Source organism: Saccharothrix isguenensis, assembly GCF_052936305.1.
Map to the genome: position 1 here is coordinate 5,158,318 of NZ_CP193626.1, position 57,671 is coordinate 5,215,988.

Sequence of the window (57,671 nt, forward strand, 5' to 3'; positions counted from 1 at the left end):
TGCCAGCGGAAGGACCAGCGCCGCGTCCGCGCGCGAGGCCGCGTCGAACAGGGCCAGGCCCGCTTCCGGTGACAGCGCGGGGAAGCCTTGGCGCTTCAGCCTGGCCAGATCGGTCTCGGTCAGCGACTCGCCCATGCCGCTGCCGGCATTCCACAGGCCCCAGGCGAGGGACGTGCCCGCGAGCCCGGCGGCGTGGCGGTGGGCGGCGAGCGCGTCGAGGAAGACGTTCGCGGTGGCGTAGTTGGCCTGTCCGGGCGCGCCGAGCACGCCCGCGGCGGAGGAGAACAGGGCGAACAGGGCGAGCGGAAGGTCCTTGGTCGCCTCGTGCAGGTGCCAGGCGGCGTCCACCTTGGGGGTGAGCACCCGGTCGAGCCGCTGCGGGGTCATCGACTCGACCACGCCGTCGTCGAGCACGCCCGCCGAGTGCACGACGCCGGTCAGCGGGTGGTCGGCGGGGATCGTCCCGAGCAGGGCGGTGACGGCGGTGCGGTCGGACACGTCGCACGCGACCACCGAGACCTCGGCGCCGAGCGCGGCGAGGTCGTCGCGCAGTCCGGGCGCTCCCGGTGCGTCGAGGCCGCGGCGGCTGGTGAGCACCAGGCGTCGGACGCCGTGGGCGGTCACCAGGTGCCTGGCCACCAGGGCGCCGAGGCCACCGGTGCCTCCGGTGACGAGCACCGTGCCGTCCGGGTCCAGTCGCGGGCCGGCGTCCGATTCCGCCAGCTCCCTGGCTCTCGGGACGCGGATCTCACCGTTGCGCAGGGCGAATTCCGGTTGGTCGGCGGCCAGGGCGTCGGCGAAGACGGCCGTGGACTCGGGCGACCAGTCGGTGTCGACCAGGCCGAAACGGCCCGGGTGCTCGGCTTCGGCGGCGCGCACCAGGCCCCACACCGGGGCTGCGGCGAGGTCGCCGGCTTCCCCCGGCGCGGTCGCCATCGCACCGGTCGTGACGAACACCAGTCGGGCCGGGTGGTCGTCGGTGAGCCACTGCTGGATGTGGGCCAGCACCTGCGCCGCGGTTGTGCGCACGGCGGCGGGCACGTCGTCGTGGGGAGGGGTGACCGGGCACAGCACCACGTCCGCGTCGGGCACGTCGTGGTGTGCGGGGAGGTTGAGCGGGGTGGAGTCGCCGAGTGCGGCCCACCGCCCGGCGGGCGTGGAGTCCGGACGCGGGAACATGGTCCACACCAAGCCGAGCGGTGACTCCCCTCGCCGCCGCGCCGCGAGCCCGTCCAGTGGGCGTGCCACCAGGGAGGCCACCGAGAGCACCGGTCGTCCGGCCTCGTCCGTCGCGGTGATGGCGGTCCGGTCCTGGCCCGCCGGGCTGAGGCGCACCCGCAGTGCGGTCGCGCCGGAGGAGTGCAGCGCCACGCCGGTCCAGGCGAAGGGGACCACGGGCCGGTCCAGCGGCGTGCCGACCAGGTCGGTGTGCAGGGCCGCGTCGAGCAGCGCGGGGTGCACGCCGCAGCGGGCCGCGTCGGCGTGGGTCCACTCGGGCAGCGCGACGTCGGCGAACAGCTCCCCACCACGCCGCCAGGCCGCGCGCAGGCCGCGGAACGCCTCGCCGTACGCGTAGCCGGCGTCGCGGAGCACGTCGTACGCGCCTTCGAGGTCGAGCGGAGTGGCGTCCGGTGGCGGCCAGGGGCTCGGATCGGTGGCAGCTGCGGCGGCAGCCTCGGTCAGCACGCCGACCGCGTGCCGCGTCCACCGTTCGTCCGCGACCCGCGAGTGGACGGTCACCGGTCGGGAGCCGTCCGGCTCCGGCGGACCGACGAGCACCTGCACCCGCACCGTGCCGTCCTGGGGCAGGACGAGCGGGGCCTGGAGGGTCAGCTCGGCCACCGCCGGGACGCCGGCCTTCTCCCCCGCGCAGAGGGCGAGGTCGACGAACGCCGTGCCGGGCAGCAGGACCGTGCCGGAGACCTCGTGGTCGGCGAGCCACGGGTGGGTCCGGAGGGCGAACGTGCCCGCGAGCAGGTGTCCCCGGCCGTCGGCCAGCTCGGCGACGGACCGCAGCAACGGGTGGTCCACGGGGTCCACGCCGATGGTGGTGATGTCCCCGTGCGGCGACACGGCGTCCCACCAATAGCGCTTGCGCTGGAAGGCGTAGGTGGGCAGGTCGACGGGCACCGCGCCGGCGCCGTGGAACCACGCGGCCCAGTCGACCGGCGCGCCCCGGACCCACGCCTCGGCGAGCCCCGCGAGGAACCCGCCGGAGCCCATGCCGATGACGAGGTCGTGGCCGTCGTCGGCAGCGGCGCGCACGGCTTCCGACAGCTGCGAAGGCTCGTGCAGGCCCTGGAACCAGTGGTCGACGTCGAGCGCGTCCACCCGTGACCCGGTGACGGCGGAGTACACGGGAACCCGACCGGACCGGTGGCGGACGCCGGCGAGCATCCCGGCCATCGCGTCCCGGATCGCCGGCGTCGACCGCACACCCGCCGCCAGCAGCTTCGACCGGACCGCGGCGATCCGTGCCCCGTCCGGCAGTGACAGCACACCCGCCGCACAGGCAGCGGCGACCGTCCCGCCACCGTCGCCCACCACGGCGTCCGGCACGACCCCGAACGACCGCCACAGCTCCACCAGCGACACCTGGACCGCCCACACGACCGCGTCCACCAGATCCGCCGGCGGCTCGCCACTGCGCACCACCTCGATCAAGTCGCACTCCACCAGCGTCGCCAGCGCCCGCGCGCAGTCCGCCATCCGCGCGGCGAACACCGGGTGCGCGTCGAGCAGGGCCGGTGCGTGCGCGAGCACGTCCTGTCCGGACGGGAACGACAGCACGACCCGCGGCTCACCCGGGACCACGCCCGAGACGACGGCGTTGGACGATCCGCCCACCGCCGTCGCCGCCAGCCCGTCGAGGAGTGCCGCCCGGTCCGTCCCGATGACCACCGCGCGGTGCCGCAGGGACGACCGGTACGTGAGCGAGAGACCGATGTCGACGGGCCGCACGTCAGCCTCGTCGGCACGAGCGCGCAACCGCGCCGCCTGCGTGCGCAACGCGGCTGCGCCCGCCGCCGACACCACCCACGGGACCTCGCGGTCGGACGGGCTCGGCTCGTGCGACCGGTCGGGAAGGCTGTCACCGCTCACCGGAGAACCCCTTGGCGTTGTGTGGAAGTCTGGAAGCACGTTGCGTCGGCACGGGCGGGAAGCTCAGAGGAGGTCGCCGAACTCCGGGAAGTTCGCCAGGGCCGCCTCGGCCGTCAGCGGCGGCGCGGACGGCCCGCGCAGCACCAGGTCCCGCACCCGCGGAGTGATCATCTCCTCCTGCGGCACGGTCAGGGTGTAGACGCCGAACAGCGCGTTGGCGACCTCCGGCTCGCTGAGCGCCGTCTGTCCCATTCGGACGATGAAGTCCAGCTGCTCGGGGCTGGGAGGTTCGGCCGGGGCGCGGTTCGTGCGGACGTCGGGGAACGCCGAGTCCTGGTCGCACGCCATCGCCCACGGGACCTCCACCCGGCCGGCGACCGCCGCCTGCGCCGCCGCGCTCGACCCCGGCTTGAACCCGGTGTTGTCCAGCTCGTCCCGCAACGCCGTCACTTGCAGCGCGGCGGCCGACATCCCGTGCGCGTAGACCGGGTTGAGCGCGGCCAGCGCGTCACCCAGCACGACGAACCCCTCCGGCATCACCGACCGCTCGTAGTAGCGCCGGGAGTTCACCGTCCCCCGGTACCCCCGCACCTGCCCGATCGGCTCGGCCCGCGCGAACAGGTCGGCGATGACCGGGTGCGGCAGGGCGCGGGCGAACTCGGCGAAGCCCTCCTCGTCGGTGGGCGGCTCGGCGCCGCGCGTGCCGGTCATCGTGACGATCCACCGGTTGCCCTCGATCGGGAACAGCGTGCCGCCCCGACCGGGCTCCCCCGTCCCCGCCCGCGGCTGCACGAGCACCGCGGGCAGGTTCGGGCTCACGCCGTCCGGAGCGGTGAACAGCCGGGTGGCGTAGGCCAGTCCCGAGTCGACGTGCTCCTCCTCGACCGGGTCGACGCCCAGCTCGGCGAGCCAGTCCGGCGCCTTCGATCGTCGGCCGGTCGTGTCCACGACGAAGTCCGCTGGCAGCACCCGCTCGGAGGCCTCGGACGTGACGCGGACACCGGTGACGCGCTCGCGGTCACCGACGAGGCCAACCACCGAGGTCGCCTCGACCACCGTGATGCGCGGGTCCTCCACCACCCGCTCGCGCACCACGTAGTCGGTGAGGTCACGGCTGCACACCAGGATGTAGGCGTCGCCGTGGTGGCGGGGGAACCAGCCGCCGGCCGACAGCGTCAGCATCCCCCACGGCATGCCGCGACGGTTGGCGCCACCCGCGACCAGGGCGTCGACCGTGCCGGGCAGGAGGTCGTCCAGCGCCTCCGCCCCGCCCGCCATGAACATGTGGCTGTGCCTGCCCTGCGGCAGCCCCCGCCGGGGCGCCGGGACCATCGGGAACACGTCGCTGTCCACGACGGTGACGGTGTCGGCGTGGCGGGCCAACACCGAAGCCGCCAGCATCCCGGCCAGACCACCACCGAGCACGACCGCGTCACTCATCGTTGTGCACCTTCCTGCGTCCTGAGCACGATGGCCGTCACCGGGCACACCTCGGCGGCCTCCTCCACGACTTCGCGTAGTTCCTCGGCGGGCCGCTGTTCCAGCACCACCACCCGACCGTCCTCTTCGGACTGTCCGAACACCTCCGGGGCGGTGAACACGCACTGCCCCATGCCGACGCACCGCTCGCGGTCGACCTCGACGCCCAGCGCGCTCACCACGTCACCGGCATTTCGTACATGCCGTAGACCAGCGCGTCGTCCTTGAAGGACAGCTCCTCGAACGGAACGGCGAGCCGCAGCTCCGGGATGCGGGAGAACAGGGTGTTGAACACGACCTCCAGCTCCAGCCGTACCAGGCTCGCGCCGGGGCACTGGTGGATGCCGCCGCCGAACGCGACGTGGCTCCTGGTGTCCCGGTGGATGTCGAAGGTGTCGCCGTCGGCGAACACGGTCTCGTCGCGGTTCGCCGAGCCGTAGAGCAGGACGACGCCCTCGCCTTCCCGGATCAGCACGTCGCCGATCCGGGTGTCGGCGGTGGCCACCCGTCCGCTCGCGGAGTCGTTGATGCTGAGGTAGCGCAGCAGTTCGCCGATGGCCTTGGGCATGAGCGACGGGTCGCGCCGGACCTGCGCCAGCTGGTCGGGGTGGCGCAGCAGGGTGAGGGTGCCGAGGGAGATCATGTTCGCGGCGGTGTCGAACCCGCCGAACATCAGCATCCGGGCGATGGCCACCATCTGGTGGTGTTCGAGACTCCCCTCCGCGCGGTTCTTGGCGATGATCCGGCTCAGCAGGTCGTCCGTGGGCTCGCTCTCCTTGCGCGTCACCAGCTCGTCCAGGTGCTCTTCCATCCGCACCTGGAGCTGGTGCAGCGTCTCGCCGTCGATGCCCCGCGTCATGGTCGCCTCGGCGTGCTTGCGGAACATCACCGAGTCCTCCGGCGGCGCGCCCATCAGCTCGGCGAACAGCAGGGTCGGCACCGGGACCGCCAGCTCCTGGACGAGGTCGAGCGGTCCGCCCCGGGTGAGCATGGCGTCGATCCGCTCGTCCACGATCTTCTGCATCGCGGGGCGCAGGTCCTGCATCCGCTTGACGGTGAACTCGGGGATCAGCAGCCGGCGGCGGACGGTGTGCTCCGGTGGGTCCAGCGCCAGCAGGGGAAGTTCCATGGTGTTCAGGAACTCCTCGGACAGCGGCACCTGGTGCGGGTAGCCGGGGTTCTTCCAGCTGGAGCTCATCGTCGGGCTGTTGAGCACTTCCTTGACCAGCTCGTGCGTCGCCACGACCCACGCGGGTTCGCCGGTCACCGGCATGCGCACCTTCGTCACCGGCGCCTCGGCGCGCAGGCGTTCGTACTCGGGAGTGGCGCTGAACGGGCACTTCTTGGCCAAGGGGAAGGTCGGCGGCTCGCTGGTGTGCGGCACCGCGCGGACGGGATCGGTCATCGGAACCACCTTCTCGGTCGCGGATTTCCGTTGCGGTGCAGAGGGGAGCCTTGATCACCGACGCTATTCACGCCGCCGCGGGTTCCCCACCCCTAAGCGCCCCTAGGAGAAGTGCCCGTCGGCGACTGCCCGAACAGGTCTAGCGCGGTCGGCTCTCGGTGTCGGCGTGCCCCATGGCCAGGGCGATGAGGTCGTCGGCGGCCATCGTGTCGAGATCGGCGCGATCGACCGATCCCGGCACGTCCTCGGCCAGGGACAGGAGCCGGTCGACCAGGCCCTCGGCGCGCAGCCGTTCGATCGGCACCGACCGCAGCACGACGCGGAGCCGCTCGTCCTGGTCTGCCGTGTCCGTGTCTCGTGTGTCCATGGCTGAGGGGTCGGGGTGTTCGGCGGGGGTCAGCGTCTCGGCGATCGCCTCGGCCAGGGCCACGGCGTTGGCGTGGTCGAAGACCATCGTGGCGGGGAAGCGCAGTCCGCCGGCCCGGTTGACGGCGTTGCGGAACTCCACCGCGCTCAACGAGTCGAACCCCAGTTCGCTGAACGCGCGTTCGGGTTCCACCGAGTCCGGGTCGGGGTGGCCGAGGATCGCAGCGGCCTGTTCCCGGACGAACTCGACCAGCGCCGCGTGCCGGTCCTCGCCGCCGAGGCCGGTCAGCCGGTGCGCCAGGCCCGCCACCGTGCCCGCGTCGCGCCGGGCCTTGGTGCGGGCCAGCCCGCGCAGCACGTGCGGCAGGTCGTCCACCGCGCCGAGCGCCGTCGGATCGAGGTGGATCGGCGCCACCACGGCGTGGTCGACGGCCGCCGCCGCGTCGAACAGGGCCAGGCCCTCGGTCGCGGTCAGGCCGTGCACGCCCGACCCGGCGAGCCGCTGCCCGACCGCCGCGTCCGCCATGCCGGCGTCCACCGACCACGGCCCCCACGCCAGTGAACGCGCGGGAAGTCCGTGCGCACGGCGGTGCGTGGCCAGGGCGTCCAGGAAGGCGTTGGCGGCGGCGTAGTTGCCCTGTCCAGCGTTGCCGAGCAGGCCCGCAGCCGAGGAGAACAGCACGAACTCCGTCAGATCCAGGCCCCGCGTCAGCTCGTGCAGGACCAGTGCGGCATCCACCTTGGGACGCAGCACGGCGTCCACGCGCTCGGGCGTCAGGGCGGTCACCACGCCGTCGTCCAGGACGCCCGCCAGGTGGACCACGCCGCGCAGCGGACGGTCCGCCGGGATGGCCGCGAGGACGGCCGCCATGCTGTCGCGGTCGGCGGCGTCGCAGGCCACGACGTCCACCAGCGCGCCCAGCCCGGTCAGGTCCGCCACCAGGTCGGCCATGCCTTCGGCATCCGCCCCGCGCCTGCCCACCAACAGCAGGTTGCGCACGCCCGTGGCCGCCAGGTGACGGGCCACGAGCCGGCCGAGGGCGCCGGTCGCACCGGTGATCAGGGTGGTGCCGGCCGGCTCGAAGGCGGTGGTGGCAGCGGGTTCAGGGGTCGACCGGACCAGCCTGGGCGCCCGGACCGAACCGTCGCGCACCGCGCCCTGCGGCTCTCCGGAGGCCACGACCAGTCCGACGTCCGCCGCGTCGCAGTCGGCGAGGACGAACCTGCCGGGGTTCTCGGACTGGGCGGAACGCACCAGGCCCCAGACGGCCGCTCCGGCGAGATCCGTGACGTCCTCGCCGTCGACCGCCACGGCGCCTCGGGTGCGGAACACCAGTGGCCGGTCGTCGGCTGCTCGGACCTGCTCGACCGCGTGGTGGACGGCTGCCCGGACCGACTCGGCGTCGTTGCCGGGCCGGACGTCGACCACGTGCACGTCCACGTCCGGTACGGGTTCCGCGACCGGGACGGGTGACCAGGTGACGGTGTAGAGCGAGCCGGTGCGTGCGGTGGTCAGCTCGGACGCCACCGGCTCCCTCAGCACGAGTGAGCCCACCGACAGTACCGGTTCGCCCGCGATGTCGGAGACGGCGACGCCGACCCCGCCGCCGGAGGCCGGCGACAGGCGTACCCGCACCGTGGTCGCGCCTGTGGCGTGCACGGCGACGTCGGTCCACGCGAACGGCAGCCGGACGTCGTCCTGGACGAGGCCCAGCGGGTGCAGGCAGGCGTCGAGGAGTGCGGGGTGGGTGAGGAAGCGGTCGGGCCGTGCCGGCAACGCCACCTCGGCGCACAGGTCGTCACCGACCCGCCACGCGGCTCGCATACCGCGGAACGCCGGGCCGTACCGGAGGCCGTTGTCGGCCAAGGAGTCGTAGAAACCGTCCAGCGGCAGCGGCTCCGCACCGGCAGGCGGCCACGCGCCGGTGTTGCCCGGGGTGACGGGGTTGTCGGTCATCAGCCCGACGGCGTGCCTGGTCCAGGAGTCCGCGCCATCCGCACGGGAGTGGACGGTCACCGGCCTGCCTTCGGTCCCGGCGGACCCACCGATCACCACCCGCAGCGCCGCCCCTCCGCGATCAGCGAGCACGAGCGGAGCCTGCACGGTCAGCTCGGCCAGGTGCGGAACGCCGACGTGGTCGCCCGCTCGAACGGCCAGCTCGACGAACCCGGTGCCGGGGAACAGGATCACGTCACCCACGACGTGGTCGGCCAGCCACGGCTGCGCCGCGAGCGACACCCTGCCCGTGAACTGCACCTCGTCCGAGTCGAGGGCGGCGACGGCGCCGCCGAGCAGCGGGTGGTCCACCGCGTCGAGGCCCGCCGAGACGACGTCTCCCAACCCGGCCGCGCTGCCGGCCCAGGCCTCCCGCCAGTAGTCCTGCGCCATCATCCAGTAGCGCTCCCGCTGGAAGGCGTAGGTGGGCAGGGTGACCAGGGACGCTCCGCGCCGGGCGAAGAAGGCCCGCCAGTCGACCGTGACACCGCGGGCATGTGCTGCCGCCAGTGCCGCGACGGCCTGGCGCGCCTCGGCCCGGTCCTTGCGCTGGACCGGCAGGAACGCGGCGTCGACGTAGCCGGACGCGCTCGCGCTGAGCACGCCGTCCGGTCCGATCTCCAGGTGCGTGCGCACGCCCGATCCGACCAGGGATGCCATGGCGTCGGCGAAGCGCACCGTCGCCCGGACCTGCCGGACCCAGTAGTCGGGGTCCGACCAGTCGGCAGTCGAGTCACCGGTGACGGACGAGACGATGGGGATGTCGGGGGACGACAGGGTCACCGCGCGGACCACGGCCCCGAACTCGGCGAGCATGGGTTCCATGAGCGCGGAGTGGAACGCGTGCGACACGGCGAGCCTGGTGCTCTTGCGGCCGAGAGCCTTGAAGTGCTCCTGTGCGGCGTCGATGGCGTCGGCGGGGCCGGAGAGCACCAGCGCGTTCGGACCGTTCACCGCCGCCACGTCGACTCGCAGGTCCTCCGGGAGGTCGGCTTCGGCGGTCTGCACGGCGAGCATCGCGCCGCCTGGCAGTGCCTGCATCAGCCGTCCCCGGGCGGCGACCACGGCAGCGGCGTCGGCCAGGCTGAACACACCGGCGACGTGCGCCGCGGCCAGCTCACCGATCGAGTGGCCCACCAGGAAACCCGGCCGCACACCCCACGACTCCACCAACCGGTACAACGCCACCTCGAACGCGAACAACGCCGGCTGCGCGAACTCCGTGCGGTTGAGCCCCTCCTGATCCCCGCCCCACATCACCTCGCGCAACGACACCGCCAAATGCCGGTCCAACGCCGTCAACACCTCGTCCAACACAGCAGCGAACACCGGGAAGACCTCGTACAACTCCCGACCCATCCCGACCCGCTGCGCACCCTGACCCGTGAACAGGAATGCCGTCGCACCGGGGGCAAGAGCCGAGCCGAGGACGACGTGACCGGCGGTCTCGTCGTTCGCCACGGCTCGCAGGCCGCGCAGCAGCTCGTCGCGCGACCCGGCCGTCACCGCTGCCCGGTGGTCGTGGACGGCGCGGTGGACGGCGGTCGAGTACGCCACGTCGAGCACCTGGGTCCCGGCTTCACCGGCGAGGAACGCGTGGAGCCGCCGTGCCTGGTCCCGCAGGGACGCCGGGGTCTTGCCGGACAGCACGACCGGCACGGCGGGCAGGGGCACGGCGGGCAGCGGCACGGTGTCCTGCACGGTGTGCGGGGCTTCGGGCGCCTGCTCGATGATCACGTGTGCGTTGGTGCCGCTGAGCCCGAACGACGACACACCGGCCCGACGCGGACGGTCCACGTCCGGCCACTCACGGGTCGACGTCACCAACCGGACCGCACCCGAGGACCACTCCACGTGCGGCGACGGCTCGTCCACGTGCAACGACCCCGGCACCACACCGGCGTTCACGGCCTGGACCACCTTGATCACACCGGCCACGCCCGCGGCAGCCTGCGTGTGGCCGATGTTCGACTTCACCGACCCCAACCACAACGGCTCCGACCGGTCCTGGCCGTAGGCCGCCAGCAACGCCTGGGCCTCGATCGGGTCGCCCAACGTCGTCGCGGTCCCGTGCGCCTCGACGACGTCCACGTCCGGCCCGGTCAACCCCGCGTCGGCCAACGCGGCGTCGATCACCCGCCGCTGGGCCGCACCGCTCGGAGCCGTCAACCCGTTCGAAGCACCGTCCTGGTTGACCGCGCTCCCCCGCACCACCGCCACCACCGGGTGCCCAAGACGCCGGGCGTCCGACAGTCGTTCGACCAGCAACACACCACAGCCCTCGCCCCACCCCGTACCCGAAGCGGAGGCGGCGAACGACCGACACCGACCGTCCGGCGACAACCCGCCCTGCCGCGAGAACTCGACGAACATCTCGGGGGTCGCCATCACCGCGACACCGCCCACGAGCGCGAGGGAGGACTCACCGGCGCGCAGCGACCGCATCGCCAGGTGCAGGGCCACCAAGGACGACGAGCACGCCGTGTCCACGGTGACGGCGGGGCCTTGCAGCCCGAACACGTAGGACACCCGACCGGACGCGATCGCGCCGGTGCTGCTGTTGGCGGCGTAGTCGTGCGTCATCATCCCGGTGAACACGCCGGTCGAGCTGCCCCGCAACGACAGCGGGTCGATGCCCGCGCGCTCGAACGCCTCCCACGACGTCTCCAGCAACAACCGCTGCTGCGGGTCCATCGCCAGCGCCTCGTTGGGGCTGATGCCGAAGAACCCCGGGTCGAACTCCGCGGCGTCGTGGAGGAAGTGGCCGCGCTTGACGTAGCTGGTGTTCGGTCGCTCGCCGGTCGGGTCGTACAGGCGCTCGACGTCCCAACCGCGATCGACCGGGAACTCCGACACCGCGTCCACACCGTCCACCACCAACCGCCACAAGTCCTCCGGCGACCCCACCCCACCCGGGTAGCGGCACGCCATCGACACGATCGCGATCGGCTCGTCGTCGTGGGCGGCGACCGTGGCGACAGGGGTGCCACCGACGCCGCCGGTCACCTCGTCGACGAGGTGCCGGGCGAGGGCCGAAGGTGAGGGGTGGTCGAACACCAGCGTCACCGGTAGCCGCCGGCCCAGCGCCTCGCCGAGCCGGTTGCGGAACTCGACCGCGCTCAGCGAGTCGAAACCCAGGTCGCGGAACGCCCGGTCGGCGTCCACGGCCGAGCCGGAGGCGTAACCGAGGACCACCGCGACCCGGTCGAGCACCAGTTCCAGGGCCGCGTCCAGCCGCTGCGCCTCGGGCAGCCGGACAAGGCTGTCGGCGAAGGAGTCGGCCGACTGCCCACCGGAGGCGGTCCGCCGTGCGACGGGAACCAGTCCGCGCAGGATCGACTGCGGTGTCCCGCCCCGGGCGCGCAGCCCGGCCAGGTCCAGCCGGGCGGGCACGGCCGTGCCCCGTCCCGCGCCGAGCGCGGCGTCGAACAGGGCCAGGCCCTCATCGGTGGCCAGGCCGAGCATCCCGTTGCGGGACATCCGGAGGCGGTCGCCGTCGTCCAGGTCGCCGGTCATGCCACCGGCCTGCGCCCAGAAACCCCACGCGAGCGACTGGGCGGGCAGCCCGGCGGCGCGGCGGTGGGCTGCCAGGCCGTCGAGGAAGGCGTTCGCGGCGGCGTAGTTGCCCTGGCCAGGGGCGCCCAGCAGCCCGGCGGCGGAGGAGAACAGCACGAACGCGTCCAGGTCGAGGTCGGCGGTCAGCTCGTGCAGCACCAGGGCGGCGTCGACCTTCGGGCGGAACACCGCGTCGATGCGTTCGGGGGTCAGGGAGGACAGGGTGCCGTCGTCCAGCACGCCCGCCGCGTGCACCACCACGCGGAGGTCTTCGATGTCGGCCAGCACGGCGGCGACCGCGTCCCGGTCGGCGGCGTCGCAGGCCACCACGGTCACCTCGACCTCCAGCGACCGCAGGTCCGTGACCAGCTCGTCCATGCCGGGGGCCACCGCGCCGCGCCGGCCCAGGAGGACCAGCCGTCGAACGCCGTGCCGGGTGACCAGGTGGCGGGCGACCAACCCGCCGAGCAGGCCGGTGGCGCCGGTGATCAGCGCGGTTCCGCCGAGCTGCGGCGCGGCGTCGGGTGCCAGGCGGGCGAGCCGGGGGGCGTGCGCGACACCGTTCCGCACCGCGACCTGGGGTTCTCCGGAAGCGAGCACGTGCGGCAGGACGGTGTCGAGGTCGACGTCCGAGTCGAGGTCGACCAGCACGACCCGGCCGGGGTTCTCCGACTGCGCCGACCGCGCCAGGCCCCACACCGCCGCGCCCGCGAGGTCGTCCACGCCTTCGTCCGCGACGGCGACCGCACCCCTGGTCACGACGACGATCGTCGCCTCGCCATCGGCAAGCCGGGTTCGCAGCACCTCCAACGCCTCGTGCGTGGCGACGTGCACGGAGTGGTTGTCGCGTCCGGAGGGTGGGCTGAACACCTCGACCGCGCCCGGCACGGCCGTCTCGGCGGTGCTGATCGGCACCCAGTCCAGCCGGAACAGGGCGTCGTGGTGGATCCGGCGCTCGGCCGGCGCGTCCGCGACCTCGCGCAGCACCAGCCGGTCGATCGAGGCGACGGGCGCTCCGGTCGCGTCGGCCACCGCCACCCGCACGGCGCCTTCGCCCAGGGGCGTGATCCGGACGCGGAGGCGCGTGGCGCCGGCGGCGTGCAGGGCGACCCGTGACCAGGTGAACGGCAACGCGGTGCGACCGCCGACCACGTCGGTGAGCGCGACGGCGTGCAGCGCGGAGTCGAGCAGCGCGGGGTGCACCGTGAAGCGGCTCGCCGAGTCCGAGGGCAGTGCCACTTCGGCGAGCACGTCGTCACCCGACCGCCACGCGGCGGTGAGACCGCGGAAGACTGGACCGTAGGCGAGGCCGACGTGGGCCAGGTCGTCGTAGAAGCCCTCGACCGCGACGAGCCGGGCCTGAGCCGGCGGCCACTCGGCCGGCCAAGCCTCGGGAACGCCGGTGCCGGCCCCGAGCACACCATCGGCGTGCTCGGTCCAGGGCAAGTCGTCGGGTCCGTCCTCGTCCCGGGAGTAGACGGTGATCCGGCGGGTTCCGTCGTCGTCCGGCTTGGCGACCACGACCTGCAACCGGACACCACCGCGCTCCGGGAGGACGAGCGGAGCGGACAGCGTCAACTCCTCGATCAGGCCACAACCCACCTGATCACCGGCGCGGACAGCCAGCTCCACGAACCCCGTGCCCGGGAAGTAGGCGTCGTCGCCCACCCGGTGATCGGCCAGCCACGGGTGCGAGGTCTGCGAGAGCCGGCCGGTCAGCACGACCCCGCCGTCCGGGGACACCACGATCGCGCTCAACAGCGGGTGGCCGGCGGCGACGAGCCCGGCCGACGCGACGTCGGACACCGCGCCCGGCACCGCGTCGAGCCAGTAGCGGTCGCGGCGGAACGCGTACGTCGGCAGGTCCACCCTGGCGGTGCGCGGGGCGAGCAGCGCGGTCCAGTCGACCGGTGCGCCGCGCACCCACGTCTCGGCGAGCGACGAGGTGAACCGGTCCAGCGCACCGTCGTCACGACGCAGCGACTCGACGGCGGCGGCCCGCGCGCCCGCGTCGGCGAAGGTCTCCTCCAAGCCGACCTTGAGACCGGGGTGGGGGCTCGTCTCCACGAACAGGCCGAAGTCGTCCGCGAGCATGACCCTGGTCGCTTCCTCGAACCGCACGGTCTGGCGCAGGTTGCGGTACCAGTAGTCGGCGTCCAGCCCGGCGGTGTCCACCGCGCCGCCGGTGACGGTCGAGTAGAACGCGACCTCGGCCGTGCGCGGACGCACCGGCGCCAGGACTTCCGCCAGGCGTTCACGGGTCCTCTCCACGAACACCGAGTGCGATGCGTAGTCGACCGGGATGATCCTGGACCGCACGCCCTCGGTCTCCAGCCGCGCGTGCAGGTCCGCCAGGGCGTCGACGTACCCGGACAGCACCACCGACCCCGGTCCGTTGACGGCCGCCAGCGACAGCCGGTCCGGGTAGTCCACCAGCAGCTTCCGCGCGTCCACTTCGGACACGGCAACGGACATCATGCCGCCCAGGCCGGCCAGTTCCTCGTCGATGACCTGGCTGCGCAGGGCCACGACCCGCGCGCCGTCGGACAGGGACAGGGCTCCGGCGACGCAGGCGGCGGCGATCTCGCCCTGGGAGTGGCCGACGACCGCGTCCGGTTCCACGCCGAAGTTGCGCCACAGCGCCGCCAGCGAGACCATCACCGCCCACAGCACCGGCTGCACGACGTCCACCCGGTCGTAGCCCGGGGCGCCGGGCACGCCGCGCACCACGTCCAGCAGGTCCCAGTCCACGAACTCGTCCAGTGCCCGCGCGCACTCCTCCATGCGACGGGCGAACACCGGGGCCGTGTCCAGCAGGTCCACCGCCATGCCCGCCCACTGCGAGCCCTGGCCGGGGAAGACGAACGCGATGCCGGGCGTCCGCTGCCCCGGGACCGAGCCGCGCACCACGCCGGCGGCCACCCCGCCGGCGGCCAGGACGGCCAGGCCGGCCCGCAGATCGGCCGCTGTCGCGCCCAGCACGACGGCGCGTTGGTCCAGGGCGGCGCGCGTGGTCGCGAGCGCGTGCGCGATGTCGGTGGGATCGCCCTCCACGGCGGCCAGTCGGCGTGCCTGCTCGCCCAACCCACCCGCGCCACGGGCGGAGACCACCCAGGGCACCACCGGCGAGGTGACGGCGTCCGGGTCGGGGTCGGGGGTGGTGGGTTCGACCGGGTCGGCCTGCTCCAGGATCGCGTGCGCGTTCGTGCCGCTGACGCCGAACGACGACACGCCCGCTCGGCGGGGCCGCTCGGCGGTCTCCCAGCTCCGCTGCTCGGTCAACAGCCGCACCGCGCCGGACTGCCAGTCCACGAACGACGACGGTTCGGTCACGTGCAGCGTCTGCGGCATGACGCCGTGCCGGATCGCCATCACCGCCTTGATGATGCCGCCGACGCCCGCCGCCGCCTGGGTGTGCCCGATGTTGGACTTGAGCGACCCCAGCCACAGCGGCCGTTCCGGGTCACGCCCTTGGCCGTAGGTGGCCAGCAACGCCTGCGCCTCGATCGGGTCGCCCAGCGTGGTGCCGGTGCCGTGCGCCTCCACCAGGTCGACGTCGCCGACGTCGAGTCCGGCGTTGGCGAGCGCCTGGCGGATCACGCGCTGCTGCGACGGGCCGCTGGGAGCGGTGAGGCCGTTGGACGCGCCGTCCGAGTTGACCGCGGACCCGCGGAGCACGGCCAGCACTTCGTGGCCGTTGCGCCGGGCGTCGGACAGTCGTTCCAACACCAGCAAGCCCGCGCCTTCGCCCCACCCCGTGCCGTCCGCCGTGTCGGAGAACGCCTTGCACCGACCATCGGGTGCGAGCGCGCTCTGCTTCGAGAACGCGACGAAGACGCCGGGGGTGCCGATGACCGTGACGCCGCCGGCCAACGCCAACGCGCATTCCCGCTGCCGCAGGGCCTGGGCCGCCAGGTGCACCGCGACCAGTGCCGACGAGCACGCCGTGTCGAGGGTGACCGACGGGCCTTCGAGCCCGAGCGTGTACGACACGCGACCGGACAGCACGGCGGCGGCCGTGGCGGTGGCCCCGTAGGCGGCCGTGCCCTCCGGGTCGCGTTCGTGCAGGTACTCGTAGTCCTGGGCGCCCGTGCCGACGAACACCCCGACCCGCTCGCCTCGCAACGAGTCCGGCGGGATGGCGGCCCGCTCGCACGCCTCCCACGCCAGCTCCAGCAGGATCCGCTGCTGCGGGTCCATCGCCACGGCCTCACGCGGGGAGATGCCGAAGAACCCCGCGTCGAAGTCGGTGGCGGCGATGAACCCGCCCTCCCGCACGTAGCTCGCCCCGGACCGCGACGGGTCGTCGGAGAACAGGGTGTCGAGGTCCCAGCCCCGGTCCCGGGGGAACGGACCGGTGGCGTCGGAGCCTTCCGACACCATCCGCCACAGGTCCTCCGGCGACCGGACCTCGCCGGGATAGCGGCAGCTCATCCCGACGATGGCGATCGGCTCCCGCGCACCGTCCTCCACCTCGCGCAGCCGCCTGCGGGTCTGGTGCAGTTCGGCGCTGACCTTCTTCAGGTACTCCAGCAGGTTGGCGTCGGTCGCCATCGGTCATCACCCAATCGTGCGGAAGCGGAGACGCGTCAGTTGATCCCTGCGGTGGCGAGGACCAGGCGCATGCGGTGTTCGGCCAGCTGCGGGTCGGGGAACAGACCGAGTCCGTCGGCCAGCCGGTAGACCTGGGCCAGGTGCGGGACGGACCGGGCGGACTGCTCGCCCCAGATCATCCGGAAGTGGTCCTGGTGGCCGGAGAGCCAGGCCAGGAAGACGAAGCCGGTCTTGAAGAAGCGCATCGTCAGGGCGTCGCCCTCGAACAGGTGTTGCGCCAGCGGCAGGGTCGACTCCAGCTCCGCGCGGAACGTCGCCCGGTCGCCCGCGTCCAGCGCCCGGAAGCCTTCCGCCACGATCGACGCCAGCGGGCCGAACACGGACGCCAGCGCATCGCTGTGGCCCTGCTCGTCGCCGGCGATCAGTTCGGGGAAGTCGGTGATGTCGCCGTTGTAGACGTGGACGCCCTCGGGCATCCGGCGGCGTAGCCGGATCTCGCGTTCGCGGGAGAGCGGCCAGACCTTGACGCCGTCCACCTTCGCCACGTTGTCCTCGACGACGGTGGCGAAGGCCTCCAGCGCGGCGTCGAAGTCGGTGTGGCCCCAGTAGCCGGTCAGGCGCGGGTCGGAGTCCGGCAGCACCCAGTGCAGGATGGCGGGCATGGAGGTCTGGTCGAGCAGGTGGGCGTAGAGCTTGGCGTAGTCGTCGGGGCCGCCCGCGACGGCGGGCAGCGCGGGACTGGCCATGATGATCGTCTGGGCGCCGACGCCCTCGACCACCTCGATCTGCTCCTCGTAGGCGGCGGTGATCTCGGCGGGCGTGTGCGGGCGCATCGGGTCGAGCTGGTCGGTCCAGACCCCACCGGCGATGCGCCCGCCGACCGCCCGCGCCTCCGCGGCGGACCGGCGGATCAACTCCGCCGAGGCCGACCAGTCCAGTCCCATCGCGCGGTTCTGGGTGTCGAGGGCTTCCGCGACGGCGAACCCGTGCGCCCAGAGGTGGCGGCGGAAGACCATGGTGGCCTCCCAGTCGATGCCCGGCGGGCGGAAGGGCTCGAAACCGAGCAGGAGCGGGGTGTTGGCCGCCAGCGGGTCGGCCACCACGTGCGCGGTGGAGAACACCACGCGGCTGGTGAAGGCGGCGCTGCTCGGCTCGAAGGCGCGCGGCGAGCTCCGGGGCTCGTAGTGCGACAGGGTGCCGTCCGACTCGGGAAGTTGGATCACGACATCAGCTCCATGGCTCGGTTCGCCGCTACGACGCCGAACACGGGCGCGCAGAAACCGCGGCACGGCACGGGAACGGGTCGACGACGGTGGGATTCTCCCGTCCAGCCATGAAAACGTGGCCACCCGACAGCCGCCACAGCTACCGCCCCCTAAGCCCACCGCACCGCCCCTAGGGGGAAGTCGGCTCCGGTGTGCCGGGGAGGTGGAGCCGACAGCCCGGGTGCGCGGAAGGTCGAGCCAATGGCAGAGCAGGCGCGCGGAAAGGTCACCGAGGCCCCCTGAACGCGCGCGCGAAAGCTGTCGGCTCCACCCCCTGGGCAGCGGAAGTGGAGCCGACAGCGAACTGGTGCGCGGCAGGTGGCGCTGGTCGTCCCGCCCTGAGCGGGCTTCAGGCGGGCAGTCCTGCCCTGCGCGCGGCGATTCCCCACAGGCGTGCGGCCACCACGGGGTCTTCCGCCGAGGGCCCAGGGTCGGTTCGGCGGGAGTTGACGTAGTAGTCGCCGTGCAGCGGTTCGTCCGTCTCCACCAGGTGGACGAGTGTCTTGGCGCCTTCCTCCGGCGTGCTCAGGACGACGTCGATCAGGTGCCGGAACGGGCTCTTCGCCAGCATGCGCTGCATCGGCAGTTCCCGCGCGATCCCGCCGACGAACACACCGGGGTGGAAGTCCGCCACCGGGACATCGGGGTACCGACGGGCGAACTCCCTGGTCAACAGCGCCAACGCCAGCTTGCTGCGCGAGTACGCCTCGTACGGCTCGTACTCCGCCGCCACGTCGAGGTCGTCGACGTCGATCTGCTTGCGGTCCTCCACCGTCTGCGAGGACGTGGTGACGAGCCGACCACCGCTCTCCCGCACGCGGCCCAGCAGCAGTCGCGTCAACAGGTACGGCGCCAGCGCGTTGACCTGGAACGTCTGCTCGTTCCCGTCCTCCGTCAGGATGCGCCGGGGCCAGATGCCCGCCGCGTTGTTCACCAGCACGTCGATCCGCGGACAACGGGCGAGCAACGTCGCGGCCAGGTCGGCGACCTGGTCCAGGTGGGCGAAGTCGGCGATCAGCGGGTCGACGCCCAGTTCAGCCCCGATGACCGCGGTCGTGACCGGTGACCGGCCGATCGGGACCACGCTGTGGCCACGGCGGGCCAGCTCGCGGACCGCCGCATTCCCGAGCCCCGAGCTGGCCCCTGTCACCACGACGGTCTTCCCGGACAACACCATGTCACGCCCCCGTCCTCACACCCATCCCGGATCTATACACCGGTACTATACATCCGTACGGGACGCGTGTATATTTTTTCCATGCCCCCCACAGACACCAGGGCCGGACGCAAGGAGTGGATCGGACTCGCCGTCCTCATCCTGCCTGTGCTGCTGGTCTCCATGGACATCACCGTCCTCTACTTCGCCCTCCCGGCGATCACCGCGGAGCTCCACCCGTCCAGCACGCAGCAACTCTGGATGATCGACGTCTACGGCTTCGTCCTCGCCGGACTGCTGATCACCATGGGAGGTATCGGCGACCGCATCGGCAGGCGCCGGCTGCTGATCATCGGCTCCGTCCTCTTCGGCGTCGCGTCGGTGATGGCGGCGTACTCGACCAGCCCTGAAATGCTCATCGCGGCGCGCGCGATGCAGGGCATCGGCGGCGCGACACTGATGCCGTCCACCCTCGGCCTGATCCGCAACATGTTCCACGACGCGCGTCAGCGCCGCACCGCCATCGCGGTCTGGACGATCGGCATGGGCACCGGCTCGGCGATGGGGCCGGTGTTCTCCGGCCTGCTGCTCCAGTGGTTCTGGTGGGGCTCGATCTTCATGGTCAACCTGCCGTTCGTGCTGCTGCTGCTGGCACTCGCGCCGTTCTTCGTGCCGGAGTACCGGGCGGCGGGCGCCCGCATCAACGTCCCGTCCGCTGCGCTGTCGTTGGCCGCGGTGCTGCCGTTGGTGTGGGGGTTCAAGGAACTCGCCGTGGACGGCGTCGGCGTGCTGCCGGTCACCGCCATCGCGCTCGGACTCGGTCTGGGCACGGCATTCCTGCGCCGCCAGCGGACCGATCCGCACCCCATGATCGACCTGGCGCTGTTCCGGGTGCGCGGTTTCGGCCCGGCGGTCAGCATGAACCTGATCGTCTACTTCACCATGGTGGGCTTCGGCATCTACACCACGCAGTACCTCATGGAGGTGCTGCGGATGGAACCGCTCGAAGCCGCGCTGTGGACGATGGCGAGCCCCATCGGCATCACCCTCACCGGGCCGCTGGTGGCGTACCTCGCCGTGCGGATGCGGCCCGCGTACGTGGTGGCGATCGGATTTTTCATAGCCGCCTGCGGTTCCGCGATGATGACCAGGCTGACCCTCGAACGCGACATCCCGCTGATCGTGGGCGCCGCGGTCTGCATGGGCGTCGGCGTGGTCATGGCCAGCACCATCGTGACGGACTGGATCGTGGGCACCGCGCCCCCTGCCCAGTCGAGCCGCGTGTCCGCCCTGCTCCAGACGGCGCAGGAACTCGGTGCCGCCATGGGCATCGCGGTGCTGGGCAGCATCGGCGCGGCCGTCTACAGCCGAACCATCGACCGGACCATTCCGGACGGACTCCCCGCCGGCGCGCTGGACGCGTCACGGCAGACCATGGGAGGGGCGCACAACTACGCGTCCACGCTCCCCCAGCCACAGCAGGACGAGCTGGTGCACGTCGCGAAGGAGGCGTTCGTGGCGTCGATGCACCCGGCGGTCGTCACCGCGGCCGGCATCCTCGTCGCCGCGGCGGTGTTCGCGGTGCTCAGGCTTCGCCACATCGAGAGCGTTCCGCCGGAGCCGAGCGAGGACGACCTCGCGGCGGAAGCGGAAGCGGATGAGAAGGCGGCCGAAACGACCACCGCCACCCGCTGACCCCACCACGGAAAAACTGATCCGACCACTGGGAAGCGGCCCGGCCGGACATTGTCCGGCCGGGCCGCCGCACGTCCCCCATCAGGACCGGTTTTTGTGCTCTTCCTGCAAGAATCGCGCCAGGCTGGTGAGGCCGGTGCGAATCTCGTCCTGGTTCACCGCGCTGATGGAAATGCGGATCTGGTTCCGCGGCACGCCGTCGCCGTAGAAATGGTGCATCGGCGTCCAGAGCACGTCGTAATCCTGACCGGAGCGGGCCAGCATCTGGTCGGTCGCCTCGAACGGAATGGTCAGGATCACGAAGAACCCGCCCTTGGGCACGTTCCAGGTGACTTCCGGCGTCGAACCGGGCGGGAACAGCTCGGCCAGCTTCGCCAACGCCACTTCGAGGTTGCCCAGGTAGATCCTGGTCTCCCGGACGTTCGCCGCGCGCAGGCTGAAGTCGTTCTCGATCAGCTTGCCGCCGATCACCGCCTGGGCGATCGGCGACGTGTTCACCGTGAGCATGCTCTTGATCCGGGCGAGCTGGTCGGACAGCGTCTCGTCGCCCTGCTTGCCGCCGGTGACGACCTGGTCGGCGACCACGTAGCCGACGCGGGCGCCGGGGATGCCGGACTTGGCGAACGAGCTGCAGTAGACGACGCGGCGCCGGGTGTCCATCGCCTTGAGCGTGCGCGGCTGCTCCGGGTCGTCGGTGAGGAGGCCGTAGGGGTTGTCCTCGATGATCAGGAAGCCGTGCTCCTCGGCCAGGTCGAGCAGCCGCTCCCGGACACCCTCCGGGATGGTGGTGCCGGTCGGGTTCGCGAAGTCCGGGACCAGGTACAGCGCCCGCGGCCGGATGCCGTCGGCCTTGGCCCGCCCGATGACGTCGACCAGGTCGTCCAGGTCGACGCCGTCGGCGGAGTCGCGCACCGGCAGCACCGGCATGTCCGCCAGCTCGGCGGCGCCCGAGATGCCGAAGTAGCAGGGGAACACCGCCAGCAGGGCGTCCTTCTCGGTGCGGCGCAGCGCGCGCACGGTGAGGTAGAGGGCCTCCTGGCAGCCCACGGTGACGACGACCGTCTCCGGGTCGACGACGATCTTCTCGTCGATCTCCAGGTGCTTGGCGATCAGGTCGTGGATGATGCCCTTGGTGCGGCCGTACTGGAGCAGCGTGCGGTTGACCCAGTACTCGTTGCCCTTGAACACCGTGCGCAGGTGCCCCCGGAAGGTCTCCAGGTACCGGGGCAGCACGGCGGGGTCGAAGAAGCCCTCGTGCGGCCGTCCGGCGGCCAGCGAGATGGAGTGCAGGTACCGGTAGGACACCTCGTTGAGCAGGTTCATAGACTCGGTGAACGGGGTGTCCAGCGAGCCGTGCAATTCGCTCAGCGGGAGTTCCACGGTCTTTTGGCTGTGGACTTGCTCGATCGTCATCGGACGCCTTCCGCGGGAGGGTGTCGAACACGGGGTTACGGTGGGAATCACACCGGAGAACGATGGGACCGCGATGGCGGCGCGCAATTCCCGCCCCGCGACCGCACCTCGTCCTGATCGAGGGAATTGGCCCGGTTCGCTACGACGCGACCAGCCTAATGACGCCGCTTCCGCACGGTCAACGCGCGATTACCGGCCGACCCCCCAGAAAGGCGCCCGGGCACCCCTAGCTGCTGGAAAATGCCCCTAGCCGCAGGCCGGCGAGGTCGTCGCCGTGATCGGATGCGGAGTGAGAAGTCCGGTGGTCCGACGTCGTCCGGGCGCGGCCTCGCGGCCGACGCCAGGCTTGTGGACCATCCCTGGGACGGCATCCGTAGCGTAGGATGTCTACATCGAACGTATGTATTAACCACGAGGTAGGTTGCCGATGGGACATCGCGAGGATCTACTGGCAGGCGCCAAGCGCTGCCTCGTCGAGAAGGGGTACGCCCGGACAACCGCCCGTGACATCGTGGCCGCCTCCGGTGCGAACCTGGCATCCATCGGCTACCACTTCGGCGCCAAGGAAACGCTGCTCAACGAGGCCCTGATCGAGGCCAACGCGGAGTGGGGCGAGGCCCTCGACCGCGCCATGGCGGCCGGTATCCCGACCGACGAGCGCACGGAGTCGTTGGAGCACTTCGAGGCCGTGTGGACGAGGGTCGTGGAGCTGTTCGCCACGCACCGGCAGATGTGGGCAGCGAACTTCGAGATCTTCGCCCAGATCCAGCACGTTCCCGAGGTCCGCACGGTCCTCGCGAGCGGTCTGGACGAGGCACGGCTCGGCATGGCGGACACGTTCCTGGGCAAGCACGACGACGTGGATGACGCCACCGTGCGCGCAGTCGGGTCGTTCTACCAGGCACTGCTCACCGGCGTGATGGCGCAGTGGCTGATCGACCCGCACAACGCCCCCACCGGCAAGGATCTCGCCATCGCGATGCGCACCATCGTGACCGGGATCGCCTCGGCGGCGCTGAACCGCTGACCCTTGACCGGTCATACGTACGTATGACACGCTGTCCGAGCTGATGTCGCGCGATGCACCGGCCTGTTTCTCGCACCCCCAGCGAGCGGGCTCCAGCGGTCAGCGCGAAGTGGCCCGGAGTCGATCATCCCATCGACTCCGGGCCACTTGTCTTCTCCTTTCGCGCCAAGTGTTTCCGGCTGTGGTGTCAGGGGTGGCTAGGGGCGGTCGACACGGATCTCGCGGGCTAGGGTCGGACACGTCCCGACCTGCCGTGAAGGAGTGCGATGACCCGCCCGATGAAGCTCGTGGACACCCTGCACCCCCGGTTGCTCGTCGACGACTTCCCGGCGGCGTTCCGGTTCTACGACTCGGTCCTGCCCCTGGTGATCGGCGCCAAGCTCGCGGAGGGCTCGGCGGACGGACCCTATGCGCGGTGGGACACGGAGGTGGACGTCCAGCCGGCCCTCGCCGTGCTGGACCGCGCCGCGATGCGCTCGATGCTGCCGGAGACGACGCCGGGCGCGGCGGTCGACCAAAGCCTGTTGGTGCTGCGCTTGACGGACGTGGACGTGGCCCAGGCGGCCTTCGTGGCGGCGGGGGCCGTGATCGTCAGCGCGGCGGCGGACCGCCCGGCGTGGGGGCCGCACACGAGGATCGCCTACGTGCGCGATCCGGCGGGCACTCTGGTTGAACTCCAGTCCTCGCCGGACTAACCCGCTCATATTTGATTGACCGACGCAGGACACTGGGCATCGTGCGAGGCGGCGGAGCGGTCCGCACCTCGGACCGGAGCCGCCGGCGCCACGCCGGCGACCATCGCCGCCCAGGGGGAGTCTTGTCGGAGAACGTCACGTTCACGAACGCCGGGGTGGTCCTGGCCGGTTCGCTGACCTCACCCGACCACGGTGTGCCGGCACCAGGGGTGGTCATGGTCGGTGGGTCGGGCCCGTCGGACCGGGACAACGACGCGCACTTCCCGGCGATCCGGCGGCACCTGGTGGACGCCGGGGTCGCCGTGCTGTCCTACGACAAGCGCGGCGTCGGCGAGTCGTCCGGCGACTGGCTCGACGCGACGGTGGACGACCTGGCGTCCGACGCCGCCGCCGCGCTGGACTTCCTGCGCACGCGGCCGGAGGTGCGGAGCGAGGCTGTCGGGCTGTTCGGGCACAGCGAAGGCGGCTGGGTCGTCCTGCGCACCACCGCGCTGCGGGACGACGTGCCGTGGGTCGTCACCAACGGCGGCCCCGGCACGACACCCGCCGTGCAGGACCGCTACTCGCTGGCCACCTCCCTGCGGCGGACCGAGGGGATCACCGAAGACGAGGTCGAGGCCGCGCTGGCCGCCTACGACCGCGTCGTCGAGGCCGGTCGGCGCGACGCCGACTTCGCCGAGGCGACCCGGATCGCCCAGTCCCCGCCGACCGCGTTCACCGAGCACGCGGCGGAGGTGGACGAGCGCCTGTGGAAGTTCCTCAAGCGCAAGCAGGACCACGACCCCGTCCCGGACGTCCTGCGCCTGCGCTGCTCCCACCTGGCGATCTTCGGCGCCGACGACGAGTTGGTCCCGGTCGCCGACAGCGTTCACCTGTTCACCGCCGCCGCCTGCCACCGCCACCGCGACAGCCGGGCGACGCTGACCGTCGAGGTTTTCCCCGGCGCCGACCACCGCGTCCGGACCGACGGCGGCACGCACCTGGCGCCCGGCTACCTCGACACCCTCACCCGGTGGATCATCGGCCGGACCGGAGACCCAGGCGCCTGAACCCGTCCGGGGGGTGGACCGCCGTGCCCGAATCCGGGCACGGCGGCCGGCAAGTCGGCCGGCCACCGCTCGCTCGATCGCCCTCAGGCGGCAGGAGGTTCCTCGATGATCACGTGCGCGTTGGTGCCGCTGATGCCGAACGACGACACGCCGGCCCGCCTGGGCCGGCCCGCCCGCAGCCACGCCCTGGCGGTGGTGAGCAACTCGACCCCACCTGCGGCCCAGTCCACCTGAGGGGTCGGCTGGTCCACGTGGAGGGTCTTGGGCAGCACGCCGTTCCGCATCGCCATGACCACCTTGATGACCCCGGCGACACCGGCCGCCGCCTGCGTGTGCCCCAGGTTGGACTTGATCGAGCCGAGCATCAGCGGTGTTGTGCGCGCCTTGTCGCTGCCGTAGGTGGCCAACAGTGCCTGCGCCTCGATGGGGTCACCTAGGCGGGTTCCGGTGCCGTGTGCCTCCACGGCGTCGACGTCGGCCGCCGCGAGCCCCGCCTCGGCCAGGGCGTCGCGGATGACGCGCTGCTGCGCGGGACCGTTCGGTGCGGTGATGCCGCTGGACGCGCCGTCCTGGTTGGTGGCCGACGAACGCACCACCGCGAGCACCTGGTGCCCGTTGCGCTCCGCGTCCGACAGGCGTTCCACCAGCAGGAGCCCGCAGCCCTCCCCCCACCCCGTGCCGTCCGCGGCGGCGGCGAAGGACTTGCAGCGGCCGTCCGGCGCCAGGCCGCGCTGCCGGCTGAAGTACTGGAAGGTCTCCGGCGTCGCCATCACGGTGACCCCGCCGGCGAGCGCCATCGGGCACTCCCCCGACCGCACCGCCTGGACGGCGAGGTGCAGCGCGACCAGGGACGAGGAGCAGGCCGTGTCCACCGACACCGCAGGACCCCGCAAGCCGAACGTGAACGCGACGCGCCCGCTGACCAGGCTCCCGCCGCCGTCCGCGCCCCGGTAGTCGTGGTACATCACGCCGGTGAACACCCCGACCTTGCTGCCGTTGAGCGACAGCGGGTCGATCCGGGCGCTCTCGAACGCCTGCCACGCCGTCTCCAGCAGGACCCGTTGCTGCGGGTCCATCTCCCGCGCCTCGCGCGGTGAGATGCCGAACAGCTCGGCGTCGAAGTCGGCCACGTCGTGCAGGAACGCGCCCTCCCTGGTGATGATCTTGTCCGGTGTGCCCGGCTCGGGGTCGTAGAGCCCGGTGACGTCCCAGCCGCGGTCGGTCGGGAACCCGGTCACCGCGTCCCGGCCTTCCGCGACCAACCGCCACAGGTCGTCCGGCGACTCGACGCCGCCGGGGAAGCGGCACGCCATCCCGACGATCGCGATCGGCTCCTCCAGCCGGGACACGCGTTCCCGCAGCCGTTCGTTGTCCGCCACGGACTTGCGCAGCGCCTCGACCACCTGGTCCAGGGATGTCTCCACGTCGTCCTCCTCAGTCCGTGACGGCGAGCGCGGCGCGCACGAGGTCGTCGATGCTGCCCGTGCCGCCGTTCACCGGCGGTCGCGGACTCCGGTCGGCCAGTTCGAGCAACGCGTCCAGCAGCCCGGCGTCGCGCAGGCTGTCCAGCGGGATGTCCCGCAGCAGCAACCTGATCTCGTCGTCGTCGGCGTCCACGGCCGGGTTGTCCGGCAGTTCGTCGGCCAGCTCCTCCAGCAGGTGCTCGGCCAGGGTGGCCGGGGTCGGGTAGTCGAACATCATCGTGGCGGACAGCCGCAGGTCCGTCGTCTCGGCGAGCCGGTTGCGCAACTCGATCGCGGCCAGGGAGTCCAGGCCCAGCTCGGTGAACCCCTTGTCCGAGTCGATCTCGTGGACCTGGGCGTGGCGCACCGCGGCGACGTGGTCGCGCACCACGTCGAGCACCAGGCGTGCCCGGCGGTCGGTGGAGAGCGGGGCCAGCCGTTCGAGCAGGCTCGGCAGGTGCTCGGCCGGGGCCGACGCCGCGGCCATCCGCGTCGGCCTGACGACCACGCCCTTGACGAGGTCGCTCAGCAGCGGTGGAGCGCCGGCGGCGGCCACGGCGGGGAGGTCGAGGAGCAGGGGCACGATCACCGGGGCGTCGAGCGCCATCGCCGCGTCGAACAGGGCCAGTCCCTGCTCCGGGGCCAGGGCCGGCATCCCGATCCGCCGCTGCCGCTCGAACACGGCTTCGTCCAGCTGGGCCCCCATGCCGTCGCCGGCCCAGAGGTGCCAGGCCAGCGACAGCGCCGGCAGCCCTCGTTCGTGGCGGTGGTGGGCCAGGGCGTCCAGGAAGACGTTCGCTGCCGCGTAGTTCGCCTGCCCCGCGTTGTCGATCAGGCCGGTGGTGGAGGAGAACAGCACGAACGCCGTCAGGTCCAGGTCACGGGTCAGCTCGTGCAGGTGCCACGCCCCGTCGATCTTCGGCCGCAGCACCGCGTCGAGCCGTTGCGGGGTGAGCGAGTCGAGCACGCCGTCGTCCACGACGCCCCCGGCGTGCACCACGGCGCGGAGGGGGTGCTCGGCCGGGATGGCCGTGATCACGTCGGCCATCGCGTCCCGGTCGGTCACGTCGCAGGCGGCGAGCGTGACCTCGGCGCCCAGGGCGGTCAGCTCCGCCCGGAGGTCGGACGCACCCGGCGCGTCGGCGCCCCTCCGGCTGGTCAGCACGAGGTGGCGGACGCCGTGCTCGGTGACCAGGTGGGCGGCCAGCCGGGCGCCGAGCCCGCCGGTTCCGCCGGTGACGAGCACGGTGCCGCCGGGATCCCACGAGACATCCGTGACGGGCGAGTCCGCCGTCGTCAGCCTCGGCACGGTCGCCTCCCCGGACCGCAGGGCGACTTCCGCTTCAGCCCCGGAAGCGGCGAGCGCGATGGCGGCTTCGGACTCGGCCGTGCCATCGGTGTCGACCAGCACGATCCGCCCGGGTCGCTCGGCCTGCGCGGCCCGGACCAGGCCCCACACCGGCGCCTGCGCCAGGTCCACCGCCTCGTCGCCGGTCACCGCGACCGCGTGCCGGGTCACGACCACGAGCTTGGCGGTGGTGTCGTCGGCGAGCCACGTGCGGACGACGTCGAGGAGGTCGGTGGTCACCTCACGGGCCACCTCCGGGAGGTGACCACCGGGCGTGGTGACGCGGTGGACGTCGTGGTCCCCTGCCTGGTCGGGCAGGGTGAAGGGCCGCCACGCGGTCCGGTACAGCGACTCCGTCCGGGCCACGGCGGTCATCGGCCGGGCCACCAGGCGCGCCACGGTGGCCACGGGCATCCCGGACATGTCGGCCACCCGCAACGACGTGGTCCCACTGCCCCGGATGCGGCCCAGGTGGACCCGCAGGGCTGAAGCACCGGCCGCGTGGAGCGTGACCCCGTGCCAGGAGAACGGCAGCACCGTGCCGCCGGCCGCGCCGTCGGCGAGCAGGTCCACGTGGCTCGCGGCGTCCAGCAGGGCCGGGTGGAGTCCGTACCCGGCCGGGTCGACGTCGTCCGGCAACGCGACCTCGGCGTACAGGTCGTCACCGGAACGCCAGGCGGCACGCAGGCACCGGAAGGCCGGGCCGTAGGCGTAGCCCCGTTCCAGCAGCCGGTCGTAGGCGTCGTCGAGCGACAGCCGCATCGCACCGACCGGCGGCCATTCCTTCAGGTCCGCGTCCGGCGGCGTGGTGGCCGCCAGCACGCCCGCGGCGTGTCGTGTCCACCCGACCTGGCTGTCTTCGGGCCGCGCGTAGACGCGGACCGGGCGACGGGTGTCCGCGTCCGGCGCGTCGACCACGACCCGCAGGGCGAGTCCACCCCGTGGGGGCAGCACGACCGGCGCCTCCAGCACCAGTTCGTCCAGCGTGCCGCACCCGACTTCGTCGCCCGCGCGGACCGCGAGGTCGACCAGCGCGGTGCCGGGCAGCAGGACGCCGCCGAGCACGGTGTGGTCGGCCACCCAGGGGTGGGTCGACGTCGACACGCGGCCGGTGAGCACGACCGAGTCGGACTCCGGCAGCTCGATCACCGACGTCAGCAACGGGTGACCGGTGCCGGACTCGTCGACGTGCGGCGCGGGCAGCAGCCAGAACGAGTGCCGCTCGAACGCGTAGGTGGGCAGGTCGACCCGGTTCGCGCCACGGCCCGCGAACAACGCCGACCAGTCGACCGGCGTGCCGGTGGCGTGCAGTCGGCCGACCGCGTCCACCAGCGCGGCCTGCTCCGGCCGGTCCTTGCGCTGCGCGGCGACGAAGGTGGCCGTGACCGCCTCCTGGCCCAGGGCGTTGAGCACACCGTCCGGACCGAGTTCCAGGAACGTGCCGGCGCCGGCACGGCCCAGCGCCGCCAGGGCGTCGGCGAACCGGACGGGTTCCCGGATCTGACGCACCCAGTAGCCGGGGTCGGCCCACTCCCGCAGCACCTCCCCCGTCACCGTCGAGACGATCGGGATGCGCGGCTCGCCGAACGCGACGCCGGCCAGCACCGCGCCGAACTCGGCGAGCACCGGCTCGACGAGGGGCGAGTGGAACGCGTGCGACACGGCCAGCTGCCTCACCCTGCGGCCGTCCTCCCGGAACCGGGCGGCGATCTCCGCGATCTCGTCCTCGGCACCCGACAGCACGACCGACGTGGGGCCGTTGACCGCCGCGACGCCCACCCGGTCGCCGCACAGCGGCAGCACTTCCGCTTCGGTCGCCGCGACGGCCAGCATCGCGCCACCGGGCGGGAGCGCCTGCATCAGGCGACCGCGTGCGGCCACGACCCGTGCGGCGTCGGCGAGCGACCACACGCCGGACACGTGCGCGGCCGTGAGTTCACCGATCGAGTGCCCGACCAGGAAGTCCGGGACGACGCCCCAGGACTCGAACAGCCGGGCCAGTGCCACCTCGACCGCGAAGAGCGCGGGCTGGGCGAACTCGGTGCGGTCCAGCACCGCTTGGTCGTCGCCCCACACCACCTCGCGCAACGGCGCCCTCAGGTGGACGTCCAGTTCCGCCACCACGGCGTCGAACGCCCTGGCGAAGACGGGGAACGCCTCGTGCAGGTCCCGGCCCATCCCGATCCGCTGCGCGCCTTGGCCGGTGAACATCCCCGCGAGCAACGCGGTGGACTTCGCCGTGCCGACGACCGTGTCGGGGGTGGGGTGGCCGGCCGCGAGCGCGTCCAAGGCCGCCGATGCCGAGTCGCGGTCCGCCGCCGTGACCACCGCGCGGTGTTCCAAAGCGGCACGGGTGGTCGCCTGGGAGAACGCGGTGTCGAGCAGGTCGGACTCGCGCAGGTGCGCGGCCAGCCTGGCGGCCTGTGCCCGCAGGGCCTCGGCGGAGTTCGCCGCGACCGGCAGCGGGACCACGGGCAGCGGGACGACGGGCAGGTGGACGGCCGGTTCCGCGACGGGCTCGGCCGGGTCGGGCGCCTGTTCCAGGATGATGTGGGCGTTGGTGCCGCTGAGCCCGAACGACGAGACGCCGGCCCGGCGCGGGCGGCCGGTGTCGGGCCACTCGCGGGCCTCGCTGAGCAGCCGGACGTTGCCGCTGTCCCACTCGACCTGAGCGGACGGTTCGTCCACGTGCAGGGTCTTGGGCAGCACGCCGTTGCGCAGCGCCAGCACGGTCTTGATCACGCCGCTGACGCCCGCCGCCGCCTGCGCGTGGCCGATGTTCGACTTGATCGAGCCCAACCAGAGCGGTTCGGTCCGGTTCTGGCCGTAGGTGGCGAGCAGCGCTTGCGCCTCGATCGGGTCACCGAGCCGCGTACCGGTGCCGTGGCCCTCGACCGCGTCGACGTCCTGCGTGGTCAAGCCGCCCGCGGCGAGCGCTTGGGCGATGACGCGCTGCTGCGACGGGCCGTTCGGCGCGGTGAGGCCGTTGGAGGCGCCGTCCTGGTTGATCGCGGACGACCGCACGAGCGCCAGCACCGGGTGGCCGTTGCGACGCGCCGCGGACAGCCGTTCGACCAGGAGCAGGCCCATGCCCTCCGACCAGCCCGTGCCGTCCGCGGCCGAGGCGAACGCCTTGCAGCGGCCGTCCGCGGCCAGTCCGCGCTGGCGGCTGAAGTCGACGAAGATGTCCGGCGTCGGCATGACGGTCACGCCGCCGGCGATCGCCATCTCCACCTCGCCGCCGCGCACCGCCTGACAGGCCATGTGCAGCGCGACCAGCGACGACGAGCACGCCGTGTCGACCGTGACGGCCGGTCCCTCCAGCCCGAGCGCGTAGGCGACCCGGCCGGACGCGATGCTGCCCGCGCTGCCGTTGCCCACGTAGGCGGCGAGGTCGTCAGACACCTGACCGGCCCGACTGCCGTACTCGTGGTACATGATCCCGACGTAGACGCCGGTCCGGCTGCCGCGCACCGACGCCGGGTCGATGCCGGCCCGCTCGAAGACCTCCCACGCGCCTTGCAGCAGCAGCCGCTGCTGCGGGTCCATGGCCAACGCCTCACGCGGCATGATGCCGAAGAACTCCGGGTCGAACTCGGCCGCGTCGTGCAGGAAACCCCCTTCGCGGGTGTACGTCTTGCCGGGTGTGCCCGGTTCCGGCTGGTAGATCGCGTCGATGTCCCAGCCTCGGCCGGCCGGGAACTCGCCGATCGCGTCGACGCCGTCGGCGACCAGCCGCCACAGGTCTTCCGGGGAGCCGACCCCGCCGGGGAACCGGCAGCTGATGCCGACGATGGCGATCGGGTCGTCGTCCGCTGCGCTGTCCGAGGCGGTCTCCGAGGCGACGGGAACCGGGGGCGCGACCGCGTCGGTGGACACCTTGCTCCACAACAGGTCCGCCACCGCCTGTGACGTCGGGTGGTCGAACACCATGGTCGCGGGCAGTCGCACGCCGGTGGCGCCGGTCAGCGCGTTGCGCAGCTCCACCGCGGCGAGCGAGTCGAAGCCCAGCTCGGAGAACGCGCGCCGCGGCTCGACCGACTCGGGACCACCGTGGCCGAGCACCGCGGCCACGTGCGTGCGGACCAGGTCGAGGAGGAGGCGGTCGCGTTCGGCGGGGCTCAGGCCGGTGAGCCGGGCGGCCAACCCGTTGCCCACCTCGGCGGTCCTGGCCGTGGTGCGGCCGGGCGTCCGGGCGAAACCGCGCAGCAGCGCGGGGATCTCGTCGGCGCGCGACTTCAGCGCCGCCGCGTCGACCCGCAGCGGCACCACCACGGAGTCCTCGGCGGTGAGGGCCGCGTCGAACAGGGCGAGACCCCGCTCGACCGACAGCGCGGGCATGCCGAGCCGCCGCATCCGGTCGAGGTCCGCGTCGGCGATCCGGCCGAGTCCGGTGTCGTGGTGCCACATGCCGAACGCCAGCGCGGTCGCGGGCAGGCCTCCGGCGTGGCGGTGGGAGGCCAGCGCGTCCAGGAAGACGTTCGCCGCGGCGTAGTTCGCCTGGCCCGCCGCCAGCACCATGCCGCCGGCGGACGAGAACACCAGGAACGCGTCCAGGTCCAGCCCGCTGGTCAGCTCGTGCAGGTGCCAGGCGGCGTCGACCTTCGGCGCGAGCACCCCGTCGACCTGCTCCGGGGTCAGCTCTCCCACCAGGGCGTTGTCGGCGGTGCCCGCCGCGTGGACCACGGCGGACAGGTCGGTGACCGAGTCGAGCAACCCGGCGAGCGCGGCGCGGTCGGCCACGTCGCAGGCGGCGATCGTCACGTCGGCGCCGAGTTCGCGGAGTTCGGCCAGGAGCGGCTGCGCGCCGGGCGCGTCCGGACCACGCCTGCTGGTGAGCACCAGACGGCGGACGGAGTGCCGGACGACCAGGTGACGTGCCACGAGAGCGCCGAGTCCGCCGGTGCCGCCGGTCACCAGCACCGATCCGCCGGGCCGCCACGGCCGGGCTTCGCCCGTGGACCGGCTCCGGACCAGGCGCGGCACGCGGGCCGAACCACCCCGCAACGCGAGTTCCGGTTCTCCGGTCGCCGCGGCGGCCGGAACGAGGCCGGCGGACTCGTCGTCGGTGTCCACGAGGACGAACCGGCCGGGGTTCTCCGCTTCGGCGGCGCGCACGAGTCCCCACACCGGGGCGTGGGCCAGGTTCGGGCGCTCTTCCCCTGACGTGGCAACGGCTTCCCTGGTCACGACGACCAGGCGTGCGGCGGCGAACCGCTCGTCGGACAACCAGGTCCGCACGACCGCCAGAACGGCGTCGGCCACCTCGCGCACCGCAGCCGGGACGTCCGCCGTGGTCGGCGCGGGCACGGTGTACCGGACCAAGTCGGGCACCTCGGCCAGGGCCGCGGACAGCTCCGGGAGTTCCCCGGCCGGGACGAGCGTGGTGAACCGGTGCTGCCACTGGACGCGCAGCAGGTCGTCGTGCGCGGTGTCGGACACGAGCTGGTCCGCCGACACCGGCCGGGACACCAGCGACCGGACGGTGGCGACCGGGTTGCCGGTCTCGTCGGCGACGAACAGCGAGGACAGCTCGTCACCTCGGACCCGGCGCAGGTGCACCCTCAGCGCGGTGGCGGCCGACGCGTGCAGCGTCACCCCGTTCCACGAGAACGGCAACAGCGTGTCGCCGGAGCTCTCGCCCCGCGCGTCGACCAGATCACCGTGCATGGCGGCGTCGAGGAGCGCGGGGTGCAGGCCGAAGCGGGCGGCGTCGGCGCGGGCGTGCTCGGGCAGGGCCACCTCGGCGAAGACGTCCTCACCGCGCCGCCACACCGCCTTGAGGCCCTGGAACGCCGGCCCGTAGCCGTATCCGCGCCCGACCAGCCGCTCGTACACCCCTTCGACGGGAACCGGCGTCGCGCCGGGCGGGGGCCACTCGGTGAGGTCGGCGCCGGGCGGGACCGGGTCGGGGACCAGCGATCCGGTCGCGTGCCTGGTCCACTCGGTGTCGGAGTCCTCCGGCCGCGAGTAGACCGCGAGGGTCCGCCTGCCGCCGTCCCCGGCGGAGCCGACCACGACCTGCACCGCGAGCGCGCCGCCGTCCGGCAGGACCAACGGGTGCTGGAGCGTCAGCTCCTCGACGCCGGCGCAGCCCACCTCGTCGGCGGCACGCACGGCGAGTTCCACGAAACCGGTTCCCGGCAGCAGGACCGTGCCGAGCACCCGGTGGTCGGTGATCCACGGCTGGCCGCTCTCGGACAGCCGGCCGGTGAGCACGACACCGCCGGACTCCGGCTCCGGCAGGACCGCCGCCAGCATCGGGTGGCTGACCGGGGACAGGCCCGCCGCGCCGACATCGCCGTCGGTCCGGGCGGCGTCGAGCCAGTAGCGCTTGCGCTGGAAGGCGTAGGTGGGCAGGTCGACCCAGTCGCCGCGCTCGCCGAAGAACGCGTCCCAGTCCACCGCGTGGCCACGGGCGTGCAACCGGCCGAGCCCGGTGACGAGCGTGCGCCCTTCCGGGCGGTCCTTCTGCGTCAACGGGACGAACGCGGTGTCGTCCTCGACGCCGTCCGCGCAGCTCGCGCCCATGGCGGACAGCACCGCGTCCGGTCCGATCTCCACGAAGGTCCGCACGCCGCGCGAGAGCAGGTGCGCCATGCCGTCCGCGAAGCGCACGGTCTGCCGCACGTGCCGCACCCAGTGCTCCGGTGACGTCAACTCCTCCGCGGAGGCGAGCAGTCCGGTCACGGTCGACACGATCGGGATGGTGGGCGGTGCGTAGGACACGCTCCGGGCGACCGCGCCGAACTCGGCCAGGACGGGCTCCACGGACGCGGAGTGGAAGGCGTGCGAGACCGCCAGGAAGGTGGTCTTGTGCCCCTTCGACGCCAGCAGGTCGGCGACCGGGGACACGGCCTCCCGGGGTCCGGACAGGACGACGGAGGACGGCCCGTTGACGGCGGCCAGGTCCACCCCGTCACCGAGCAGCGGGGTCACGTCGGCCTCGGTCGCACGCACGGCGACCATCGCGCCGCCCTCGGGCAGCGAACGGATCAGCCTGCCGCGTGCGGCGACCAGCCGTGCCGCGTCGGCCAGGTCCATCACGCCGGCGACGTGCGCGGCGGCCAGTTCGCCGATCGAGTGGCCGGCCAGGAGGTCGGGGCGCACGCCCCAGCTCTCCAGCAGGCGGAACAGCGCCACTTCGACGGCGAACAACGCGGTCTGGGCGAAGTCGGTCCTGTTGAGCAGTTCCCGGTCGTCACCCCAGACGACCTCGCGCAGCGGCCGGTCGGACCAGCGGTCCAGCTCGGAGACGGCCGCGTCGAAGGCACGGGCGAAGACCGGGTGGTCGCGGTGCAGGTCGCGGCCCATGCCGATGCGCTGGGAACCCTGGCCGGTGAAGAGGAACGCGGTCTTCCCCTCCCGGACGCGGTCCACGACGGTCGGCGCGTCCAGACCGGCGAGCAGTTCCTCCCGGTCGCCGCCGATCACCACGGCGCGGTGCTCCAGGGCCGCACGGGCGGTGGCCAGCGTCCGGCCCACGGCGGCGAGTCGTTCGTCGTCCAGGGACTCGACCGCCTCCCGCACCCGCCGGCCCTGGGCGATCAGGGCTTCGGGGGTGTGCGCGGACAGGACCCACGGCTCGACCGGCGCCACCGCGCCGGCCGGGGCGGACGTGCTCTCGGGCGCCTGTTCGAGGATCAGGTGCGCGTTGGTGCCGCTGATGCCGAAGGACGACACCCCGGCGCAGCGCGGTCGGCCGCGGTCCGGCCAGGGACGGGCGTCGGTCACCAGCGCGACCGCGCCGGAGTCCCAGTCCACCTGCGGTGACGGCTCGTCCACGTGCAGGGTGGGCGGGACGACGCCGTGCCGCATGGCCTGCACCATCTTGATCACGCCCGCGACGCCGGCGGCGGCCTGGGTGTGGCCCATGTTCGACTTGATCGAGCCGAGCAGCAGCGGCGCGTCCTCGGCGGGGCGTTCCCGGCCATAGGTCGCGAGCAGCGCCTGTGCCTCGATCGGGTCACCGAGGGTCGTGCCGGTGCCGTGGCCCTCGACGACGTCCACGTCGGCGGCGGACACACCCGCCGCTGCGAGCGCCTGGGCGATGACGCGTTGCTGCGACGGCCCGTTCGGAGCCGTCAGGCCGTTGGAGGCGCCGTCCTGGTTGACCGCGCTGCCCCGGATCACGCCGAGGATGCGGCGGCCGTTGCGCCGGGCGTCCGACAGCCGTTCCAGCAGCAGCACGCCCGCACCCTCGCCCCAGCCCGTGCCGTCCGCCGCGCCCGCGAAGGACTTGCACCGGCCGTCGGCGGCCAGGCCGCGTTGCCTGCTCATGTCGGTGAACGTGTCCGGTGTGGACATCACGGTCACGCCGCCGGCGAGCGCGAGCCCGCACTCCCCTTGGCGCAAGGCCTGGATCGCCCAGTGCATGGCCACCAGGGACGACGAGCACGCCGTGTCGACGGTGATCGCGGGTCCTTCGAGGCCGAGCACGTACGCGACGCGGCCGGAGACGACGCTGGCCAGGCTGCCGTTGCCGAGGTAGGCCGCGTACTCCTCCGGCACGGCGCCGAGCCGGCTGCCCCAGTCGTGGTACATCACGCCGGCGAAGACACCGGTGCGGCTGCCGCGCTGCGAACGGGGGTCGATGCCCGCCCGTTCGAACACCTCCCAGGAGATCTCCAGCAGCAGCCGCTGCTGGGGGTCCATGGCCTGCGCCTCGCGGGGGCTGATGCCGAAGAACGCCGGGTCGAAGTCGGCCGCGTCGTGCAGGAAGCCGCCCGAGTCGGAGTAGCTCTTGCCCGGCTTGCCCTGCTCGGCGTCGTACAGGTCGCGCGGCCAGCCGCGGTCGGTCGGGAAGGACGTGATGACGTCGCGGCCTTCGGAGACCAGCTGCCACAGGTCCTCGGGCGAGGTGACCCCGCCCGGGTAGCGGCACGCCATGCCGACGATCGCGATCGGCTCGTCGGCGCTGCCCTCGGTGACGACCGGCGCGGCGACCACGGGGGCCGATCCGCCCAGCTTGTCCGCGATGTGCAGGCTCAGCGCGGCGGGCGTCGGGTAGTCGAACACGAGCGTGGCGCTGAGCCGCAGTCCGGTGGCGGTGTTCAGCCGGTTGCGCAGTTCGACGGCGGCCAGCGAGTCGAAGCCGATGTCGCCGAACGCGCGGCCCGGTGCGATGGCGTCGGGTCCGTCGTGGCCGAGCACGGCGGCCACCTCACCGCGGACCAGGGTGAGCACCGCCTCCTCGCGGTCTGCCGGGGGGAGTGCGGCCAACTGCTCGGTACGCGACAACTCGACCGGAGCGGCCGTGCCGGCTCCACGTCGCGCGGGTGCGCGGACCAGCCCACGCAGGACGTGCGGCAGGTCGGCACGGTCGCGCAGCGCCGCACGGTCGAAGCGCACGGGGACCACGGCCGGCACCTCACCGGCCACCGCCACGTCGAGCAGGCGGAGGTTCTCCCCCGCGTCCAGCACTTCGAGACCCAGGCGTCGGATGCGGCCGATGGCGGCGGCGTCGAGGCCCTCGGCCATGCCGGTGTCCGGCCACAGGCCCCACGCGACCGCAGTGGCCGGCAGTCCTTCGGCGCGGCGGTGGGCCGCGAGCGCTTCGAGGAAGACGTTCGCGGCGGCGTAGTTGCCCTGGCCCGCGCCGTCGAGGAAGCCCGCGGTGGACGAGAAGAGCACGAAGGCGGAGACGTCACGGCACGCCTCGTGCAGGTACCAGGCGCCGTCGGCCTTGGGCGCGAGCACGGTGTCGAGCCGGTTCGCGTCCAAGGTGTCGATCAGGCCGTCGTCCAGCACACCCGCGGCGTGCACCACCGCGGCGAGGTCCGCGACACCGGCGACCAGACCGGTCACCGCTTCACGGTCGGAGCTGTCGCAGGCGACCACGCCGACCCTGGCGCCGGCCTCGGTCAGCTCGGCGACGAGGTCGTGCGCCCCTGGTGCGTCGGTACCACGCCTGCTGGTCAGCACGAGGTCGCGCACGCCGTGCTCGGCCACGAGGTGCCGGGCGACGAGCGCGCCGATACCGCCGGTGCCACCGGTGATGAGGACCGTGCCCTCGGACGGCCAAGCGGGTCGGGTGCCCGCGGTGGTGACCCGCGCCAGCCTCGGCACGAGGAATTCGCCACCGCGCACGGCCGATTCGGGTTCACCGGACGCCACGGCGGCCGCGGCGGCTTCGAGGTCGGCGCTGTCCACGAGCGCGAACCGGCCGGGGTGTTCCGCCTGGGCCGCGCGCACGAGTCCCCAGACCGGCGCCGCGCCCAGGTCGGTGAGCCCCGGGCCGGCCGCACCGGACGTGACGACCGCCAGCGTCGACCGGGCGAACCGGTCGTCGGCCAGCCAGGTCCGCAGCAGCGTGAGCGTGCGGTGGGTCGTGGCACGCACGGCGGCAGGCACGTCACCGCCACCACCGGTGATCCGCACGACCACGGTGTCGGGGATCTCGCCGGACGCCGGCGCGTCCAGGTCGTAGGTCAGCTCGGCCCACGTCCCCACCGGGGTCGGGACGGGCATCGGCACCCACTGGACGTGGTAGGGCAGTTCGGTGCGACCCGGTCCGCCGGTGATCTCGCGGAGCCGGAACTCCCCGATCTCCGCGACCGGGGCGCCCGTCCGGTCGGCCAGGGCGAGGGAGAACGCGTCGTTCCCGACCGCCTTGATCCGCACGCGCAGCGCGGCAGCGCCCGAGGCGTGCAGGGTGACGCCGGTCCAGGCGAACGGCAGCCGCACCGCGGACGCCTGGACCGACTCGGCGTAGTCGGTGGCGTGCAGGACCGCGTCGAGCAGCGCCGGGTGCAGGCCGAAGTCGGTGGCCTCGGAGGCCATCGACTCCGGCAGCGCGACCTCCGCGAACACCTCCCCGTCCCGCGTCCACACCGCGCGCAGCCCCTGGAAGGCCGGGCCGTACCGGTAACCCTGGGTCTCCAGGTCCGAGTAGAGCGCCGAGACGTCGACGGGGGCCGCGTCCGGCGGTGGCCACTGGCCCGACCAGTCCGCCAGGGCTTCACCTCCCGCCTCCAGCGCACCCACCGCGAGCACGCCCACCGCGTGCCGCTCCCACTCCGCGTCCTCGTCCGCGTCGTCCGGCCGGGAGTACAGCTCGACCTCGCGCCGCCCGTCCGGGTCCGCGGACCCGACCACGACCTGCACCGACACACCGCCGGTCGACGGCAGGACGAGCGGGGTCCGGAGGGTCAGCTCCTCCACCACGCCGCAGCCGACCTCGTCGCCCGCGCGCAACGCCAGTTCCACGTACGCGGTGCCGGGCAGCAGGGCCGATCCCGCGATCACGTGGTCGGCCAGCCACGGCTGGGAACGGGTCGAGATGCGACCGGTGAGCACCACACCGCCGTCGCGGGCCAGTGGCACGACAGCGCCGAGCAACGGGTGGCGTGCCTCGGCCAGACCCAGACCGGAGACGTCACCGGTGGCACGCCCGGCGGTGAGCCAGAAGCGCCGCCGCTGGAACGGGTACGTCGGCAGGTCGACCCGCCGGGGGTGGCGGCCGGCGAACAGCGCGGCCCAGTCCACCCGGACTCCCCGCACGTGCGCGGCGGCCGTCGCGGTGACCACCTCGCGGGCCTCGTCCCGGTCGCGGCGCAGGGTCGGTAGGAACACCGCGTCGGGCAGGCACTCGCGGCCCATCGCGGTGAGCACCGCGTCCGGGCCCAGTTCGAGGAACGTGCCGACGCCGAGCCCGGCCAGCGCGGTGACCGCGTCGGCGAAGCGGACGGCCTTGCGCACGTGGTCCACCCAGTAGTCCGGGGAGCACACGTCGTCCGGCGACACGAGCGCGCCGGTCACCGTGGACATGATCGGCAGCCGCGGCGGCGAGTAGGTCAGGACCCGCGCGACCCGGCGGAAACCGTCGAGCATCGGCTCCATCAGCGGCGAGTGGAAGGCGTGGCTCACCCGCAGCCGCTTGGTCTTCCTCCCCCGCTCCCGCAACAGCGCCTCGATCCGGAGCACGGGCTCCTCGGCGCCGGACACCACCACGGCTTCCGGCCCGTTCACGGCGGCGATGCCCACGTCGGCGGCGTCACCGACGAACTCGGCGACCTCCTCCTCGGTGGCCCGCACGGCGACCATCGCGCCGCCCCCGGGCAGCTCCTGCATCAGCCTGCCGCGTGCCACGACGAGGGTGGCCGCGTCGGCGAGGGACAGCACACCGGCGACGTGGGCGGCGGCCAGCTCGCCGATCGAGTGGCCGGCCACGTAGTCCGGGCGGACGCCCCACGACTCCAGCAGCCGGTAGAGCGCGACCTCCACGGCGAACAGCGCGGGCTGGGTGTAGGCGGTGCGGTCGAGCAGGGCGGCGTGGGCCGAGCCCTCCTCGGCTTCGAGCACGTCCCACAACGACTCGTCGAGCAGCGGGTCCAGGTGTCCGATGGCTTCGTCCAGGGCGTCCGCGAACACCGGGTGCGCGTCGCACAACGACATCCCCATCCGCACGCGGTGGCTGCCCTGGCCGGTGAACAGCACCGCGAACCGGCCGCCGTCCGACTCGCCGTGCACGACCTGCGGCGCCTCGCGCCCTTCCGCGAGCGCGGCCAGGCCTTGGGCGAGCGACGCGGGGTCGTCGGCGATCACGACGGCACGGCGGTTCAGGCAGGCCCGGGTGGTGACCAGCGAGAACGCCATGTCGAGCGGACGCTCCCGCTCCACCAGCGGCAGGACCCCGGAGGCGAGGGCCCGCAGGGCGTCGGAGTTCTTGGCCGACAGGACCAACGGCGTGACCGCGTTCGGGGTGGGGTCCTCCTCGACGGCGGACTCGGCCTGGACCGGCGGCTCCTCGATGATCACGTGCGCGTTGGTGCCGCTGATGCCGAACGCGGAGATCCCCGCGCGCCGGGGGTGTTCCCGGCGCTCCCAGGGGATCGGCTCGGTGAGCAGCCGCACGTTGCCGGCGTCCCAGTCCACGTTGGACGTCGGCGCGTCCACGTTCAGGGTCTTCGGCAGCACGCCGTGGCGCATGGACTGGATCATCTTGATCAGGCTGGCGACGCCGCCCGCCGCCTGGGTGTGGCCGAGGTTGGACTTGACCGAGCCCAGCCACAGCGGCCGGTCGTCCGGGCGGTCCTGCCCGTAGGTGGCCAGGATCGCCTGCGCCTCGATCGGGTCGCCCAGCCGGGTGCCGGTGCCGTGCGCGTCGACCACGTCGACCTCGGCGGGACCGTAGCCGGCGTCGGCCAGCGCCTCGCGGATGAGCCTGCGCTGGGAGGACCCGCTCGGCGCGGTGAGGCCGTTGCTCGCGCCGTCGGAGTTGATCGCCGTGCCGCGCACGACCGCCAGCACCGCGTGCCCGTTGCGGCGTGCGTCGGACAGCCGTTCGACCACCAGCAGGCCGACGCCCTCGGAGAAGCCCGTGCCGTCGGCGGCGTCCGCGAACGCCTTGACCCTGCCGTCCGGGGCCAGGCCGCGCTGCCGGCTGAACGCGGTGAACATGCCGGGGCTGCCCATCACCGTGACGCCACCGACCAGTGCGAGCGAGCACTCGTCACGGCGCAGGGCGTTCACCGCGAGGTGCAGCGAGACGATCGAGCCGGAGCACGCGGTGTCCACCGTGACGGCGGCGCCTTCCAGCCCGAGCACGTACGCGATCCGGCCGGACGCGACGCTCGGCGCGTTGCCGGTCATCAGGTAGCCGTCCAGGCCTTCGGGCGCCTCGTGCACCCGCACGCCGTACTCGTGCACCTCGGCGCCGATGAACACACCGGTGCGGCTGCCGCGCAGCGAGGTCGGATCGATGCCGGTGCGCTCCAGCGCTTCCCACGCGATCTCCAGCACCAGCCGCTGCTGCGGGTCCATCGCCAGCGCCTCACGCGGGCTGATGCCGAAGAAGTCCGCGTCGAAGTCCGTGGCGCCGGCGAGGAAGCCTCCCTTGTCCACGTAGCTCTTACCGACGGCGTCCGGGTCGGCGTTGAACATCGTGTCGACGGCCCACTCCCGGTCGGTGGGGAAGTCCGACAGCACCTCGCCGCCCTCGGCCACCAGCCGCCACAGGTCGTCGGCCGACTCGATGCCGCCCGGGAACCGGCACGCCACCCCGACGATGACGATCGGGTCGTCGTCGTGCACCCGTGCCCGCGGCGCCATGGCCACGTGCGCGCCGTCGTCCTCGCCGAACAGCTCGGCCCTCAGGTGTCCGGCCAGCCGTTCGGCCGTCGGGTGGTCGAACGCGACCGTGGGCGGCAGGGCGAGCCCCGTCGACTCGCCCAGCCTGCGGTGCAGGTCGACCAACGCCAGCGAGTCCAGCCCTGAGTCGCGGAACGCGGAGACGGGGTCGAGCGGCGTCGCGGTGTCGGGACGCGCTTTGCGCAGCGCGGCCGTCGCCTGCTCCACGACCATGTCGAGCAGCACGCGCAGCTGCTCCGACACCGGTAGCTCCGCGAGGCCGCGCACCAGTGCGGACCGCCGCCCCGTGTCGTCCGACCGGTCTGTGCGGCCAGCTTCCTGGTTTCCGGACTCGCTCATCGGCGCACTCCACGAAGATACGGCGGTACAGGACGGGAAGTCGTTGCTGTTACTGGTTTTCCACTCCGGACGGTAGGCCGGGCACCTGGGGCGACCCACCCCTAGACGCCCTTAACCCGGCAGTCGCGGCCGGCGCGGGGTGTGCAGCTCGGCCGGGTCCCAGTGGGCGCGGTCGAACGCGGTCCGCACGTGGTTCAGGTCCGCCAGGAGGCTCGCGGACGACAACTCACGGCGCTCGCCGCGCTCCACGAGGTGCGCGATGGGAAGTGACCCGGTGTCCGCCCAGCGCAGCGCGCCGCGTTCGTCGATGTAGGCGTGCGTGCGGCGGGCGTTGTCGGGGTGCAGGCAGTACGGGATGTCCAACAAGCCGCGCCGGAACGCGGCGAGGAGGGCGCGTCCGATGTCGTGACTGAGGTCGAGCGCGGTGTGCACCATCGCACGGGCCTCCTGGTACACCTGGGAATCCTGCTCGTCGCCTTGCATGCGGACGGGCGTCCTGTCGGCGACTCGGGCCGCGTACTCCAGCGCGGCGACGTTCTCGGTGAAGGACGGGATTCGCGCCGACTCGGCCGCGGTCTTGACGATGAGCCGCTCGGCCCCGGTGGCCCTCGCCAGTTGCACGGCCTTACCGAGCACCCGGTACGCGCCCGCCGCTGTCGCCGGGTAGACGCCCATGTACGTGTAGACCACCACGTGCCAAGTCGGCGTCGGCAGCAGTTCCCGGCACAGCCTGCGCAGGGCCAGCACCGCGTCGACGTCCTGGTCCGGGTTGGTCTGCTGGGCGTAGCTCACCGACACCGACCGGACGCCGTGCTGGTGGAAGAACAACGCCTCCAGCACACTCATCGCGACCAGCTGGCTCGGCGGGCACAGCTGACCCATGACGCACCCGCCGAACGTCTCCAGGTGGGGCCTCGGCCCCGACTCTCCGGTGGCGGCGAGGAAGTCGCAGCACCGCGCCCAGTTGGCCACCGCCTCGTGCAGCGGGGTGCGGCCGTAGGGCAGGCAGTAGGACACCGGCCCGCCCTCGGTGGCGCCGAGCCCGGCCGCCGCCATGGCCCGGAAGATGGCGAGCGGCGCGGGCGACCCGTGGCGAACCTGGACGGGGAAGTCCGGGCCCATCACGCCGTCGAGCACAGCGGCCGTCGTCTCCGGGGTGTGCGCGACGATGGGGTAGCCGTTGAGGTCGAGGCCGCCTTCGAGCGCCACGGCCACGGCCTCGCGGTCGCCCACCCTCGTATAGCTGTCCAGGGTGATCGTGCCCGCCGTGTGGGCGACGGCGTTCCTGGTGGCGAGCAGGCCGGCGCGCATCCGGGCCGGGTCGCTGACGCCCATCCTGGGCTGGACCACGAGCTTCCCCGCCGCGCCGAGCAGGCGGACGTGCTCGCCGAAGTCGGTCCGCGTCGACGCGGGCAGGCGGCCGCTCATACTCCTATGCCGATCCCGACGCCACGGGTCAGCCGCCGGGTCGAGCCCGGGATGGAGTCGACGAACCGCCGGAAGTCGAGGCCGTTGCCGCCGTCCTGGAACACCGCGTCGAACCCCGCCTCGACCAGCCTGTCCACCTGCGCTTCGTCCAGGTGGGTGGTGATGCCGAGCTTGCCGCCGATCACGACCGGGGTGGCGAGCAGCAGCGGGCAGGCGCGCAGCTTCCCGATCACCCGCAGGCCGTCCTGGTAGCCGTGGCCGTTCACGCTGCTGACCACCACCATGGACGGCATCACCTCGCGGCAGGTGTCGACGAGGAGGTCGTCCGGCACGCACGGGCCGAGGTTGACCACGTCGTAGCCCGACTCCTCGACGAGTGCCTGGAGGTACACCAGGTTCCAGGTGTGCGCGTCCGAGGCGGTGGTGGTGACCACGACGGTGCCCTTGGCGAGCCGGCGCCCAGCAGGGGTCAGCCCAGCAGGGGTCAGCCCAGTGGCGGATTGCCCGGTCGGCGCGTCTCCGCCCTGCCTGGTGGTCAGGACCGCGGCGGGAGGACGATTGTTCTCGAACACGCTGAACTCCTACGGTGAGCAGGGCGCGCAGGTGCCCGGACCCGGCTGCCCGCCGGAGCCGGGCGGCACCTGACGCGTGGACAGCCGCTACTGGCGTACCGCGGGGCCGTCGCCCAGCGCGTAGACGCGCTCGTGCTCGATGCGGGACACCGACACGACCTCTTCGCCCCGCACGACGACCTCGGCGGGTGCGGGCCTGCCCAGGAACATGAGCAGGCTCGCGGTGGGCCCGTAAGCGCCCGTGTTGGGGATGGAGACCAGGTCTCCCGACCCGAGTTCCGGCACGCTGATCTCGCGGCCGAGGATGTCGCCGGGGGTGCACAGCGGGCCGACGAGACTCGACTTCTCCGTGCCGGGACGGTCCGGCTCGACCGCGATCGGCAGCAGCCGGCCGAGGCCGGACATGCCGCCGAACGTGTTGATGCCGGCGTCGAGGATGGTGAACCGGCGTCCCCGGCTCACCTTGACGTTGGTCACCTCGGCCACCAGCGTGCCGCTGCCGCCGACCAGGTACCGCCCGGACTCGCAGGCGATGCGCGGGTCGCCGTCCCGCCAGTCGGGGAAGTGGGTGTCGAGCGTGGCGGTCAGCTCGGCGCGCAGCTTCGGGTACTCGCCGCGCCGGCCCGACTGTCCATAGGGGATGGTGAAGCCGCCGCCGATGTCGAGGAACCTCACCGGCAGGCCGTGGGTCCGCTTCAGCTGCGCGGCCAGTTCGACGGTGTGCTGGAACTCGCCGATGAGGCTCTGCTCGTCGCGGGCGTTGCTCAGCGGGAAGAAGTGCATCCCGGTGACCTCCACGCCGTGGACCGCGCGCAGGTCGGGCAGCACGTCGCCGAGTACTTCGGCGTCAAAGCCGAACTGGGACGGCGTGCCTGTCATCCTGATGCTCGTGGTGGCGCTGGCCGTGGCGCTGTTGATGCGCAGCAGGCATTCCGCCACCACTCCGTTCTCCGCCGCGATCCGACCGACCCTGCGCACGTCGGTCACCGAGTCGGTGGAGAACGTGCGCACGCCGTGCGCCAGGGCGGTCCGCAGTTCGCCGTCGGTCTTGCCGGGACCGGTGTAGAGGCACTCGGCGCCGGTGAACCCGGCCGCCAGGGCGTTGGCCAGCTCACCGGTGGAGCTGATCTCGGCCCGGCACGTCCGGCCGGAACCCGTGCGCAGTGCGCGGACGAGATCGGGGTGCGGGTTGGCCTTGAGCGCGTAGTACAGCTCCACCCCGTCGGGCAAGGCGTCGAAGAGCTGTGCGCGGGCGTCCTCGACGTCGTCGAGGTCGTAGACGTAGAGCGGCGTGCCGAAGCGCGCGGCCAGCGTGGCGTGGTCGATCACCCGTTCCCCCCGTCCAGCATCGCGACCAGGCTCTGCCTGGAGTTCTTGCCGTGCTGGGTCAGCGGAACCGCGTCGACGACCCGGCAGAACGCGGGCACCTTCTGCGGTTCGAGCCGGGTCGCCAGCTCCTTGAGCACCACGTGGGGTTCCAGGTCGCCGGCCACCACGATCGCGAGGTCGCGCGCGTCCACCGGCGGAACGGCCGCGGCGGCCTGCACGCCGGCGATGTCCATCGCCGCCGTCTCGATCTCGACCGTGCTCATCCGGATCCCCTTGCGCTTGAACATGTCGTCGCGCCGGCCGGTGAAGTACAGGTAGCCGTCGTCGTCGAAGAACCCGTAGTCGCCGGTGTGCAGGCACAGCTCGCCGGTGTCGCGGTCACGGCGGAACGTGCGCTCGGTCAGTTCCGGCGCACGCCAGTAGCCGGGCATGACGTGCGGTCCCGAGACGACGATCTCGCCGATCTCGCCGACCGGCGACTCGTCGCCGCCGGCGTCCAGGATGCGGACCGTCGTGCCGGGCAGGGGCTTGCCCACCGACAGCGGCCGGTCGCGATCCTGGTCCGGCGGCATGACCGTGATGCGCTTGCACTCGGTCTGGCCGAACTGGCGCACCACCTGGACGCCGCGGAAGCACGCGCGCAGCGCGTCGGTGGTCGCGGCCGACAGGGCCGCACCCGTGTTGGTGATCAGCCGCAGCGGCGGGAGCCGCACCTCGCGCCGGGCGAGGGTGGCGATCATCCCGCCCAGCGACGGCACGATCGGCAGCACGGTGGTGTTGGTCTCGCGCATGCGGCGCAGCAGGCCCAGGTCGGACTCCTCGCCGGCCAGCACCACCTCGCACCGCGCGGCGGCCGTCATCAGCACCTTGTAGAGGCCGTAGTCCCACGACAGCTGGAACCGGCAGAACACGACGTCGTCCGCGCGGTAGCCGAGCGCGTCGGTCAGCGCCAGCGTGGCGAAGACGACCTGTGCGTGCGGCAGCATCACCGCCTTCGGCGCGGCGGTGCTGCCCGAGGTGTAGACGAGCGCGGCCAGCAGGTCCGGGGTGACGTCTTCCGCCGGCGCACGACCGCCTTCCAGCTGGGCGATGCCGTCCCACATGTCGTCCACATCGGACACCGGGGCGTTCGTCCAGCTCCGCATGAGGTCCGCGTTGTCCCCGCCGACGACCAAGACCGGATCGGCGTTCGCCAGCACCGAGGACAGGTGGAACGCCTTCATGGTCGGGTTCAGCGGCACGAACACCGCGCCGCACCGCGAGGCTCCGAAGAACAGGCCGACCAACTGCCTGGTCGTGGCCGCCTGGACCACGACGCGGTCACCGGGACGCACACCTCGGTCACGCAGCCACGTGGCCGCCGCGTGGCTGTGCAGGTCGAGTTCCCGATAGGTCCAGGAGCCGGTGGAGTCGGTGACCGCGCGAGCGTGCGGCACCTCGGCGACCGCCTCGTCCAGCAGGTGGTGGATCACTCCGACCTGTGCGGCCTCGTGCGCCGGACCGGTCAGGTTCGCGTGAGTGCGCAAGGGATTCCCCCAGGAGAGTTTTGGGAGGGAGTACGTTTCCGCCGATTACGACGCTAGTATTAGACGATCGTCCGTCACACCCCTACCCTCCCCTAGGGGTCGCACGGTCCGATCGCGCTCAACGACCGGCTTTGGCCGCCATCCCCGCGTCCACGCGGAGCTGCATCCCGGTCACGTACCGGGCTTCGTCCGACGCGAGGTACAGCACGGCGTGCGACACGTCGTCGGCGTTGACCCAGGGCACCGGCTGCGCGTGCATGCCCGTCAGGATCGGCTCGATGTCGCCCACGCCAGGGGTTTCCAGGTCGGGGCGGAACGCGCGGAACATCGCCTCGTTGAACAGCATGTCCGTGTCGACGTTGGTCGGGTGCACCGCGTTGATCCGGACGCCCTTCGGCGCCAGCTCCACCGAGAGTGTGGCGACGTAGTCGACCAGCGTGCGCTTGGCGAACTTGTAGCCGACGAAACCGGGGCCCGCGCCGGAGTCCTCGGGCGTGCGGGGCATGAGGCCCGAGCCCGAGCCGACGACCACGACCGCCGAGCCCTGCCCCAGGTGCGGGAGCGCGGCGTTCACCGTGTTGAAGACCCCTACCAGGTTGATGTCCACGGTGTCGGTGAAGGCGGTGATCGGCCGATGTCCGCCCATGGGCAGGATTCCCGCGTTCGCGACCACGGCGTGCAGTCCGCCGAGTTCCGCCACGGCGTCGGACAGCACCGCGCCCAGTGCCGCGCGGTCACGCACGTCCGCGTGTGCGGCCACCACGGCACGGCCGGTCTTGCGGACGAGTCGTGCGGTCTCCGCGAGGTCGTCAGCGGTGCCCAGCGGGTAGCCGGCCGTGTCGATGTCGGCGCAGATGTCCACCGCTATGACGTCCGCACCCTCCTCCGCCAGCCGCAGCGCGTGGCTGCGCCCCTGACCTCGGGCGGCTCCGGTGACGAGGACGATCTTGCTTGCCATGCGGCCCATGCGGGACTCCGGGAGGTGAGACGGGAAGGGGTGGCTGCACCACAGGCGTACCAGTTGCGCAACGTCGGACCAGCCCGCATTCACCCCTAGCCGAACCGCCGTGACGGCAATAGGGGCTTGATCCACCGGGGCTCTTCGGGTCGGTTCGAGAGTGCGTCACAACGCGTCCAAACGGGCATCGGTAGCCGACCTATACTTTTGTACAAGACTTCCGTCCTATACGCTTGTTTAGCTGGCTGAGGCGAGATCGGACGAGTGCAGCGCGCCGCCGCAGGTCGTCGACGGTCCTTGCCGATCGAGCTTCGATGAGGAGGAGCCTGTGCGAGTCCGCCCAGCGGCGGGGGTGAAGGTCGACATCCTCAGGGATGGCAGGCTGGGACTGCGCTCCACGCGGCGTCCCGCGCTCACCTACCGCAGCCCGGTCGAGGCGGCGATGTGGATCGCGCTGAGCCAACACCAGGGCGACACCTACGCGGCGGCGGACATGCTCGCGGCGGTGTGGGAGAAGGATCCGGTCGCCGTGCGGGCGGACATCCACATCTGGTGCCACCACATGCTGACGGCCGGCTACCTGGAGGAGCGCCCGTGAGCCGGGCCGGTCCCACCCCCACGGGAACGGCCGCACCGCAGGGGGAAGCGGTACGGCCGTCACCTGGCGATCAGGTCGGAGCGGGTCGTCATGCGGTGTCGACCGCCGCCAGGGGCAGCTCGGCGGGCAGGTCGGCACGGCGGTTGACGTTGAGCTTGCGGTACGCCCGGGTCAGGTGCTGCTCCACCGTGCTGACGGTGACGAACAGCTTCCGGCCGATCTCGCGGTTCGTGTAGCCGCCTGCGGCCAGTATCGCCACCCTGCGCTCGGCTTCGCTGAGGATCGCGAAGCTGTCGGGACCTTCCGCCGCCACGGCCGGGGTTGCCGGCTCGTCACCGGGCAGCACCGTCTCGCACAGCCACTCCGCGAAGCAGCCCTTCGCGATCTGCTTGGCGCGCCGGGCGGTCAGCCGGCCACGGGTGGAGTCGCCGAGGGCGTGGTGGGCGCGGCCCAGTTCGGCGAGGGCCAGGGCCAGCTCCAGCTGAGCGCCGGACTCCTGCAGCTTGCCGATCGCCTTGCCGAGCATCGCCGGCCGCTGCGACAGGTCGCAGGTTCCGGCCAGGACGCGCAGCGAGACTCCGGCGACCCGGGCCGACTGGCCGCTCGGTCGCTGCGACTGGGCGTTGACCAGGTCGCGCGCCCGGTCCGGGCGGTCGAGCGCCAGGTGCACCTGGGCGGCGTCGCTGCGCCACGGCAGGAAGGCGGGCAGGTCGAGCCCCCAGGAGTCGACAAGACCGCCGCACGTCTCGAAGTCGGCCAGCGCGGCGTGCAGCCGGTTGGTGGCCAGGTAGTAGTAGCCGCGTCCGCGCAGGTACTGCGCCCAGAACCGGGCGTCCACGATGGAATCCGGCAGCGGCTGCTTCACCAGCCAGTCCGCCTCGTCCAGCTTGCCCATCGCGGTGGTGGCGAGCAGCAGCGTCGAGATCGGGGAGCCGATGGCCACGCCCCAGCTCTCGGCGGACATCGTCCTGAGCGCGCTCCTCGCCAGGCGTTCGGCCGACGAGAGGTCACCCCGGCGCAGCGCGATGTAGGCGTGGGTGTCCTCGATGGCGGCGATCCACGGCTTCGCGCCGAGTTCGCGGGCGTCGGCACCCAGCACCGAGCACCAGTGCAACGCCCGCTGCGACCGCTCGCCGTGCACGAGGGTGAGCAGGGCGGCCAGCACCGACTCCAGCATCGTGTCGGTGAGCGTGCAGCTCTGGAGGACCTGCTCGGCGCAGTCGACCACCTCCTGCGACGCGCCGTGGACCATCACGTCGCTGAGCCGCAGCGTGCGGCGCAACCGGCGGGAGCTGAACGACAAGGGCTCCGCGGTGTCCGGCGGCGGTTCCTGGAGCCGGCCCGGGTGGGAGAACGAGAGCCACTGGTGGGTGAAGTACAGCTCCGCCTCGGACCTCGGGTCCGTCGACCGGGTGAGCAGGTGACGGCTCATGCCCGACCGGTCGACCCAGTCGCCCTCGCCGCGCCACAGCAGGTAATTGGACAGGATGACCGAGTCCCGCTCCCCCAGGTGGTCGGTGCCCATGACGTCCTGCAACGGCGTGAGCAGGCTGGTGATGGTCGACGGGTTCAGCAGCCAGCGCACCCGTGCGAGCAGGGCGATGGCCGCCGCGCGGTCGTGCTCGTTCGACGCCGACCTCAGCGCCAGCTCCAGGTAGGCGGTGGTGCGGGCCACCTCCCGCCGGGACAGCGCCTCGCGGGCCGCTTCGCACAGGACCTCCGCGGCCCAGGGGACGTCGACCGTGCCGCCCGCCGCGAGCAGCTGGGCGCCGATGTCGGTGCTGGGCGCGCCCATCTCGTGGAGCAGGTGCGCGGCCTTGAGGTGCAGGGCCACCCGCCCCTCGGGTTCGAGGTCGGCGCGCACCACCGCGTGGACCGCCGGGTGGCGGAAGCCGCCGTCGTGCAGCAGACCGGTCGCGGTCAGCTCGGTGATCGCTTCGTCCACCGAGACGGTTTCCATGTCCAGCAGTCGCGAGATCGCGACGACGGACGCCCGGTTGCCGAGCAGCGCGATGCCGCGGGCGACGGCGAGCAGGTCGGGTCCCCACCGGTGCAGGCAGCTCAGCACCGTCTCCGCGAACGCGGTGCCCAGCACCGGGTCGTCCTCGCCGCCGGACTCGATCGCCGCCGACTCCCCGGCGGCGGCTTCACCGGCACGCAGTCCCTCGTCCTCGAAACCGACGTCACGGACGATGCGGGTGTGCTCGGACAGCTCCGCGTACGCGCTGTGGCCGGTTGGTCTCCCCACCGCTTTCAGACGCCCGCTCCCCGGCAGCGCCAGCTGGTCCTCGACCAGCGCGTGCACCAGGACCGGGTTGCCGCCGGTGATCCGGTGCCAGGCCGCGGCGAACCTGGTGGCGTGCTCGTCGGCCAGCCGGGTCCGCAGCACCTCCCCCACACCGGCCTCGGACAGCGGGGCGAGGCGGATCTGCTGGAACCACAGCGCTTTGCTCAGCTCGGCGTGGAAGCGGGGGTGCCCGACGCGCCGGCGCTGCACCTCCGAGAGCACGATCAGCACCGCCACGCCCGTGATCCGCCGCTGGAGGTACAGGAGCACGTCGAGACTGGCCTCGTCGGCGTCGTGGAGGTCGTCCACGACGAGCACGACGGTGCGCTCCGTCGCGACGTCGAGCAGGACCGCCGCCAGGTCACGGGCCAGCGCCAGGGCGTCCCGGTCGTCATCCACCCACCGCTCCAGCAGGCCGCGCACCCGTTCGGGCAGCGCGGCCGAGCGGAACAACTGCCCGATCGCGCCCATCGCCAGGCCGCGCTCGCTGCTCGCGCACGACGCGGTGAGCGTCACCGCGCCACGCTCCGAGGCATGCTCGCCCAGCGCCGCCAGCAGCTCACTCCTGCCGGTGCCGCCGGGCCCGCTGACCAAGACGACTCTGCCCTCGCCGCGCTCGGCCGCAGCTAAGTTCTCGACCATGGTGTTCCATTCGGTTTCACGTTGAGCCAGTCGCATCCCGAGTAAGCCCTTCCGGTGGTGAAGCCGCTTGCACTACGTCATTCGGGCGAGACATCCCAGGCGTTCGCCGCGAAGAAGATCGCCCCCATGCAGGGCAACGTACCGTTGCCCGATTGGAAGTTCCACTGTTGCGAAGGGTTGGAGATCTGCTGATTCCGATCGTGGGAACACAGGGTGACATCCCGCATAACAGCAGGTCAAGGCTTCACGTTGACCGTACGGCGGGAGCCGACCGGGCAATAGCCGTGCCCCTCGGGACCGCTCCGACCCCACTCCGGCCGAAATAACGGGGGCATCGATCGACGTGCAATGGACGCGGAATGCATTTCGGAATTGTTTTGCCCGGATGCACTGCCGACCGCGCGGCACAAGAGGAGATCCGAATGCGTCGACTACCACCCGCCGGGACCGCGCGAGCGGATGCCCGCCGTGCCGAATGGGGCCGATTCGACACGGTCGCGACCCGGAACACGACCCCCGGCGCACAGCCACCGGACCCGGGGTCGCGCCACCGGAACCCGCCCAGCAGGCACGACAGCACGGGCACTGCACCATCGCGGCGACGAGCGCCGCACCGAAGTGCAGATGCCCCCGACCGGCGTAGCCAGGAATTCCCCCAACCCCATCGGAAGTGGCGAACAAGCCACATCCCGGCCCCGGCAAAGCGATTCATACATACTTATGTTTCATACGGAGGTATTAATTCGTACGCAGGCGAACGATGTCACGTTCCGCAATCCTCGACCACGCCGCGAACTTCATCCGCCTACGGCGTGCGTCGATGTCGGGCACCTTGGGAGCAGGGCAAATCCCAGGACAGGACGACCCCGGACGCGTGTATTCGATGGCGCGAAAACCACCGCCTGCCACTACGCAGCGTAACAAGATTTGGTGCGAAGTCCGTCGTGCGAAACGGCGGACGGGCGGCAGGTGGTCACGCAACGCGCCCATCCGGCGCACCGCGGATGCCCAGCGTCACCGGCGCGGGCGGCGTCTTGATACGCGGTCCTCCGTCAACCACCGACGCGCGCACCGATACGGGTTTCCGTTGCGAGGCGAGGCGGTCCGAACGGTCACCGGGACGGCGAGGGTGCGACCGTCCGCAAGGTCGCGGTGATCAGGTCGAGCACACCGGCGACCTGGTCGGCGAGGAAGAAGTGCCCGCCGGGGAACACCTCCAGTGTGAACGACCGGTTGGTGTGGCGCTCCCAGGCGGCGGCCTCGTCCATGGTGACCTGCGGGTCGTCGTCACCGGTGAGCGCCACGACGGGGCAGTCCAGGCGCGGGCCGTCCGGGCAGCGATAGGTCTCGATGGCCCGGTAGTCCGCCCGGAGCGCGGGCAGCACCATGCGCAGGAGCTCGTCGTCCGCCAACACCTGCGGGTTCGTGCCGCTCAACTCGCGCATCTCGGCGATCACCCCGTCGTCGTCCGCCAGGTGCACCCGCTCATCGCGCCGGCACGACGGCGCACGACGGCCCGACGCGAACAACACGCGGGGAACCAGGCCGAACCCGCCCAGCCGCCGCGCGACCTCGAACCCCAGGGTGGCGCCCATGCTGTGGCCGAACAACGCGAACGGGCGGTCGAGCCACGGCCGCAGGTGCTCCGCGACGAGGTCGGCGAGCACTCCCAGGTCGTCCACGCACGGCTCGGCACGCCGGTCCTGCCTGCCGGGGTACTGGACGGCCAGCACCTCCACGCCGGGCGTCAGGGCGCGCGCCACCGGGAGGTAGAACGGCGCCGACCCACCGGCGTGCGGCAGGCACACCAGGCGGATGCCGGCGAGCGGGGCCGGGTGGAAGTTCCGGACCCAGGGTTGCGAGGCGTCGGCGGGGTGCATGGCGTGGATCGGCCTTCCGTTCGCACTGTCGTGCCGGTCATCGGTGGGCCCACGCACCGGGTGCGCGGTAGCCCTGGTCAGACCACGTCGTCCGGCCCGCGAGACAGTGCCGGTCAGGAGTCGAGGGGGTGCGCAGGGCGAGCAGCGCCACGGTGAGCGCGGCCAGTTCCTCCGCGGTGGGCTCGCCGCCCACGACGGTGAACAAGGGCTCGTCCCGGCGCTCGGCGTCGCTCACGTCGGCGGGTTCCCGTGCTTGCGGGCGGGCAGGGTCGAGTGCTTGCCGCGCAGCATGGCCAGCGCGTCCACCAGGGCGGCCCTCGTCCGCGCCGGGTCGATGACGTCGTCGACCAGGCCCCGTTCGGCGGCGTAGAACGGGTGCATCAGCTGCTGCTGGTACTCCTTGATCCGCTGCGACCGGGCGAGGACGGGGTCCGGCGCGGTGGTGATCTCCCGCCGGAACACGACGTTCGCCGCGCCCTCCGCGCCCATGACCGCGATCTCGTTGGTGGGCCAGGCGAAGGACACGTCGCAGCCGATGGACCGCGAGTCCATCACGATGTACGCGCCGCCGTACGCCTTGCGCATGATCACCTGAACCCTGGGCACGGTGGCGTTGCAGTAGGCGTAGAGCAGCTTCGCGCCGTGGCGGATGATGCCGCCGTGCTCCTGGTCGCGCCCGGGGAGGAAGCCGGGCACGTCCACCAGCGTCACCAGCGGGATGCTGAACGCGTCGCAGGTCTGCACGAACCGCGCGGCCTTCTCCGACGCGTGGATGTCCAGCACACCCGCCAGCACCGACGGCTGGTTCGCCACGATGCCGACGACGTGGCCGTCGAGGCGGGCCAGGGCGCACACGATGTTGGTCGCCCAGTGGGCGTGCACCTCGAAGAAGTCGCCGTCGTCGACGATCTCCTCGATCACGTCGCGGATGTCGTAGGACACGGTGCCGGAGGCCGGCACGATGTCCAGCAGCGCGTCCGTCCGCCGGTGCGGCGGGTCGGTGCTCGGGACCACGGGTGGCAGCTCCCGGTTGTTGGACGGCAGCAGGGAGAGCAGGTGCCGGACCTCGGCCAGGCACTCCTCCTCCGAGTCGTGCACGAACCCCGCCGCGCCGGACACCGACACGTGGACGTCGGCGCCGCCCAGCTCCTCGGCGGTGATCCGCTCGCCGATCACCGACTGCACCACGTCCGGACCGGTGATGTACATCTGGGAGATGCCGCGCACCATGAACACGAAGTCGGTCAGCGCGGGCGAGTAGGTCGCGCCGCCCGCGCACGGACCGAGCATGACGCTGATCTGCGGGATCACCCCGGACGCGCGGACGTTGCGGGTGAAGATGCCGCCGTAGCCCGCCAACGCCGTGACGCCCTCCTGGATGCGCGCGCCCGCCCCGTCGCTCAGGCACACCAGCGGCGAGCCGGCGGACTCGGCGAGGTCCATCAGCTTGTGGATCTTCGCCGCGTGCGCTTCACCGAGCGAGCCACCGAAGATCCGGAAGTCGTGTGCGTAGGCGAACACCGTGCGCCCTTCGACCAGGCCCCAGCCGGTGATCACGCCATCCGTGTGCGGGCGGCGGTCCTCCAGCCCGAAGCCGGTTGCGCGGTGCCGGCGGAACTGCTCGACCTCCGTGAACGTGCCGGGGTCGAACAGCAGCTCCAGCCGTTCCCGGGCGGTGAGCTTCCCCTTGGCGCGTTGTGCCTCGGTCGCCTTCCGCGAAGGGCCGGCGTGCACCGCCTCGCGGGCCGCCTCCAGCTCGGCCACCTTCGACCGCAGGTCGTCGAGCCGTTCGGTGGCCGGCGCCGGGTGGGGCACCGTCTCCGGCCTCATGGCCTTGGTCATCGCTCTCCCATCCACTCGACTGGCGCGAGTCGGGAACGGCTTGACGCGGGTGTGCGCGGAGCCCGAGTCGCCTGGGGTCTGGTCGACTTGTTCCCATGGAACCACTCCGCTCGTCCGCCAGCGTCCCCACGTTCCCCTTATCCAGGAACGCATCCCCCTAATGTCCTTTGTGGACTTCCTTTCGGCGCAGGTGCTCGTGGAAGCGGTCCGCTCCGGCGACAAGGGATCGGGTCCACCCGTCGAGGATGCGGTGTCCGTCCTGCGCCGAGGCCGAGGTCGGGTCGCCGAGCACGCCGTTGCGCGTGACGGGCCGCAGCCCGTGTTCGCGCAACACCCCGATCAGCTCCGGCAACGGCCTGACGTCACCGGGTTCCAGCCGGTCGAGCCGCACGGCTCCGGCACGCAGCACGAGCATCACGGACGTCTCGGTGTGCCCGGCATGGCTGTCCGCCGGTGGGCCGACCGGGGACCACACGCGCACGGACCGCCCTTCCGCCGACGCCGCGGCCACCGTCCGGCGCAGCGGCACGGCGTTGCCACCGTGGCCGGACACCAGCAGCACCCCGGCGAACGCCTCCGCCGACCGCACCAGCTCCAGCACCAGCAACTCCACCGCCCGCTGACCGATCGAGAGCGTGCCGGCGAAGCCCGCGTGCTCGCCGCTCGACCCGTACGCCACCGCGGGCGCCAGCACGGCCCACGACCGTGCGGCGACCACCCGGCGGGCGAGTTCCACCGCGATCTCGGTGTCCACCGTGGCGGGCAGGTGCGGCCCGTGCTGCTCGGTCGCGCCGACCGGCACCACGAGCACGCTGCGCGCCGCCAGCGCGGCCACCTCCGGCCAGGTCAGGTCTTCGAGCGCGGTCACCTCGGCGGCAGTTTGCCGGGCCAGTCCACCAGCTCCGGCAGCAACGGCCTCACGGAGCGGTGCTTGGCGCACCCCCACCACACGCCGCAGCCGTACGCCAGGTCGTCCACGGCGCGGAGGAGCACGAACCGCGCCGGGTCCAGCTCCACCTGGCTGTTCCGCCACTCCGTCAGGTGCCGCCCCAGCGACACGGCCAGCACCCGCCGTCCGCGCTTCGACCTGGCCAGCAACGGCATCGCCACCGGCGCCCACGCCCTGGTCAGCGTGTCGAGGACCTGCGTCCCCGCACCGAGGTGGCCTTCCAGCGCGAGCCGCAGGGAGACCATCGCGGGCACCTCGAACGGGTCCAGCTTGCGGGGCAGCAGCGCCGCCGAGCCGAGCGCCACCGCCGCACCGGCCACCGGCCGGCCCATCGCGGCGAGCGCCCAGGTCGCGGCACTCCACGGCGACATCTTCAGCGGTGCCACGGCCGGACCGTGCCGAAGGCCCAACGGCGCCGCACCGGTCCCGTAGTCGAACCGCTGGCGCAGCCACTTCCGCCACGTCGACCGCGGCTCGTGCGCGACGGTGGACCCCGGTTCGTAGCGCACCAGCCGACCGGAGGCGGCGATCCGCCACACCAGGTCGACGTCCTCGCCGAAGCGGAGCCGTTCATCGAAGCCGCCCATCTCGCGCAGCACGGACAGGCGCATGACGATCGCGGCACTGGGCATGTAGCTGAGTCGGGAGCCCGGCCGCACCGGTCCCGGCGCGCCGCCCAGGTCGAGCGGGGACCGGGTCACCTCGTAGCGGGCCAGCGCGGTGCGTCCCGGCACGCTGCGCACCCTCGGCGCGACCAGGGCGACCTCCGGGTCGGCGAAGTGCGGCAGCAGCGCGTCCAGCCAGCCGGGGTCCGGGTGGACGTCGGCGTCCAGGAAGGCCACCAGGTCGGTGCGCACCAACTCGGCGCCGGCGTTGCGGGCGGCGGCCGGGCCACGCGCGGTCGGGTGTCGGAGGGTCGCACCGGGCACGGGACGCGCCGATCCGTCGTCCACCACGATGCTCGCGGCGACGCCGTCGATCGAACGCAGCTCACCGCGCTGGTCGCGGACCGGCGTGACGACGGTGACGTCCGCGGCGGTCGGGCCGTTCTTGTAGACCGGGTGCATCGCACCGGCGCGCACCAGCCGCTGCGCCAGTGCCAGCCGGGCCGGGTCGGCGCCGACCGGATCGCCGTCGACCCACGACCGGACGGCTTCCGCACCCGCCGCCGACATGCGCAGCAACCGGTACGGCGACCCGCCGAGGATCACGCGGCCTTGGGCGAGGACCCGGGTGCCCCCGTCGAGGCGAAGCCACAACTCGCTCATGCGGTGAACCCTCCGTCGGCGTGCAGGACCGTTCCGGTGACCGCCGCGGACTCCGTGCCGCAGAGCCAGCACACCGCGGCGGCGACCTCGTCCGGGTCGAGCAGCCGCTCGACGAGGTGGTGGCCGGCGAACTCCGACACGTCCGGCAGCCCGTACAGCGCAGCGGTCGCGGTCAGCATGTCGGTCCTGGTCGAGCCGGGCGAGACGGCGGTGGCGGTGATGCCGGTGCCGCGCAGGTCGGCCGCCAGGCCGCGGGTCAGGCCGACCACGGCGTGCTTGGCGGCGTTGTACGCGGCGAGGCGCCACAGGCCCCGGTGCGCGGCGGCGGAGGCGATGGCGACGAACCGTCCCGAGCGCGGATCCGGACGGCGCAGCAGTGCGGGCGCGGCGGACC

26 protein-coding genes and 1 pseudogene (2 of these 27 only partly in view) are annotated in these 57,671 nt (G+C 72.6%); 5 read left to right on the plus strand and 22 right to left on the minus strand.

The window, feature by feature from the left end:
- The 7 genes from ACRAKI_RS23035 to ACRAKI_RS23065 form a co-directional block, all read right to left on the minus strand.
- Positions 1 to 3,102, minus strand: the 5' portion of a protein-coding gene (locus ACRAKI_RS23035; protein ID WP_447002576.1) for an SDR family NAD(P)-dependent oxidoreductase. The gene continues 6,300 nt to the left of window position 1, outside the view; the window shows 3,102 of its 9,402 coding nt (coding positions 1-3,102); it begins with the start codon at positions 3,100 to 3,102; the stop codon falls past the left edge of the window.
- Positions 3,103 to 3,165: 63 nt separating this feature from the next.
- Entirely contained in the window at positions 3,166 to 4,542 is a 1,377-nt protein-coding gene (locus ACRAKI_RS23040; RefSeq protein WP_447002577.1) for an FAD-dependent oxidoreductase, read from the minus strand.
- Positions 4,539 to 4,760 (minus strand): ferredoxin, encoded by a 222-nt coding sequence (locus ACRAKI_RS23045; protein ID WP_447002578.1) that lies wholly within the window; start codon positions 4,758 to 4,760, stop codon positions 4,539 to 4,541. The genes ACRAKI_RS23040 and ACRAKI_RS23045 overlap by 4 nt, the downstream gene beginning before the upstream one ends.
- A complete protein-coding gene (locus ACRAKI_RS23050) occupies positions 4,757 to 5,986 on the minus strand; it encodes a cytochrome P450 (protein ID WP_447002579.1) in 1,230 nt (409 codons plus the stop codon). The genes ACRAKI_RS23045 and ACRAKI_RS23050 overlap by 4 nt, the downstream gene beginning before the upstream one ends.
- A 139-nt stretch (positions 5,987 to 6,125) precedes the next feature.
- A complete protein-coding gene (locus ACRAKI_RS23055; RefSeq protein ID WP_447002580.1) occupies positions 6,126 to 16,457 on the minus strand; it encodes an SDR family NAD(P)-dependent oxidoreductase in 10,332 nt (3,443 codons plus the stop codon).
- A gap of 35 nt (positions 16,458 to 16,492) precedes the next feature.
- Positions 16,493 to 17,680, minus strand: coding sequence for a DUF993 family protein (locus tag ACRAKI_RS23060; protein ID WP_447002581.1), 1,188 nt, complete (start codon positions 17,678 to 17,680; stop codon positions 16,493 to 16,495).
- Positions 17,681 to 18,071: 391 nt separating this feature from the next.
- Entirely contained in the window at positions 18,072 to 18,899 is an 828-nt protein-coding gene (locus ACRAKI_RS23065; RefSeq protein WP_447002582.1) for an SDR family NAD(P)-dependent oxidoreductase, read from the minus strand.
- An 81-nt stretch (positions 18,900 to 18,980) separates the two neighbouring features.
- Between ACRAKI_RS23065 and ACRAKI_RS23070 the strand changes: the two genes are divergently transcribed.
- Entirely contained in the window at positions 18,981 to 20,573 is a 1,593-nt protein-coding gene (locus ACRAKI_RS23070; RefSeq protein WP_447002583.1) for an MFS transporter, read from the plus strand.
- A gap of 81 nt (positions 20,574 to 20,654) precedes the next feature.
- Here ACRAKI_RS23070 and ACRAKI_RS23075 read toward each other — a convergent pair whose 3' ends face one another.
- Positions 20,655 to 21,986 (minus strand): aminotransferase-like domain-containing protein, encoded by a 1,332-nt coding sequence (locus ACRAKI_RS23075; protein WP_447002584.1) that lies wholly within the window; start codon positions 21,984 to 21,986, stop codon positions 20,655 to 20,657.
- Between the two features lie 427 nt (positions 21,987 to 22,413).
- Between ACRAKI_RS23075 and ACRAKI_RS23080 the strand changes: the two genes are divergently transcribed.
- The 3 genes from ACRAKI_RS23080 (at position 22,414) to ACRAKI_RS23090 (ending at position 24,757) form a co-directional block, all read left to right on the plus strand.
- Entirely contained in the window at positions 22,414 to 23,013 is a 600-nt protein-coding gene (locus ACRAKI_RS23080) for a TetR/AcrR family transcriptional regulator (RefSeq protein ID WP_447002585.1), read from the plus strand.
- Positions 23,014 to 23,279: 266 nt separating this feature from the next.
- A complete protein-coding gene (locus tag ACRAKI_RS23085; RefSeq protein WP_447002586.1) occupies positions 23,280 to 23,708 on the plus strand; it encodes a VOC family protein in 429 nt (142 codons plus the stop codon).
- Positions 23,709 to 23,830: 122 nt separating this feature from the next.
- A complete protein-coding gene (locus ACRAKI_RS23090; RefSeq protein WP_447002587.1) occupies positions 23,831 to 24,757 on the plus strand; it encodes an alpha/beta hydrolase family protein in 927 nt (308 codons plus the stop codon).
- 92 nt (positions 24,758 to 24,849) lie between these two features.
- On the opposite strand, the pseudogene ACRAKI_RS23095 reads toward ACRAKI_RS23090, so the two are convergent.
- From ACRAKI_RS23095 to ACRAKI_RS23125, 7 genes and pseudogenes are all read right to left on the minus strand, one after another.
- Positions 24,850 to 26,160: pseudogene (locus ACRAKI_RS23095) on the minus strand (type I polyketide synthase); the annotation flags it as partial.
- Between the two features lie 31 nt (positions 26,161 to 26,191).
- Positions 26,192 to 41,998 (minus strand): SDR family NAD(P)-dependent oxidoreductase, encoded by a 15,807-nt coding sequence (locus ACRAKI_RS23100; RefSeq protein ID WP_447002588.1) that lies wholly within the window; start codon positions 41,996 to 41,998, stop codon positions 26,192 to 26,194.
- A gap of 111 nt (positions 41,999 to 42,109) precedes the next feature.
- Positions 42,110 to 43,426 (minus strand): methylaspartate mutase, encoded by a 1,317-nt coding sequence (locus ACRAKI_RS23105; RefSeq protein WP_447002589.1) that lies wholly within the window; start codon positions 43,424 to 43,426, stop codon positions 42,110 to 42,112.
- A complete protein-coding gene (locus ACRAKI_RS23110; RefSeq protein WP_447002590.1) occupies positions 43,423 to 43,998 on the minus strand; it encodes a cobalamin B12-binding domain-containing protein in 576 nt (191 codons plus the stop codon). The genes ACRAKI_RS23105 and ACRAKI_RS23110 overlap by 4 nt, the downstream gene beginning before the upstream one ends.
- An 87-nt stretch (positions 43,999 to 44,085) precedes the next feature.
- A complete protein-coding gene (locus ACRAKI_RS23115) occupies positions 44,086 to 45,327 on the minus strand; it encodes a type III PLP-dependent enzyme (RefSeq protein ID WP_447002591.1) in 1,242 nt (413 codons plus the stop codon).
- Positions 45,324 to 46,853: an AMP-binding protein gene (locus ACRAKI_RS23120; RefSeq protein ID WP_447002592.1), complete on the minus strand. Its 1,530-nt coding sequence runs from the start codon at positions 46,851 to 46,853 to the stop codon at positions 45,324 to 45,326. Before ACRAKI_RS23120 ends, ACRAKI_RS23115 begins: the two co-directional genes overlap by 4 nt.
- Before the next feature lie 118 nt (positions 46,854 to 46,971).
- Complete coding sequence (locus ACRAKI_RS23125; protein ID WP_447002593.1) at positions 46,972 to 47,811, minus strand: mycofactocin-coupled SDR family oxidoreductase; 840 nt, start codon at positions 47,809 to 47,811, stop codon at positions 46,972 to 46,974.
- 328 nt (positions 47,812 to 48,139) lie between these two features.
- Between ACRAKI_RS23125 and ACRAKI_RS23130 the strand changes: the two genes are divergently transcribed.
- Positions 48,140 to 48,409, plus strand: coding sequence for a hypothetical protein (locus tag ACRAKI_RS23130; RefSeq protein ID WP_447002594.1), 270 nt, complete (start codon positions 48,140 to 48,142; stop codon positions 48,407 to 48,409).
- A gap of 88 nt (positions 48,410 to 48,497) precedes the next feature.
- On the opposite strand, the gene ACRAKI_RS23135 is transcribed toward ACRAKI_RS23130, so the two are convergent.
- From ACRAKI_RS23135 to ACRAKI_RS23165, 7 genes are all read right to left on the minus strand, one after another.
- Positions 48,498 to 51,374: an AAA family ATPase gene (locus tag ACRAKI_RS23135; RefSeq protein WP_447002595.1), complete on the minus strand. Its 2,877-nt coding sequence runs from the start codon at positions 51,372 to 51,374 to the stop codon at positions 48,498 to 48,500.
- A 1,076-nt stretch (positions 51,375 to 52,450) separates the two neighbouring features.
- Positions 52,451 to 53,218, minus strand: a complete 768-nt coding sequence (locus ACRAKI_RS23140; RefSeq protein WP_447002596.1) for a thioesterase II family protein — start codon at positions 53,216 to 53,218, stop codon at positions 52,451 to 52,453.
- A 37-nt stretch (positions 53,219 to 53,255) separates the two neighbouring features.
- Complete coding sequence (locus ACRAKI_RS23145; protein WP_447002597.1) at positions 53,256 to 53,453, minus strand: acyl-CoA carboxylase epsilon subunit; 198 nt, start codon at positions 53,451 to 53,453, stop codon at positions 53,256 to 53,258.
- Complete coding sequence (locus tag ACRAKI_RS23150; protein ID WP_447002598.1) at positions 53,450 to 55,060, minus strand: acyl-CoA carboxylase subunit beta; 1,611 nt, start codon at positions 55,058 to 55,060, stop codon at positions 53,450 to 53,452. Before ACRAKI_RS23150 ends, ACRAKI_RS23145 begins: the two co-directional genes overlap by 4 nt.
- A gap of 157 nt (positions 55,061 to 55,217) precedes the next feature.
- Complete coding sequence (mftE, locus tag ACRAKI_RS23155) at positions 55,218 to 55,928, minus strand: mycofactocin biosynthesis peptidyl-dipeptidase MftE (protein ID WP_447002599.1); 711 nt, start codon at positions 55,926 to 55,928, stop codon at positions 55,218 to 55,220.
- A complete protein-coding gene (gene mftF, locus ACRAKI_RS23160; protein ID WP_447002600.1) occupies positions 55,925 to 57,277 on the minus strand; it encodes a mycofactocin biosynthesis glycosyltransferase MftF in 1,353 nt (450 codons plus the stop codon). The genes mftE and mftF overlap by 4 nt, the downstream gene beginning before the upstream one ends.
- Positions 57,274 to 57,671, minus strand: the 3' portion of a protein-coding gene (locus ACRAKI_RS23165) for a mycofactocin-coupled SDR family oxidoreductase (RefSeq protein ID WP_447002601.1). The gene runs 388 nt beyond the window's last position; the window shows 398 of its 786 coding nt (coding positions 389-786); its start codon lies beyond the right edge, outside the window; it ends in the stop codon at positions 57,274 to 57,276. Before ACRAKI_RS23165 ends, mftF begins: the two co-directional genes overlap by 4 nt.

Bases quoted from the DNA above. Each gene is read 5' to 3' on its own strand.
- mftF (WP_447002600.1), bottom strand. From the start codon at position 57,277: ATGAGCGAGTTGTGGCTTCGCCTCGACGGGGGCACCCGGGTCCTCGCC.
- ACRAKI_RS23040 (WP_447002577.1), bottom strand. From the start codon at position 4,542: ATGAGTGACGCGGTCGTGCTCGGTGGTGGTCTGGCCGGGATGCTGGCG.
- ACRAKI_RS23080 (WP_447002585.1), top strand. From the start codon at position 22,414: ATGGGACATCGCGAGGATCTACTGGCAGGCGCCAAGCGCTGCCTCGTC.
- ACRAKI_RS23105 (WP_447002589.1), bottom strand. From the start codon at position 43,426: ATGAGCGGCCGCCTGCCCGCGTCGACGCGGACCGACTTCGGCGAGCAC.
- ACRAKI_RS23100 (WP_447002588.1), bottom strand. From the start codon at position 41,998: ATGAGCGAGTCCGGAAACCAGGAAGCTGGCCGCACAGACCGGTCGGAC.
- ACRAKI_RS23140 (WP_447002596.1), bottom strand. From the start codon at position 53,218: ATGCACCCCGCCGACGCCTCGCAACCCTGGGTCCGGAACTTCCACCCG.
- ACRAKI_RS23150 (WP_447002598.1), bottom strand. From the start codon at position 55,060: ATGACCAAGGCCATGAGGCCGGAGACGGTGCCCCACCCGGCGCCGGCC.
- ACRAKI_RS23050 (WP_447002579.1), bottom strand. From the start codon at position 5,986: ATGACCGATCCCGTCCGCGCGGTGCCGCACACCAGCGAGCCGCCGACC.
- ACRAKI_RS23135 (WP_447002595.1), bottom strand. From the start codon at position 51,374: ATGCGACTGGCTCAACGTGAAACCGAATGGAACACCATGGTCGAGAAC.
- ACRAKI_RS23125 (WP_447002593.1), bottom strand. From the start codon at position 47,811: ATGGCAAGCAAGATCGTCCTCGTCACCGGAGCCGCCCGAGGTCAGGGG.
- ACRAKI_RS23065 (WP_447002582.1), bottom strand. From the start codon at position 18,899: ATGGTGTTGTCCGGGAAGACCGTCGTGGTGACAGGGGCCAGCTCGGGG.
- ACRAKI_RS23085 (WP_447002586.1), top strand. From the start codon at position 23,280: ATGACCCGCCCGATGAAGCTCGTGGACACCCTGCACCCCCGGTTGCTC.
- ACRAKI_RS23055 (WP_447002580.1), bottom strand. From the start codon at position 16,457: ATGGCGACCGACGCCAACCTGCTGGAGTACCTGAAGAAGGTCAGCGCC.
- ACRAKI_RS23075 (WP_447002584.1), bottom strand. From the start codon at position 21,986: ATGACGATCGAGCAAGTCCACAGCCAAAAGACCGTGGAACTCCCGCTG.
- ACRAKI_RS23070 (WP_447002583.1), top strand. From the start codon at position 18,981: ATGCCCCCCACAGACACCAGGGCCGGACGCAAGGAGTGGATCGGACTC.